Consider the following 57,671-nt stretch of genomic DNA (forward strand, 5'->3'; position numbering starts at 1 on the left):
TTTTAACTAAAAAATGCCACTTTCCAGAGTAGGGAAAGTGGCCATGTATATGTGGCTTAAATAACAATACTGTTTTACATAGCTAGCATATGCAATCAAGATAAACGGGGCAACTGTCGCTCAAAATGATAATTGGACAAAAGTGTGTTTTGGCTTAGGTCAAAACACACTTAATTATGTTAGTGAACCTAATGCATCTCATTACTCAATATTATTTTGACCATGAGCAACATACCCCACAGAGTAAACTTCACCGCTACTATCATCAATACCTTCTGAGCTACTCAACCACGTTAAACCGAGCGTTTCCCACGAGATATAATCTAAGCCGTGTACATCTGTATGTTGGTTGACTTTATTATGAATACACGCAAGAGAATGGTGCGAATCAGGAACGTTTGGCTCGTCGTCAACGAACCAAATATCAACCTTTGGGCGACCGAATTGTTCGCAAAGAGCTTTGAATCCATCACTTTGGAGAAATAAGACCATTGCGTGATGATCTCTCCAAACATAAAACGGGGCGTAGCTATTCATCTGATTTTCATAACTTTTCGCGTCTTTACGCGAATAAAGATAGGCTTTAAAAATTAACCCTGGGAACCCATCTAATAAGTGACCTTTTTCCTTGATACGAGCTTCTATTTTTTCCATAGGATAATCAGACGGGAGAACGATTTTATATTGCATTGCTATCATTGTATTATCTCCATTTCATCTTTCCATGACTGACCAGAGGAAAAAGACCAGTCTTCTGGGCCATTGAATTGAACAATGACCATGATATCTTCTTTACGAATGGGGGGTTGGGCCTGAAGTTGCTCACACAACGCTTTGTACAAGGCTCGCTTTTGTTCATGGTCACGTGATTTTCCAGCGAATATGTGAAACAAAATTCCAGATTCACTACGACTTTGAGCCAGATTTGGATAATTCGAATTAAAAACCTTTTGCTGTGGGGCATGAATGTCGAATATTTGAAAACAGTCTCCATTCGGTACTGCAAAATAAGCTTCTAAACATTGCTGGAGAATGTATGATATTTGATGCTTATATTTTTCAAATAACTCATTACCTATAGAAATTCGTGTCATTGGCATTTGTCATTCCTCTTGTGGTCCATCTCATCTAACCGCTCAAGTGCAGAAGCCGTTACAGGCCAACCTGCATAAAAAGCAAGATGAGTCATTGTTGCACTCAGTTCTTTTACTGTCAGCCCGTTGCTGAATGCCCGAGCTAAATGACCCGGTAGTTGTTCCACACGATTTAAGACCACTAACGCGGTGATGGTTATCAGACTTCTATCACGAGTGCTCAGACTCTCATCACGCCATATCTGTCCAAATAAGATATCTTCCGTAACTTTATGAAATTGTGGAGCAATTTCAGCAAACAGTTTCATTAAGTATTGTTCTTTTGTATCCATATATTTCCCCTGTTTTTTCGTCTACTGGAAAAGAATAAGTTGATTTTTTAATATAAAAAATCAAAACTATTTTGATATACAGTTTCGATTTTCAGGATAGTTGAACATGCGGAGTCTGGATTTAGATGCCTTACGATGTTTTGTCTTAGGAATTGAGTTAGGCAGCTTTGCAGCTGCAGCTGAACGACTTAATCGTTCACCCTCTGCGGCCAGTGCCCAGTTAAAAAAGCTCGAACAGCAGTGCCACACGTCATTAGTGACCAAAATCGGCCGCCATCTAGAGCCGACTGAAGCAGGTGAAATTATTCTGGCTTATGCCCGTCGCATGCTTCAGTTAAATGACGAAGCTTTAAACCAGTTAGTGGAAAATTCATTGACGGGGAAAGTGGTTTTTGGCTTACAAGAAGATTTTAGTGACGTACTATTGCCTCAGTTGCTAGGTGTATTCTCTCGCTCACATCCAAATTTACAATTGCAATCCATTGTTGGGCGCCATCAGGAGTTGATGGATGGCATTCAATCTGGTGAGTTAGACTTTTCATTGGGCTGGAGAGGTGAAAAATCGGCGCCATATAGTGAACTTCTGGCAGAATTACCACTGTACTGGTATGGGCCATCAAATAAATATCTTAAAGAATCCATTAATATTTCTAAACCTGTACCACTAGTCATGCTTGATGGTTCTTGCATTATCAGACAACAAGCCATAGCAGCATTAGATCGCGAGGGGATTCCATGGAAAATTACCTTTGTTGGCCGAAGTCTGAGTAACTTATGGAGCGCTGTTGATGCTGGCTTAGGAGTTACGGTTCGCTCTTCTTTCAGTCACCCGGATACTATTAGTAAGTTGGATGGTTTGCCGGTCCTTGGAAAACTTAGGTTGTGCCTCGATCGTAATCAATATAAGTTAGAAAAAGTACAGGAACAATTGTATGACGAATTAAAACAACAGCTTACACTCTATATCAAAAAGTAAAGTGATTGAATTGCTGACAGAATTGGGGACATAAAAGTCCACACTATGAGCAAGCCTGAGTCAGATCTAATGATTAGGTAAACTAATCTAAAATCACATTAATTCGATGTGAATGAGTATTTGCTCTAACAAGCTTTGGGGCAATTATGAGTTAACGATTTTACTAATTTACTAGATTGTGGATTGGCTGATGTAACGTTAAGCAGTAAACGACGCCACCACTCAACTTATTTAGAATTGAACTGTAAGCACTAAATTCAACTTGAACTGAGAATGCCAATCGTTGCAAATCTGTCTTATCGATTTACTAGGTTACTTTGTATTGCGTACCCATTTTTTACCATCTTCTAGTGAACGCTTAATCTTTTGGGATTTAGAAAGCTCACTAACTGCTTTTGTGAAATCTAACTCCGACAAACCAAGCTTGTTTTGAAGTTCGGCATCTAAATAAGTAGGAACCTTTAGGGCTGCATATATTTTGGCTTCAGGTGAGCCAGTCATTGATTTTGTGATTACAGTTTGTGGTTTTGTGACTACAGTTTTCTTACGTTCCCATGAAGCTCTTGCATGTTTACCTTCACCTTTCGGTAGATCTTTTCGGGCGATTAGCTGCCCTTCAAACGTAAAGTCGGAGGATATTTTTACAATTAGAAGCTTATTAAAGTTTCCAGCGCGTTTCACTTTCACTTCTTCTTTATTCTTTTCAGGAGAAATCGTTTTTATTTCGATGAAGTCATTTCCTAGCTTTCCGTCTGACCCTTTAGTATGTGGTTTATGCCGCTTAATCCCATAGTTAATTTCGGCATATAACTCTCCTAACTCCCCCCAAATCTGCAAATAACGATTTGTAAGATCGTAGAAAGCTTCGGCATTATCCACCAACTTCTCAAAGATCACTTCTAACTTGGGGTTAACTTTGGATAACTCTGAATTAAAATTACTATCAGTCGCCTCCCATTCTTTAGGAGATAACCCTAAAGCATGTAGATCTAGGTTAATATCATATGGGTTATACCCGCAACCTGCTGCGTCAGTTATCTGATCAGCGCTATAACCTTCATTATGCATGTCATATAAATAGTCCCAGTCACCCATTTGACCTCCTCATAGCTAAAACTGTATGTAAATGCCTCGCGCTTTACAGACGTAACTCTTCCGTATCTACGTTTTTATTATATTGCTGTCGTCTATTATGAGGCTCAATAAGTATAATGCTATTGTGTGAATCGAAAGCGATATTCGTAAGAAGCCTACCAAAAATATCCGTATAAACACCGTACATATGGATTGGTTTAATTTGTTCTATTCTAGAACGTTCGAAGGGCTCCGTTCGGCGGAGCTAAGAAGAGTGGGACAGAAGTGTTTTAGCTTACCTGCACCATGGTCCGCGTTAATATCAATACGAATCATCACGGACGCACCACCTTGATGCTTGTCTTGAAATTAACGATACAAAGACTTGGTCGACTCTCTGACGATTAAGTCAATCGGTGGTAAACGAGCTTCATGTCGCTCGCCAGATAACAAGTTCAAGATCGACTGAGCACACACCTCTCCAATCTCTTCAATCGGCTGTCTCAGCGTCGTCAGGGCTGGCGTGAAATACTTAGACGTCGGCAAGTCATCAAATCCAATCACCGACACGTCTTCTGGAACTTTATAACCGTGATCGTGTAGCGCCTTAATCGCCCCGTAAGCGGTTTGGTCATTGGCTGCGAACAGAGCCGAAAAATGAACCTTTGACTCTATTAATTCAACGGTTTTCTCATAACCAGATTCACTACTGAAGTCACCCTGTTTGACGAGTTTTGGCATCACTTTTATACCCGCCTCTTGCAGCGCTTTCTTGTAGCCTTCAAAGCGGTTCCCCGCATCAGGTTGACTTGAAAGCCCTTTAATATGAGCGATATTCACATGCCCTTGTTGCAGTAAGTGCAGGGTCGCCATGTAGCCGCCCAGCACATTATCAATGTTGAGCGTGCGGATGTTGTCATCAATAATGTCGTACCCCACCGCCACGACCGGGATGTCTTGTGCATATTTGGCGATATCTTCTTTACTCACGCTTCCGGTCACAATGATCATGCCATCAACATTACTTTTCGCCAGATACTCCAGTGCATGTAATTCCAGTTTTTTCTGCCAATGTCCTGTCGCAATCACCAAAGAGTAACCTTGAGCAATCAAAGTTTTCTCCATGTCGTTGAGAATACGACTGGTGTAAGGGCTGTCAGGGTGTTGCACCAATACACCGATTGTCAATGAACGGCGATTGATGTTCTCTTGCATTTGAAAATTGGGTTTGTAGCCCGTGTCTTTGATTGCTTGCTCGATGTTCTGGCTTTTATCATCCGACACATAAGTGGTTCGATTAAGAAAACGAGAAACCGTGCTTGGGGAAACACCAGCGAGTCTCGCTACATCGTATACGGTTGTTTTTTTAGTTTTAGTGCGCATCTCGATACCCTAATCCAGTGACATTTGGGGAGCCCGAAAGCTCCCCACCTATTTCAACCTGCATACCACAGCTTTCGTTGAAACTCGTATCATTAAGTTAATACATGTAGGCGAAGATCATCCCCGGTCTGAAATAACGACCTGCGGTGTATTTCAACCCGGTGCTCAGTAGCCATTTGTGAAGAATCATGGCTTGTTCCGCTGAAATTTCGCCTTGCAACATACTAACAAATTTATCACTGTCTTTAGTCAGGTCAGGACTAACTCGACCGTCAGACAGCACACACTTTTGCAATTTAAGTGCAGTAAGCCACTTTTTCGCATCATTTTGTGACAATTTAAAAGACTCTGAAAGATCTTTCTCATCAAATGAGACTGAGCAATTGAACCCTTCTGGCGCGGCAAATGGAATTTTTGAATAGTCATACAGCGCGGTATACACGGTGTCCATCAATGTTTCTGCTTGCTGCGATTTGCCCGCTAAACTCAACGCTGTTGCGACACTAAATTGCACACCAATCCACACATCTTGTGCCTGAAAAGCCTCATGTGGTGAACCATCTGCCAATGTCATATTCGCCACACCCAGCTTAGGGCTGTTGATCTCAAAGTTATGTTTATAAACATAGTCCAATGCGCGTTGAATACGCTCTTGCGGGAAAATGCCCTCCAAACCAATCAGCTTGAGATAGCTGTCTGCAAGCAGTGCATCACCAAAGCTGTTGTCTGAATCTGGTACTAGTTCTAGATATTCTTGAGTAAAGGCTTGAGGCGCGGTCTCACTCAGTAAGCGTTTCTTAGAGACTCTTTGAGATACCTTGCTGATGTTGATGGAGGTATCGGTCTCATTGAGATAGGCATTGAGCGTATTCTTGTCAGCAATCGTATCACCCGTCAAAGTCAGGCCTAAGGTTTCCAGGTTTTGGTAGCCTTCGCCCGTTAGATGCTTGGCTTGAACTGGCGTCACGAAGAAATGGTAGTAGCCTTCTTTCTCATCCCACAAGCTTTGCTCAACTGTTGCTAATGCCTTTTTCGAACGTGTTAGGTAATCCGAACCCAGATCGTTTTCGCCCATCAATTGTGCAAGTTCACTCGCAGCTTGAAGGCCAGCAACCCAAAGGCTCGCGCAGTAAATTGAAATACCATGAGAAGCCAGGTTATCAAAGGTATCGTCTGTGCCTCGGGTTAGCGGTAAATCATCGCCCTCAGCGACCAAGTTCGATAAGAAATCGATGCTCTCAGTCACAGCCTGCCAGCACTCTTTAACTACAGAAATATCTTGCGTGTTTTGATAGTGACGGTACACCATCAGAATGTATTTCGGTGCTAAGTCCTTCCACTCTTTCACGTTGTGCCAGCTGTACGCGTCAGGCTGGATGTCGAACGGGCTACCCAAGTCATGAATAACCGCACCTCGAATAGCACGCACGCCTTGGTACTTCTCATCGATCAATTCAGCATTCGGTGTTGCTTCATATTCCCAGTATCGGCGCTGAGTAAAGTCTTCGGCCAAAATGGCTTTCGAAAACTCTTTCATCACGCAGCCATCAAGCACCGGCAATAAATAAAGAAGCGAAAATGAGCCGTAGAAATACACATCCAGAGAGTTAAAGAACGGATAATCAACACACTCCTTCACCAGGAATTTGTCTTCTTTATCCCATACCGTTGATTCGGCTAGGAATGATAGTGAATTCATCGCCATCGTCGCATAACGCAGTGCCGATTCAGGCTGTGAAATTTTGCGTTGAGCTTGCTGTAGGAAGGCCGTTTGTTGTTCGACAATTCGTTGCTCAATCGCTTCTAGCTCTGGCAATACCTCTTCTAACATCGGCAGAGCAGGTTTCGCTTGCGGATAGAATTGCGTGTAGGCCTTCTCTGAACGCCAACCATTAAGCATGACTTTGCTGTGTGCCATCACCTGTGTAAAACGCAGATCAACAGACTCCCCCGGCTCCAACTCAACCTGAACCACAATCAATGCACTCAGAGCTTCACGCCCAGTGTAGATACCTGTTTGGAATTCAGCGTTTGTGCGGCCTGTTCTCAGTGCGAACTCTGTTTGCTCCGCTGCCTTAGAGGTATAAAGTGTTGGCTTCACAGACACCGATATCTTGCCAGATTCGGTCAGGTGGTTATTCGCTTGAACACCAAACACCACTTCACCTTCAATATCACTTTGATACGGGGACTGACTAGTGAGCTGGACACCCGTAAAACCGTGGTTTTCGCCGTTTACGCTAACCGCTTGATGCTGCTGGGCGATTGGATTTTGAGACAAGGTACACGCCGAATCTTGAATGCCATCGCGACCTTTGCGATAAGTTGAGCCAATCAAGTTTTGTAGCGGCTGAGCAAGCGTAACCACGCGTGTTTGCGCCGAATGATTGGTTAATTCGAAGTGATTCCAGTGCATCGGTAAAGAGCACAGGCGTTTGTCGTTTTTAACGATTGGAGAAACCACTTTACGTTTTATTTTAATGTCATCAAAACTGTTATATTTATATTCAGCTAATGGATACAAAGCTTGATATTCGATATCCTTACCGTTGACACTATCTATATCACTGCCATTGAGACTATCCATATCATTATTATCACCAGCAGTAAGTGATAATAACTTAACTGTATCATTTATTAATAAACCATTAAAGAAATCTAAGGCTACATATAATTGACAAATAATTGAAGATGAATCTGAGTCAATCAATAATAGAGTCTTATTTGAAAACTCAATGTTCCATTTTGTAAAGTTAGCTTTATTCTCTTGGTAGAAGCCACCATTTTTTAATGCCGAACGAATGTGGTTAATCGCATTCGACATGTCTGTATTATCAATCTTCTTACCATCGAACAAAGCAGGGTAAAAGTTCAGGTGAACGCCCAGATCTTGCTCATTAATGACTTGCAGCGTGTCGATGGTTGGCACATCCATCACTGAAGCATAAAAATCATTAAAATTAATAACTTGCTCTGAACAATCAACAAATATACCAGGGATAAAGCTAAAGTTTGGCGTGTTGCCATTTGGCGTCAGTGTAAATGTATTACCAATACCACCCACTGCCATGCCGGTATTTTCTGGTGTGGTAGAAATTGGCGTGTACCAAGGTTGAATAAATTCAACTGCATCACCTTTTTTGCAAAGGTGTTTTGAATTTCCTGAATAGCTTGTATATGGAATTTTATTATTCATTTTAAAACCGCCATTGAATATTTTTTTCTTCTTGTTAATATCTTTCAAAAATGGAGACATCAACATGTTTAAAATTATAAATGAAAAATTTGGAAGTATTGACTCTGTCACATTAATAAACCACCAACATGGTATAGAACTTCAAATAATCAATGAATTTGGTGCTATTATTAATAAATATATCGTAAATAACAGTCCGTTCTCTTTTATTTGTGGTTATCAGAATTATGATGAACTGATCAACCAACATCCGTTCTTTTCCCGCAGTGCTAAATTATTCCCTTTTCCAAACCGTTTAAACTTAGGTCGTTACAGTTTCGATAACCAAAACCATCAACTCCCGGCTAACTTTCCTTGGTCTGATCACGCCGTACATGGCCTGCTCTATAACCAACCTTTTTCAATCACAAACAGCGTAGCCAACGAAGAGTTAGCCAGTGTGACAATGCAGTATCAAACGTCTTCTTTGCACCCTGCTTTCCCATTTGCTTTTAACCTTGAAGTCACCTTCACTATCGACATAACAGGCAAGCTCTCTTGCTCAACAACCGCTTCTAATCTTGGTGATTCTGCCTTCCCATTCGGTGATGCTTGGCACCCTTACTTTTCACTGGGTACGGATCTGACAGAATGTGCGCTGTCCATGTCGCAGTGCTCCGAAGTCATACACGTGAACGACCTACCTAATGGTGAAAAACAGGTTTTTGACCGTTTGTCTTTGGGCGACTCCCTGACGAATCAAAGCCTAAATCACTGCTTTGAATTTGATTCGAAGACAACCAACCAACTGACTTTGACGCGCTCAGATTCATCAGCTGCGATTCACTATCAACAAGATGCAAGCTACCCATTCGTTCAGCTGTACACGCCGGCTAGCGAGCAAAGCATTGCAATAGAACCAATGACTTGCCCTGCAGATGCATTCAATAACCAAATTGGCTTACTGACGCTTAGCCCGAACCAGTCTCAAACCTTCAATTGGCAATGCCAGGCCAGCTATCAACCAAAATAAAACAACACTAAAGAGAAACCAAAAAGCAATAAAGGGCGCATAAAGCGCCCTTCTCTTTGTTAGCCTAATACCACTTCTACCATGTGCTCACCCGATGTAAATACCGGTGCTTTGTTGCCTGAAATCAGGTCACCATTGACCTTCATTTCAACCACACCTTTACACACATTGTTCGGGTTCGAGACATGGATGATATATGTTGCGCCACGGAACTGACGACGGACTTTGAATTCAGGCCACTCAGCCGGAATACAAGGGTCCACCAGCAAACCATCCACTTCAGGACGAACACCCAGAATCCACTGCGTACCTGCAACGTATGTCCAAGATGAAGTACCAGACAGCCATGCATTACGACCTAAGCCGAACTGTTTATGTTCGTCACCCAAGATGTTTTGTGGGTAGCAGTATGGCTCTGACTCGAAGGTATCAATATCGTCGTTCTTCGAAGCCGGATTAATTTGACGGTAGTACTCATAAGCACGCTCGCCGTTGCCCATTTTCGCTTCTGCGATCATCACCCATGGGTTTGAATGCAGGAAGATACCGCCGTTCTCTTTCGCACCCGGTGGGTATGTTGATACACCACCTAGCTGTGGATCAAAGCCGTTGTAACCCGGTGTTGAAAGTTTGATGCCATTGGTGGTGTTCAGTTTGTTGTAAACCGAATCTAGCGCTTGCGTTGCACGTTCTTGAGTCGCGAAACCAGAAATTACAGGCCAGCTTTGACCGTTAGTGTAGATCTGCCCTTGCTCATTTTTATGAGAACCGATTGGCAAACCTTGCTCATCAAAGTAACGAACGAACCACTCGCCATCCCAACCGTACTCATTCACCGTACTCTGCATCTGTTGGTACTGATCTTTAAACTTAGTCGTCAGTTGCGCTTCGCCACGTAGCTCACAAAGGTCCAGCATATCGAGCAGGGCTTTGCCGTACATGTTGGCTACCATCATCGACTCAGCACCCGTTGGCAGGTTCACCGTGTCGTTCCAGTCAGCAAAACCTAGCAGCGGTAGACCGTGCTCACCAGTATTGGTGTAGGTAAATTCAATCGCGCGGCACAGGTGGTTCCAAACAGTTCCCGTTTCGATTGGGTTGCCCGCTTTGTCTTTTTGATAGAACGGGATCTCTTTATTCAAGAAGTCTGCATTGCCCGTTTCTTTCACATATTGCGTCACCGCGTAGATGATCCACAGGTGATCATCACCGTAGTAATCCGGGCGATCTTCTTCTTCACGCGAATCACCTGCGTTTGCTTCCATGGTTGACGGGAAGAACTGGTGCATTGCCGAACCGTTGGTGTTTTGCACCGACAGCAGACGCTCAATAAACTCACGCGCTTCTTCTGGCATGTGAGTAATCACGCCTAATGTATCTTGAGAAGAGTCACGGAAACCGATGCCGCGAGCGCCATAGCCAAGTTGGTACAAAGACAGGTAACGAGACCAGTTTTTGGTTGTGTGGCATTGACGTGGATTATGTACGTTAAGCATCGAGTTCATTGCCGGGTCTGGCGTTTCAACCTGAACCGCTTGTAGGTAAGAGTCCCAGTGCTCAGCCAGTTCAGCGAATGCCGAATCCACCACTTGATGGTCACGATATTTAGCCAATAGAGGCAATGCAGCTTCTAGGCTCTCTTCTTGTGCGATCTGTACGACCGTACGTTCTGTCTGCTCTGGAGATAACCAACCCAGACGTAGGTTAAGTGCACCAATGTTATCGCCACGCAAACACTCAGTGTTGCCAAGCTCATCGTTTTCTAACGCTTGCGGTGCAGCCCAAGTTCCGTAGCCAAACTGACCTAGGAATGATTGGCGGTCACCATCAAATGATGTCACAGGACGATCAGCAGTCATCAAGTTCACCGCGTAGTCGCGCTTCATGAAGGCATACTGCTCAAGCACGGTATGACCCGATTCTTGCTGGTGTGCTTTCAGTGTCATGGTTTGTGGAACCCAATCCGCATTCAATAGCTGCTTAAGCGCATCGAAGTGCGTGAATTCATACACCGGTACCACATCAACGTGCAGCGCTTTGTCTGAAATGTTGGTGACTTTGATGTCTTGCAGCAATACTTGGTCTGCTTTTGGTACGAAGAACGTTGCTTCACAACGCACACCAAACGCTTCTGCAATGATGGTGGTGTAAGACAGGCCTGTATGGTTTTCAAACTTATCTAGCGGCTTCAGAGTCGGAGTGTAGAAGGGTGAGAACACCTCTACATTACCCGCTTCGTCACGCACCTTGAGGTACATGGTCGAACCTTTGAAATCTGAGTTTGGCAGTTGTGCAATGTACTTGGTGATACGGTTCAGTGCCGGGTCGCCCTTACACAACAGCACACCGCCATTGCTATCGACAATGCCACCAAAATCTAATGTGCCCACATAGTTACACCATTTAATCGGTGTGCATGGCGTGGTTGCTACGTATTCTTTGTTTTTATCGTCAAAATATCCGAATTTCATCATCACTATCCCTAGCCCCTCCCAAATCAGGAGGAGCCAAAACAATTTGTCGTAAGTTGGTTGGTATCAGCTCAATGGCTGATTTAAATTGACTAGCTCGCTAGCGAGTTCTCACTCAGTGCATCGAATAGGTGGAAAGCATCCAGATCCAAGTAAAGCGTCAGCTCTTTCACATCCACTTCAGCAGCTTGGGTCTCAACCATCAGCGGTTGACCGCCGATTTCTGTTTTCAGAAGAATGCTCGCGCCTAGCAGTTCCTTGTCTTTGATTTTCACAGGGAATGGCAGCACACGGTCGTGGTCAACTTGCTCAGCACGTAGATGGATGTCTGTTGGACGAACACCAAAATGAAGCGCTAGGTTTTTAGATGCTAGAGACTTAAAGCGCTCTGGCAGTGGGATATGAACATCGCCAAGTTCAACGAAGTACTCGCCTTCTTTTTCAATCAGCTTTGCTTCCAACATGTTCATTGACGGGTTACCAATGAATTGCGCGACAAACTTGTTTGCAGGACGTTGGAACACCTCGGTTGGCGTACCTACTTGAGCAACATAACCGTCTTTCAGGATCACGATGCGATCCGCCAAAGTCATCGCTTCGATTTGATCGTGAGTTACGTAGATCGTGGTAGTTTTAAGCTCGCGGTGTAGGTGTTTGATCTCTTCACGCATCACGCCACGAAGTTTTGCATCTAGGTTAGATAACGGCTCATCAAACAAGAAAACCTTAGGTGTACGAACCATTGCACGGCCCATTGCCACACGCTGACGTTGACCACCAGAAAGCTCTTTTGGCTTACGGTTCAGTAGCGGGTCAAGCTCTAGCATTTTCGCCGCTTTTAGTACTTCTACGTCGATTTCTGCTTTCGGCATGCCTTTCAGTTTTAACGCAAAGGCGATGTTCTCGTACACCGTCATGTGTGGGTACAGAGCGTAGCTTTGGAATACCATCGCCAAATCACGGTCTTTCGCGTCGACTTTATTCATCAACTTACCGCCAACCACAATGTCGCCAGAGCTGATGCTTTCAAGACCCGCAAGCATACGTAGCGTTGTCGATTTACCACATCCAGATGGGCCAAGGAAAACCACGAACTCACCGTCTTCAACTGTAAAATCAAATTCTTTGACAACTTCAACATCACCGAATGATTTTTTGATGTTTTTAAATTCTACTTTAGCCATTATCTGTTCTCCTCAGCGCGCTCTAGAAGCATATTTCGGTACGCAATTGCGCTCTGTTTCAATGTTCTTTCTTGGGTGGTGTAATCAACGTGGACGATGCCAAAACGCTGGCAGTAACCGAATGCCCACTCAAAGTTATCCATCAGACTCCAAGCGAAGTAACCATCCACTTTCACACCGGCTTCAACTGCGTTGTGAACCGCTTCGATATGACCTTGGAAGTAGCGAACACGTTGATCATCCATCACTTGTCCATTAACGCGCTCGTCGTTACCTGCAGCACCGTTCTCCGTAATGTAGATAGGCGGCATATTTTCGTAGCGAGCATCCAGTCTTACCAATAAATCAGTTAGGCCTTGTGGGTTGATCTCCCAACCGATGTAAGTGTGTTCAGCATCGGTTTGCTTGACTGATTCAATGTCACCATTCTCGTTAAAGCGAGCGACATTGCGTGTGTAGTAGTTGATACCAATGTAGTCGACTGGTGCGCTGATGATGTCTAAATCACCTTCAAGGATCATTGGCATGTTCATCGCTTGACGCTCAACCACTAACTGCGGATATTCACCCTTCAATACTGGGTCGATAAACCAGTGGTAGTTCTCCGCTTCGCAGTAATCTGCTGCGCCTTGATCTTGTGGTGTTAATGGGTAAGCCGGAGTCGCGTTAAATACCACGCCATGCTTAGCATGAGGCGCATTCTTACGAAGAATCGGCATCGCCAAACCGTGTGCCAACATTAGGTGATGAGATGCTAAGTAGCCCTCTTTCTCACCCTTGATGCCTGGCGCGTGTTCGCCCCAACGGTAACCAAGGAATGCAGACACAAACGGTTCGTTCAATGTTGTGTAAACATCAATCTTGTCGCCAAAGTAGTTACTCACGACTTCTGCGTATTCCGCAAATTTGTAAGACGTTTCACGTTTTAGCCAACCGCCTTTGTCTTCAAGGTATTGTGGCAGATCCCAGTGATACAAAGTCACATACACCTTCATGCCACGAGCATGACACTCATCGATGATCTGCTCATAAAACTCTAGGCCTTGCTGATTCACCTCACCGTCTTGCGGCAGAATACGTGGCCATGCAATTGATAGGCGGTAAGCATCAACGCCTAAGCCTTGAATCATCTCGATGTCTTGCTTCCATAGGTGGTAGTGATCACATGCCACATCACCATTGTCGCCGTTATCTACCTTACCTGGCGTCTTACAAAACGTGTCCCAGATAGACGGTGTACGACCGCCCTCTTCAACGCCGCCTTCAATTTGGTATGAAGATGTCGCGACACCGAATACAAATTCCTTACTGCGTAACTTTGAATCACTTGGAAGTTGAAATTTATTCATTGTTATAACCCTTAAACCTAACCTTTAACTGCGCCGGACGTTAAACCACTGATCATCTGTTTCGATGCGAACAGGTATGTAATTACGAGTGGTAAAATTGAAATTGTGGTGCCTAGCATTACCGCACCCCATGGCGTATTCGGAATACCTTGAACGCTTCGTAGCGCCTGTGTAATCACATAATTGTCTGGGTTATTTAGCACCACAAGAGGTTGCATAAACATGTTCCAGAAGAAGACGAACTGCACGATAGCCAATGTTGCAAGTGCTGGCTTCATTAGTGGCAGTACCACGCTCCAGTACGTTCTGAACTCGCCTGCGCCATCTAGTTTCGCCGCTTCTAATAGCTCTTTAGGAATCGATGCAATCACGTGCTGACGCATCAAGAAGATACCAAATGGCGTGGTTGTGAACGGTAGCCATACAGCCATGTGGTTATCTAGCAAGCCTAAGAATTTCACGATCATGAAGTAAGGGATCAAGCTAAGCACAGGCGGAATCGCCATTGAGCCAACCAGCATACCGAACAACACGTTCTTACCGCGGAACTTAAACACAGCAAACGCGTAGCCACCCATGCTACAGAACAGCAGTGAGATGGTGGTGCCTAAGAAAGCCACGTAAATCGAGTTAAACATCGCTTTCCAAAACGGCATGATTTCCAGCAGTTTTGCGTAGTTCACCATTAGGCTATCGCCAATCGCAAAGCTGATGCCTGAACCGAAGATCTCCGAACGGTCACGTGTTGAAAGCAGTGCTGACCACACAAACGGGAACACCGTAATGATTGCGGAAACAATCAGTAATATGCCGAGCATAACCATCAAGATCTTAGTCATGATGTACATGGTGCGTTCACTTGGCATTAGGCCACTTAGTGGTGAGGTATTTGTCTTAATTGATGTCGACATCTTAATGTTCCCCTAAGCCTTTCTTACCGAAGAATAAAAATTGAACCAAGGTACACGTTGCGATGAGTGCAAACAGGAGCCATGAAATCGCTGACGCGGTGCCCATTTCTAACCATTCCCAACCCACTTTGTAGAGGTACATAGAGATAGTTAGACCTGATTGACCCGTACCACCTGTACCACGCGTTAGAACGAACGGTTCTTCAAACATTTGCAGGTTACCGATGATGGTCATCGTGATAGCAAAGAAGATAAATGGACGAATCATTGGTAGTGAAATATTCCAGAAGCGGCGGAAGGCGTTGGCACCATCCATACGAGCAGCTTCTAAAATATCTTTAGGAATCGTCATTAAACCTGTGGTGTAAAGGACGATGTTAAAACCGGTGTATTTCCAGAAAACCATGATCGCGATAGACGGCTTCACCATAGTGGCATCGTCTAACCAGCGGATTGGTTGGAAATCGTTAACCCAAGCAAATGCCCAACCAAACAGCGTGCTATCGGCCAGTGCCATTAGCGTTTGGTTAATGATTCCTGAGTTAGGAGAATACATGTTGAAGAAAATCAGTGACGCTGCGACCGTTGATGTGATGAACGGTAGAAAATACGCCGATGTTAACCAGTGACGCATACGGTCACCCATTGAAACCAACATGTAAGCCACTGGAATTGCGACTAAGTGCTGTGCCACACCCGAAGTGATTGCTAGCCACAATGTGTTCTTTAACGAACGCCATAGCCACGGGTCAGTCAATGCAATGTGATAGTTCTCAAAACCAACGAACTGCATTGCGTCCATGCCCTGTACTGGGTTCCATTCGTGGAACGACAGGTAAACAGAGAACAACAGCGGGAAGATCCCAAATACAGAAAAAATGATCAGAAACGGCAGAAGGAATCCATACGGTGTAAGCGCTTTCAAATTCAGACGAGAAAAAAGGCTTTTGTCCGCAGGTTCTATCGTTGTGCTCGCTGTATGATTCATAGTAACGACCTCTTAAAAAAGGAAGCGCGTTATCCACGCTTCCTCACTTACTCAAAATAAAAACAAATTAAAGATTACGCGTACGACGCTTGATTAGGCGCTCTGCCTCTTTCAATGCAGTCTCGATGTCCTTACCTTCATCAAGCACTTCCATCAATGCGTTCTCTAAAATTATAGAACGTGCTACGTGGTCGCCTTGAGCTGGAGATACTGGTTTGATGTTTTGTGCCACTTCAGCAAATAGAAGGCGCGCTTTCTGCCCACCTAGGAACTCCATCTCTTCTTGGAACAACTCATCGTCATACGTCGTTACGTTCGCAGGGAAAGCCGCAATCGTTTCGAAGTGCTTAAGTTGAACTTCACGGTCAGTCGTCATGTATTCAATAAGTGCCCAAGCTTCATCTGGGTTGTCTGACTGAGTTGGGATAGATAGGAATGAACCACCCCAGCTGCCGTAGATGCCATCAGGAAGGTTCTCTACTGCCCACTTACCTTTGGTTTCAGGTGCAATCCAGTTGTTTAGGTGACCAAGTAGCCAAGCGCCAGAAAGTTGAGTTGCAAATGTGCCGTTGCGGAAGCCTTCGTACCATTCGTTAGACCAAGCCAGAATGCGGCCATCTAAGCCTTTGTCGCGAATCTCTTTTGCCACTTCAAAAGCGTGAACAAAACGCTCAGATGTCACCACTGGGTTGCCATCTTTATCGAAGTAAAGACCTTCACCTTCAGGAACTGTTGTGAAGATGATCGCTTGTGCCACGTCGGCTGCTGAAGCGATAAGTTGTACGTTTTGCTCTTTCAGTTTTTCACCCGCAGCGATGTATGAATCCCAATCTTTGATTGCGTCTTCTACATTGATGCCTGCTTTTTCAAACACGTCGGTGCGGTAGTACATAACACCTGGACCAAGATCGACAGGGATGCCGTACATGTCGCCGTCAGCGCCTTTGCCTTGCGCCCATGCGTATGGAGCGAATCGTTCTTCGTATTTATCTGCACCATAGTTTTCAGACAGGTTAACTAGGCCGCCAGAACCAACGAATGGGCCGATTTTCTCTACGTCCACAACAATCACGTCACCCGCACCTGAGCCAGTTGCTAGGTTAGTGGTTAGTTTTGTGTGGTGGTCACCGTGGTTGTTCATAAGGTAATCAACTTTAATCCCTGTTTTCTTTTCGAAATCAGGCAGTAATACCTTCAGGCTGCTATCGAAATCAGGGAAGCCATCGAAACGAATCTCTTTGTCAGCCGCATTAACAGCCGTTGTACCTAATCCTAAAGCAACCGCGCATGAGAGCGCTAAGGTCTTAAATTTCATGTTCTATCCTTAATGTTTTTATAGGGTAACGAGTAAATCCGATACCGAGTTTCTAGTGACCAACGTCGGCAGCAATTTAAAGTTCACGTCATGTTTGATTTTTTTTAGCTTTTGCAGAGTGAGCTGCACTGCTTCAATGCTCATCTCTTCAATAGGGAAATTAATGGTGGTCAAACTAGGGGTCAGATAGCGCGCGAAGATAGTGTTATCGAAGCCAACAAGAGAAACATCTCTCGGAACAGACAATCCCTCTTGATGCAGAACTTCGAAGGCGCCAAAAGCCATGTGATCATTAGAAGCAAACACCGCCGTAAACTTACACTTACGGTTGATCAGCTTCTTCATAGCACTGATGCCAGTCTCTTCAGTAAAGCCCGCTTCCGAGACTAAAGCTTCATCGTAAGGCACACCCGCTTCTTCCAAGGCCTTTCGATACCCCTGCAAACGCCCCCTAGCGTCTGCTTTATCTAAAGGCCCGGTAATACACGCGATATCTGTATGTCCCTTTTGCAAAAGGTATTGAGTAGCGAGTAGCCCCCCGACTTCGTTATCAATATCAATGCAACTCATCGCCATTTCTGGGATGAAGCGGTTAATTAAAACCACAGGGGTCCCCTGTTCTTCCAATTCAATTAAATAGTCATCACTGAGCAGTTGAGTATGAAGAATCAAAGCATCAACACGACGCCCCAACAGAAACTCCACCGACTCGCGCTGCCCTTGTTCGGTGTTCGAGCCCGCCGCAACAACAGCGTGGTAACCAAAGCGGCGTAGGTTTTCTTCTATGCTATGCAAGATGCCTGAATAGAAAGAGCCACCAAGTTCTGGAACAACAACGCCAACACTACCGGTACGACTTGAAGCTAAGGCTTGAGCGATAGAATTCGGGCGATAACCCAACTCCTTGATCGCTTTTTCAACCTTTAATTTCTTGTCATGACTCACTCTACTGGTGCCGTTGATCACTCTAGACACTGTCGCTTGAGACACACCTGCATGTTCTGATACGTGTTTAATTGTCGCCACTCGAACCTCGATACTTCATTAGCTTGTAACCGCTTACAAAACGATTATTAAGGAATTAGGTCTCAGTAGGCGTGAGTAACATCACACTAAACTTGGAGGTAAAAAGGTCAGTTCTGGAAATCATGAAAGCGCTTACAGATTACCTTTACGCCATGAAACTGTTTCATGGGATTATTGTTAATACTATCAGGACGCCTATCGGTTACTTGTTCTTCAGATCAAACAAGCACGTCTAAACTCAGTTTTTCTATCAGCGCGATTGGGTGATGTTTTCGATTCGAGTCGTTATGTCTTTATTGCTACTGATGCTTAACCATGCATAATCACGATCAGTACAGAGAAACCTAAATAAACTCGAGACACGATGGAAGAAAGTCTCATGGTGAATCCTTGATTTAGTGGCGAAAAAAAGGGCACAAAGAATGTGCCCAAGAATGGAGTTATATAACATGCCCTAATCAATCTGCCTTTAGGGCTAAAATGGACAGTATTACTTGCTCGTTAAAAGCATAGGTATTTCAAAGTATGCCCTTAACAAGCATGGATATTCGAAAGTATCGCTCCTTGAAAATATGCCGAATTCAAAGAGCTGCGCTTTCTATATCGGTGATTACCACCAAGCTTCAAACATTGCGCCGAACGACAATGTATCAACATTCGTTGTCTTCACTGTGTTACCTTTCGTTTCTACATCACCCACCGTTGTGTAGAAGCGAAGCATTGGACGGCTCCAAGGTAAACCACCTAGAGAAACGTTTTGAGACAGCGTTACTTTCCACGCGTTCTCTTCACCATCGTCATCGTAATCCACCATGCCGTAGCCAGCTTCTAACCATGTAGAGTGAACATCATCCCATTGGTACTGTGGACGAACGATACCCGCGTATTCCGTGTTTTCGCGGTCTAGATCTGAGCCAGAATTGTCTTTGTACGACACTAAGTAATCAATGATGAAGTTGTCTGTCGCTGCGTAGCTACCTTCAACACTTGCGTACAAAGTTTGGTAATCACCTTTCAGTTCAAATACAGATGAGTCTGCACCGTCACCGTACTTAACAACCAATTTGTTAGACTCACCCAAGCCCAATGTTGCACCTACTAAGTATGCCGTTTCATCACTGACTTTTTGACCTGCAGTCACGACAGGCTGCATTGAATCTGTTACTGGATCGTATACATACTCAGTCGTCGTAGACGTATCCGCTTCGCTCGATGCAAAACCGTAGTTCGCGTAAAAATCCAGATTACCTATGCCAGCATCAATACTGTGTAGCTTCGCGGTCACTGCGTATCGACCATTGTCATTTACTAGGCCACCTTTCACTTGACCAACAAAGCCCATGTCTAGCTTGGCGCCACCGAAGTCTAAGTTGTTAAAACCAGCACCTTGACCATCATGTGTCATCCAGAAGTAATCGTTCAAACCTTGTTGCGGACGTTGATGGAAATCGCGACCAGCCCACATGTAAAGTTCTGGTTGGCTTTCAAATACATTAGTTACACCGGCATACATTTTCTTCATACTTAGACCGCCGTCATCAGCCCACGCGTCTGCTTCCCAGTGGTCAGCCATGAATACGACGTCCCAGATAGCGCCATTGTCAGCTTGGAAAAGTTTAGCTAACTGAACTTCACCACCATTGGCTTCATTACCTAAACGACCAACTGAGCGACCTGTTGTACCGATGTCTACATAACGCTCATCACCGCTTTTATAGTGAGCGCCGTAACGAGCATAACCAGAGAAGACGATACCGTCTGGTACATTCGTGTCTGAAGTTAGAACCGCTTGTTGTTGGTCATCAGTGTACTTGATATCTCCAACCTGAGACTCCAACTCTTGGATTCGTTGTTCCAAAGCAGCAAGATCCGTCTCTGCAGCGAAAGAAGAGAGTGAAGCAAGCGAAGCCGCCACTGCGACTGTTATTGGCAAAAGCTTAAATTTTTGCATTGTAATTCCCTATTATTTTTTTGAGTTTTCATCGAACAGGGAAATATTAAGCAATGAAAGCGTTGAAAAGTTAGTCGCTGTTCACACTGATAAATCAGCTTAAAACCCATGAAACTTTTAGAAAGTTCACAGCCAAAAGTATTAATTAAATATCAGTGAGTTAGATTGAATAATGCGTAAAACAGCAGCTTGAAATCGCTTTCATTTCATCAATAATGGCGGGGTCTATCACGGAAAACAGAGTGTAAAAGTGAGGGAAACATGATGCAGTTTTGATTGGTTTTCATATATATGAAAAACCTCAAAATCTAAGGCAGATTTTGAGGTTTTTTGGTCTTAGTCAAATACCCAGTTATCTAAAATCAAGTATTCGCTAAAGTGAATCTAGGGACTCTATTCCCATATTGAATAGAGTAAATGCATAGATATTAGCAGTGAGATCGACAGCTTTACTCTGCGGCATCCCCCGCAGTTATCATGATCCTTCTTTTATATGCTGTAACGCTATGACTCGACTCATCAAAACATGGCGAAAACTCATAACATTAAAAATAATGTGAAATCGTCAGGTAACGCGCTCTGATGTGTTCGATCAGTAGCTTAATTTTGTTTGGTGGCTGGCGAGTAAAAGGGTACACCGCATAAATGCCCAACTTTTTCCCGACCAAATCAGGGAAAATATCCACCAGCTGACCGTTGCGAATATCGTGATAAACCAGACAGCGCGGCACGTAAGCAACGCCATGTCCACCCAGCGCCGCTTTTCTTAATGCCGTCGCGTTGTCAGTCGAAAAAGAGCCTGAGACACGCACAATGTATTTATCGTTGTCGGTACAGCCATCTTTACTGTGCAGAAACTGCCACTCGCTAGCGCCTGTTGTTTGATAGGCGTATTGCAAGCAATTGTGCTTCACCAAGTCTTTAGGCAGCATTGGCTTACCATTCTTGGCGATATAAGAGGGCGAGGCACACACCACCCATTGCGAATCCAATATATGACGGGCAATAAGGCTTGAGTCTTCCAAGTAACCGGTACGAATTACCAAGTCCAAACCATCCTCAACCAGATCAACAAAACGATTGTTAAGCGACATATCGACCGTTAAACCTGGGTGCATATTACAAAACTCGGCAACGGCGTCTGCGAGAATCAAATCTCCAGAGATAGTAGGCACTGACATTTTGATATGACCACTGACATTCTCACCAAAGCCTGAAACTGCGTCCATAGCCTCTTGCGCCGCCTGCTTCACATTTTTGGCGCTATGTAACATTGCCTTACCGGCTTCGGTAAGCGTCAATTTACGCGTCGTTCGATACAATAATTGCACGCCAATCTCTTCTTCCAAACGCGCAATTCTTTTACTAACTACCGAATTTGTAAGGTTATTTTGCTCTGCCACTTTACTGAAACTGCCCAGTTCTACTACCTGTGAAAACAGGATCAAATCGTCTGCTCGCATTTGATTATGCCAATTTTGGAATTAATTATTTTCATTATTTCCCTATATCAATAAAAAATAAAGGGGTAAATTCACGCCAAATTAACAAAACAATTACAAAAACAGCTTTTGCAATCACATCGGTTACAAATAAAGCGACTCTAATTACAACAATTGAATCCTCGAGATTCAGATTACACCTACAAAACTAATGACGTGTTATTCACTTCAAACATGAACGTTTGAAAACAAGTACGAGGAAGTACCCATGAGTGAAACTCTACTAGCATTATTGGCCTTTTCGCCAATAGTTGTTGCAGCGATTCTGCTGGTTGGCCTTAACTGGCCTGCAAAAAAAGCGATGCCAGTGGCATTTGCATTAACCGTTGCTATCGCCCTATTCGCATGGGATATGTCTAGCACTCGCGTGCTGGCTTCAGTATTCCAAGGCTTCGGCATTACCGTATCAGTTCTCTGGATTGTGTTTGGCGCCATCTTCTTATTAAACACTTTGAAACACACCGGAGCTATCACCACCATCCGCAACGGCTTTACTGATATATCAGCAGACCGTCGTGTGCAAGCGATCATCATTGCTTGGTGTTTTGGTTCATTCATTGAGGGCGCATCTGGCTTCGGCACACCCGCTGCAATCGCCGCACCGCTACTCGTTGCAATCGGCTTCCCAGCATTAGCTGCGGTACTGATGGGCATGATGATTCAATCTACGCCGGTATCGTTCGGCGCGGTTGGCACTCCTATTATCGTTGGTGTGAACAAAGGTTTAGATACGCACAACATCGGTGAAAGCCTGATTGCCAATGGTTCAACATGGGATTCTTACCTACAACAGATCACATCAAGTGTTGCGATCATCCACGCCTGCGTTGGTGTGATGATTCCGGTATTGATGGCGATGATGCTGACTCGCTTCTTCGGTAAGAACAAAAGCTGGACTGAAGGTCTTGATATCCTCCCGTTCGCACTGTTCGCAGGTGCCGCTTTCACTATTCCCTACGCACTAACGGGTGTCTTCCTCGGTGCTGAATTCCCATCACTGATTGGTGGTTTGGTTGGCCTTGCGATTGTTGTAACAGCAGCAAAACGCGGCTTCCTAGTCCCTAAATCAAAATGGGATTTTGAAAGCGAAGATAAATGGCCAGCAGAATGGCTAGGTTCTCTGAAGATCGATCTAGACGACAATTCAAACGGTAACCAAAGCCACAAAAAAATGAGCATGGCGATGGCATGGGCACCTTACGTGCTGCTCGCTGTCACTCTAGTTGCTAGCCGCGTGAGCCCAGAGTTCAAAGGCCTATTGAAGAGCGTTAGCCTTTCATTCAGCAATATTCTTGGCGAGACAGGCGTAAGCACTGCGATTCAACCTCTGTATCTACCGGGCGGCATCTTGGTCTTCGTCGCGCTGGTTGCGGTTCTCATGCAATCTCGCAGCGCAACACCACTGGCTAAAGCTTTTGGTGAGTCGAGCAAGACTCTGATTGGTGCAGGCTTTGTGTTGGTGTTCACCATCCCAATGGTTCGTATCTTCATTAACTCTGGCGTGAACGGCGCTGATTTAGCAAGTATGCCAGTAACCACGGCCAACTTTGCAGCAGATCTAGTCGGCGGCGCATTCCCAGCGTTAAGTGCCACGGTGGGTGCGCTAGGTGCCTTCATTGCAGGTTCAAACACCGTTTCAAACATGATGTTTAGCCAGTTCCAATTCGAAGTAGCGCAAACTCTGTCTATCTCTAGTGCGGTGGTTGTTGCTCTACAAGCCGTTGGTGCAGCAGCAGGTAACATGATTGCGATTCACAACGTGGTAGCCGCATCGGCGACCGTAGGCTTGTTAGGACGTGAAGGCGCAACACTACGTAAGACTATCATCCCAACGTTCTACTACTTGGTGATGACAGGAATCATCGGCCTAGTGGTTATCTACGGCTTCAAAATGACAGACGCACTTATGTAAACCATAAGTCGTTACAAAAGCACTTGGCGTTAATACTCATTTCCCCGACTGCAACACCGTCTAACAAGACAGTTGATGAGTTTCGGAATGGATACTAAAACACATCAACACCCTCGGGTATTAACGCCATTTTATTAAGAATAACAAGCAGCCCAAACCAAGCTCTCATAGAAGGGCAACATCCCAAGAATTTAGGACTGAAATTATGATCATATCCGCATCGACTGATTACCGCGCCGCAGCAAAAGCGAAATTACCACCGTTTCTTTTCCACTACATTGACGGCGGTTCTTACGGAGAACATACCCTACGCCGCAACACGGCCGATCTTGCAGAGATCGCGCTCAAGCAGCGTGTCCTCAATGACATGTCAGATCTGAATTTGGAAACTGAGCTGTTTGGCGAAAAGCTAGCGATGCCGATTGCCTTAGCACCCGTTGGTCTAACAGGCATGTACGCACGACGTGGCGAAGTACAAGCTGCTAAAGCCGCAGACAATAAAGGCATCCCTTTTACCATGTCGACCGTATCGGTATGCCCGATTGAAGAAGTCGCACCTAAAATTGAACGCCCAATGTGGTTCCAACTTTACGTGCTAAAAGATCGCGGCTTCATGAAGAACGTTCTTGAACGTGCAAAAGCAGCGGGCGTGACCACCTTAGTCTTCACGGTTGATATGCCGGTACCCGGCGCGCGCTACCGTGACATGCATTCCGGAATGAGTGGTCCAAACGCCGCTGTTCGTCGTGTATTCCAATCTATGCGTCATCCTAGTTGGGCGGTGGATGTTGGTTTGCTGGGTAAACCACACGACTTAGGAAACATCTCAACTTATCGTGGTTCTCCTACCAAACTGGAAGACTACATCGGTTGGTTAGGTGATAACTTCGACCCATCAATTTCTTGGAAAGACCTAGAGTGGATCCGTGATTTCTGGGACGGCCCGATGGTCATCAAAGGCATTCTTGATGAAGAAGATGCGAAAGACGCCGTGAGATTTGGCGCAGACGGCATTGTGGTTTCAAACCACGGCGGCCGCCAGCTTGATGGTGTGTTATCAAGTGCTAAAGCACTGCCTGCTATTGCAGACGCGGTAAAAGGCGACACTAAGATTCTGGTCGACTCTGGCATTCGTACTGGCTTAGATGTAGTTCGCATGATGGCGATGGGCGCAGACTGCACCTTGCTTGGTCGCTCTTTCGTCTACGCGTTAGCTGCGCAAGGACAAGCAGGTGTTGAAAACCTACTCGACCTGTACGACAAAGAGATGCGTGTTGCGATGACATTAACAGGCGCAAAGACAATCAAAGACTTAACTCGTGAATCTTTGGTGGGGTTAGATTAACCCGCCACGACTCGGATTCAGATTCAGATTCAGATTCGGACTAATGCTTTGGTCTACTTAGACTGAAGTTCAATCGGTGTCACAGCAATTCCACTGCCGTTGTGACACCGTTTAAGCACTGGAAAATAAAATAAAAAGCTAGGGCGTGTTGATCTTTCGAGTTGATTTTTGCAGCGAGTTGCTGGGTATTTATACAAGGCAGAGGCGTCGATGTGTAGCTAGCCTACATGAGAAGCCGATAACGTAGTAGAAATGGCCAGCAAACGCTGCTCGAAGGGTTCAGCTAAAAGCGTTTTACTCGAACAAAATTTAACCACGAAAGGTCAACACGCCCTGAACAGTGCCAAATAAGAAGCACAAGGAAGCAAAGATGGAGACAAACACATCCCATGAGCGAGTAATAGACGCACAAGCTTATCTGCAGCTTGAAGCGATACTGGCTCAAAAAATAGAAACAGAACGCATTGTCACTCAAGATGCAAAGCGCTTGGCTTACGGCACCGATGCGAGTTTTTATCGCTTGGTGCCGAAAATGGTTCTAAGGCTCAAAAACTTAGACGAAGTCATATTCACCATTCAAAGCTGTCGCGAACTGGGGATTCATTTTACCTTTCGCGCCGCGGGCACCAGCCTTTCAGGGCAAGCGGTTTCAGACTCGGTGCTCATCACATTGACTGATGACTGGCGTGGCCACGAAATCGTCGATAACGGCAATCAGATCATTCTTCAACCTGGTGTAATTGGTGCTGATGCCAACAAATATCTTGCCCCTTTCCAACGTAAAATCGGCCCCGATCCAGCCTCTATCAATACCTGTAAAATCGGTGGTATCGCAGCCAATAACGCCAGTGGCATGTGTTGCGGTACTGCGCAAAACTCTTATCGCACCGTTGAGAGCATGAAAGTCGTACTGAGTGATGGCACCCTGCTTGATACTGCTGATAACGCCAGTGTTGAGGCGTTCAAGCAATCACACAAAGCGCTGTTTGAAGGCATTGTCGAATTACATCAACAGACAGCGTCAAACCAAGAACTGGCCGACAGAATCCGCCACAAGTACCGCCTAAAAAACACCACCGGCTACGCGCTCAATGCTTTGGTCGATTACCACGACCCAATTGAGATCATCAAACACCTGATGATTGGCTCAGAAGGCACGCTCGGCTTCATCGCTGAGATTACCTACAACACGGTGATCGAACATCCGAACAAAGCTTCGGCGCTGCTAGTGTTTGCCGATATCGAGCAAGCAAGTAAAGCCGTGACGACACTATCCAAAACACCAGTTGCTGCGGTGGAATTGATGGATGGCAGAGCACTGTGTTCAGTCGCGGATAAACCGGGTATGCCTGCGTTTATGCCGAGCTTAGATTTAGAAGCAGCGGCGATTTTAGTTGAGTCACACGCCAGCTCCCAGCAGGACTTAGATTTACAATGTAAATCAATTTTGGATGCGTTATCGGAATATACGATTGTTGAATCAGTGCCTTTCACTTCCGATCCAAAGACAGTCGCGACTCTGTGGGGCATTCGCAAAGGTATGTTCCCAGCGGTTGGCGCGGTTCGTGAAGTTGGTACTACCGTTATCATTGAAGACGTGGCTTTCCCCGTTGAAAACCTCGCTAACGGCATTCGAGAACTGCAAGAGCTGTTCGATAAATACGACTACAGCGAAGCGATCATTTTTGGTCACGCCCTCGAAGGCAACCTGCACTTTGTGTTTACTCAAGGCTTCGACAGCCAAGAAGAGATCGATCGCTACGGCGGTTTCATGGATGACGTTGCCGAACTGGTCGCGGTGAAATACCAAGGTTCATTGAAAGCAGAACACGGCACGGGTCGTAACATGGCACCTTACGTCGAGTTGGAATGGGGTAAAGATGGTTATGCTTTGATGCAACAAATCAAGGCGTTGTTCGATCCAGAAAGACTGCTCAACCCCGGCGTTATTATCAACGACAATCCAAATTCACACATCACCAATTTGAAGCCAATGCCTGCTGCCGATGACCTTATCGACCGCTGTATTGAATGTGGCTTCTGTGAGCCTGTCTGCCCATCTCGTACGCTCACTCTATCGCCACGCCAACGTATTGTGTTGTATCGAGAGCTACAACGCCGCCGAGCAGTAGGTGAAGAAATAGAAGCTAGCGAACTAGAGAAGACCTTTGAATACCAAGGCATTGATACCTGCGCTGCGACAGGCCTGTGTGCCGAGCGTTGTCCAGTGGGAATCAACACTGGCGACTTGATTAAGAAGCTTCGTATCGCCAAGTATGAGAAATTTACGCCAATCGCTAAGTGGACCGCAGATCATTTCTCGACCACCACTAAGTTGACCAAGGTTGGCCTCAAAACCAACCAAGTGGCGAGCAAAATATTAGGCGAAAATACAGTCGGCAAGCTAACCAACGGCTTGCGTTCGATGACCAAAGGCGCAACACCAATTTGGATGCCTGAGATGCCGCAATCCAATAGTCACTCGCTAGTCTCATCACCAGTGACGGCAGAATCCTCAAGCAATCATAAGAAGGTGGTTTACCTGCCTTCGTGTGCGAGTCGCACCATGGGACAACAGAGTGATGCGGGCGACCAACGTCCCCTAACTGAAGTGACCATGTCTTTGCTTAACAAAGCAGGATTTGAGGTTATTCTTCCGAAGAAGCTAGATGACCAATGTTGTGGCATGCCTTACGACAGCAAAGGAATGACCGATTTAGCCCAATCTAAAGCGCAACAGCTCGAAGAAGTGTTGTGGCAAGCGAGTCGTCAGGGTGAATACCCAGTATTAATGGATACCAGCCCGTGTGCTAAACGCAGTATTGAACAGTTCACCAAGCCCCTAGAAGTGCTAGAGCCGACAGGGTTTGTGAACCAGTACCTGCTGGAGCACCTGACACTTGAGCCGCTGCAAGAGACCGTGATGCTGCATGTGACGTGTAGTTCTCGTCGAATGGGTTTGGAAGGCGCGATGTTGAACCTTGCTAAAGCCTGTACCGAAGAGGTCATCGTTCCTGAGCACATTCAATGCTGTGGTTGGGCGGGTGATAAAGGTTTTACCACTCCAGAGCTGAATGAAGCGGCGGTACACCCACTTAAGGAACAAGTGCCGAGCAACTGTACTCGTGGATTCAGTAACAGCCGAACCTGTGAGATCGGTTTATCACACCACAGCGGCATTCCTTACCAGTCGATCTTGTACTTGGTTGATGAAGTGGCGCAATAGCTAGATATTAAAAGCTAGACACACTCTAAATAAAAAGGTTGCCTCGTTGGCAACCTTTTTGTGGCTCTGATTAAAGCTCCCTCATGATTATTTGACAATATATGTCGTTTTCTGGGCAAAAACTTAACGAATTGTTCATCTCGTTATTGAGTTCTTGAGCGTGACTGGTAGAGACCGTAATCAATTGTACCAGTGCGACTAAGATGATTATTTTCTTCATTACTATTTTTCCTAAATATACAGTTAACAATGAGCCTTCAAGTTTAAGCATATTAAAAGCTGGCTCACCCCGAAAAACCATACTATTCAGAACTTTAAATAAGAATGCCCTTTTCTTAAAAAAGACGATGGAAGACTCAAAGCCGCATGTACTTTCTCTGAATAATGACTACCAGTCCGAATCAAGCTGAGTTTAGTGATAAGCAATATTACTGATTTTCAATATGTTACAATGCACTTTGTTTAAACGAGACCATACTCATCGCAATGGTTACGCACCAATGAATGTCGCTAACTCTTGCGCAGAATAGTGCTCAGCCTCTTGACCTCTGCAGATCAAGTCAATCACTTGAAACTCGCTCATATCACCAAATTCCTTGATCAAGTAATCACGAAACGCTTTTTCGTTCGGCCATTTTCCTCGCACAATATAACCCTCTTCTTTGTCGAAATCTTCCGTCTCAAAGAAAGAAAAATCAGTCATACCAATGTTGTGGCAATACAAAACGAGATACATGTTTACTCCTCAAAATGGGTGGATTAATAAAAACTTACCGGAAGATAAAAATCAAGCTCAAACACTTCATCACTATTGAGAAAATGGTTCCTATGATAATGCACATACGCAGGAGTGGAACGCTGCTTGAAGCCAGACGTAGGTAGCCACTTTTCTAATACCATACTGATCTGTGGTAGCAGCTCACCATAGCGGCCATTCAGTCGAAATACCGCATGTAAACCACCCGGAATCACCATCTGGTTCACGACACTGCGATACTTAATCGGCTCATCAATCGCGATACACGCCACATAGCGACACTGATCCATTTCAACCCAAGCAGGGTTTGAGTGATGCAAACCAAATTGGCTCGAAAAGTCGCGCTGTTCTGAGTTCGCCCACGCTTTCAATATCAGCCACGCGTTGCGAATGGAACGGTTATAGCCCGTGTGTCGAACATAAGCCGCCATGCGCTCCGGTGTTTCAACGATCTTCGGTTCAGGTAACACTCGCTGCGCCACGTTCAAATAACCCGCCGCTACTTCGGGATCTTTCAAATAGGGTTTTTCTGCTATCTGTAAGTCGTGTTTACGCCATTCTCCTGGTGACATGTTAAAGGTCGCTTTGAATGCTCGGCCAAATGAAGACACCGAACTAAAGCCACATTTACTGGCAATCTCTACCACTGACGACGTGGTATCGAACATCAATTGATTGGCTGCATACTCCATTCGAGTGCGTCGAATGTACTGATGTAGCGACTCCCCAACCACGCTTTTAAAGGTGCGGTGGAAGTGTTGTTCTGAATAAGCCGCAATCTCGGAGAGCGCTTTTGCCGACAAAGGCTGGCTGATGTCTTGATGAATATGGAACAGAACATCATTGATTCGGGATATGTGTTGTCGTGACATTTTTCAAATAGCATAAATGGACATGTTTATGAGCATAAACGGACACGCCAATTTTTACAATTGCCGTGTAATATCAAGCGATAGAATAAAAACGATAAACGACGAGACACAACACATGGAAATCGCACAGTCATTACAACAGATTCAATCTTCATACATTCGAGAGATCCTCGCAGCCGCAAGCGATCCAAATGTTATTTCGTTGGCCGGTGGTTTACCCGATGCGAAAACATTCCCTATCGATTTAATGAAGCCTACGCTAGAAAACCTAGCGAACATGCCTGAAGTTTTCCAATACGGTTCGACTGCGGGTTATGGCCCGTTACTTGACCACCTTACGCAAAGCTATCAATTACCAGAAACTCACACAGCAATGATCTGTACCGGTTCTCAGCAAGGTCTGGATTTGATTGCTCGTGCGTATGTTGATCCGAATGATGTGGTTGTAATGGAAGCGCCGAGCTACTTGGGTGCGATGCAGGTGTTTGGTTTGGTTCAGGCGAATATAGTGACTGTGTCTCAAACTGAATTTGGTCCGAACTTAGACGAACTAGAAACGTGCTTTGCACAGCAATCTCCGAAGATGTTCTATGCGGTGCCAGATTTCCATAACCCGACTGGCGTTTGTTGGACAACAGAAACTCGTCAAAAAGTAGCTGAGCTTTGTATCAAATACAACGTGGCATTTATTGAAGATGCGCCTTACCGTGAGCTACGTTTCACAGGTACGGAACTGCCGTTGGTCTCTTCATTCTGCCCTGATAACTCTATCGTTCTTCGTTCATTCTCTAAGATTGCATCGCCTGGCTTACGTATTGGTGCGGTGACAGGTAAACGCAGCTACCTTGAGCCACTGATTAAAGTGAAGCAAGGCGCGGATTTGCACTCAAGCGTTCCTATGCAAGCATTGCTTGTTGGTCTTCTAAAACATGAAGATTTCAACCTGCACATGGAAAACATTCGTACTTTGTACAAGTCTCGTTATGAGGTGCTGTTCTCAGAACTAGAGAAACAGCTGCCTGCTGACTGTGTATTGAAAGCCGTTGATGGCGGGATGTTCATTTGGGTTGAGATCCCTGAGTGCGACACCTTCGAATTGGCTAAAACTCTACTATCGAATGGTGTGGCGGTTGTACCAAGCCCAGTATTTTATCCAAAGGCCGATGAAGCGAAAGCCGCACTGCGCCTAAACTTCACTAACGCCAACCCAGAAGAGTTGACTGAAGCGGTGAAACGCTTAGCTGAAGTACTTAACCAAGCGTAATCACCGATTAAGTAAAACGGACTAGATACCAAGGCCCTGCTGTATTGTTACAGCAGGGCCTTTTTGGTTTGGGAATACGTGTTGTAATTCGAAGCAGATAAAACGGTTTCATTGCATTTTCTAGCCCATAAACCACACAAATAGAAATGATAAATAGCCCTACTTTTGGTTGGTTTTTGTCCATCCTTGGCTTGGTTATACTGCGGCGGATTTTAATAAGCCAATATGAGCAAACCTGAGTGAATTAAACTCAGTCTGCATCATAAAAGGCAACCGCTCTGGATTTACGTTCCAGCTCGCAGAAAGGAAAAACCATGTCTCAATATGTTGTATGTGCTCTGTATAAATTCGTAGCACTTGATGATTACCAAGAAATTCGCCAACCACTCACTGGCGTGTTAGAAGCTAACCAAATCCGCGGTACTTTGCTACTTGCAAGCGAAGGTATCAACGGTACTGTTGCAGGTAAGCGCGAATCTATCGACGCTCTTCTTCAATGGTTCAAACAAGATTCTCGTTTGGCTGATGTTGTTTACAAAGAGTCGTTCAACGAAGAACAACCATTCAACCGCACCAAGGTTAAGCTTAAGAAAGAGATCGTAACCATGGGCGTTGAAGGCATCGACCCTCGCCACGTCGTCGGCACTTACGTGAAGCCGAACGAATGGAACGACCTTATCTCTGATCCAGATGTGATCTTGGTTGATACTCGTAACGATTACGAAGTCGATATCGGCACATTCAAAAATGCCGTAAACCCAAACACGGAAACCTTCCGTGAATTCCCTCAGTACGTTGAAGAAAATCTTGATCCTAAGAAGCACAAGAAAGTCGCGATGTTCTGTACTGGCGGTATTCGTTGCGAAAAATCAACAGCCTACATGAAAGAGCAAGGCTTTGATGAGGTTTATCACCTTGAAGGCGGCATTCTTAAGTACCTAGAAGAAGTACCAGAAGAAGAGAGCATGTGGGAAGGCGACTGCTACGTATTTGATGGTCGTGTTGCAGTTAACCACCAGCTAGAGAAGAGCGGTTACGACGTGTGTAACGCTTGTCGCCTGCCAATCACAGACGAAGACAAAGCGTCTGAGCACTTTGAGAAAGGCGTAAGCTGCCCTAAGTGTATTGATAAACACAGCGACGAGCAGAAAGCGCGTTTCCGCGAACGTGAAAAGCAAGTTCAGCTATCGAATGCTCGTGGCGAAACCCACGTAGGCGGCGATGCTGCTCACCTTATCGAGCAACGTAAAAAAGAGAAGCTTGCGCACAAAGAGCAACAACGTTCTGGTAAGAAAGCAAAGTAGGCTTTCTGATTTAGGCCTATAACTGTATAGCTCTAAACGTATAGCTTTGAATATATAGCTATGAACATTAAAAAGGGCGCAAGTTCGAGGATGATCCCTCGAGTTTGTGCCCTTTTTTGATCGCTTTACGGCTTTGTGTTTTGAACCACATTTATCTTCAAAAATAGGCTCTATACTGAAGTTAATTAGACAAGTGAGGAAGTGCCAATGCTCAATGAAAACCATGCCTTTATCTTAGATTTCCCAGATCTTAAATTAGACATTGTTCAGCTCAACCACGACGACGAAAAATTCAAAGCAGACATGCAGAAGTACCACCAACTCGACTACGACATCCGTCAGCTAGAAATCTCTGGCAGCCCTATCGATGACGACAGCATGCACAACCTCAAAGTAGAACGCATGGAGCTCAAAGACTCGCTACACAAACAGCTCACGCGCCATCACGCGCTTAAGATCGTATAACAACTCATATGCTAGTGTGGCTAACTTAGCCACACTACTCTCCTTCTCAATGGGTTCATTTTTTGTAATCGAAACTACCTGCTACCCACCTGATTATTCACAGAGAAATCTAAGTAAGTACTGAATTGAAGCCCATCATCTTGAGTTTCAAAACTCCAACCCATTCGCTCACAAATTCGTTGCACAATCACTAGGCCACAACCATAGCCAGCATTGTAAGTCTCATTGCCATCATGACGGTTAGTGATCACTAATTGAGAACCTGTCACCACAATTCCAACATCGCCAACACTGTAGCTAAACGCATTTTTAATTAAGTTATTCAATACAATAGTAATAAAGCTCTCTGGCGCATACACAGTGACAGTCCCTTTTACGTCTAGGTTATAACTCGCATCCTGCTTGGCAAACAAAGGCGCCATTTCAAGCAGCTGATTCTGAACTTCGACTTCCAGGTCATAGTGACCGAAATGGTGCTCATCGATACTCTCTTTACCAAGCAGCAAAAACATTTCAGTCAGCACTCGCATCTGTTCACTCGCTTCTTGCAAGCGATTAATCGCTTTTAACGCAACAGGAGGTTGATTGGGTACTTTAGTTAGCAGATCAGCCGACCCTTTAATCACCATAATCGGGGTTCTAAGTTCATGAGAGGCAAATCGATTGAACTCCTCTTCCCGCTGAAAAAATCCTGAAATGTGATTCTTTGAATCTAAAAGTGTTTGCTCAATATGTCGTGTTTCAGCGTAAGACGTCTCGACTTCAAAACTTGGCTGCTCAGGGTGCATTTGCCCTATTTTCTTTTCTATCTGATTGAGTGGCCTCGACAGCGAGCGTACAACATAGATTCCATACAAAACCATAAAAATGGACGTTAAACCACCAAGCATGAGGGTGTAGTTGTGGAGGCTCCATTCATACTCGTCGAGGTAGTCGTCAGCGTCATCTTGAAACAAGATATACATCAACCCTTCGCCTGATGGGTGCTCGAATACGTAAAAGTGTTTATCTTCCGTACCCAACAGATGTTCATAGAAGCCGGGCTGTTTGTATCGAGCTAACCAATTAGGCAGTTCCGCTTCACTCCAGTAACTCGAAAACTCGTTTTGATTCGGCAACAACGCATCTTCGCCAAGTAACTGATATTCAGACGTATAACGGTTAGCTTCAGTGTCTAGCCAGTGATGGAGGCTGATCACTTCCATCTGGTTTTCAGCGATATAAATCACTGTCCAAAAAAGCCCGAACATGACCAAGGTCATCAAGCCAAAACTGCGGCGGATTTTTCGGTAGATGCTCGGGTAATCGCCGTGGCTTGAGCCGTTATGCTTTGAGTCGGTAACCTTGTCCATGAATAGTCTCTAATCGTGAATGTTCAAACCCTTTATCGAGCGCGTTACGCAGGCCATAAATATGACTTCGCAGTGCATCACTGCTTGGCGATTCATCACCCCAAATAGAATCAATCACTTCAGTTCTTGAAACAATCGCTGGTGCATGACGCATAAGGACTTTTAGTATCTTGAGCTGAATACGACTCAACTTAATAAGCCTACCTTCTCGGTATACCTCGTCGGTCTGCGAGTTGAGAGAGATATCGGCAAAACTCTGCTTTCCAATATCTTGGCGTGGTCCGCGGCTTGCCAATGCGTTGAGCCTTAAACTGAGCTCTTGCATGGCGAAAGGCTTAACCAAGTAATCATCTCCGCCCGCTTGAAAGGCCGCAATCTTGTCGTCCAACCTATCTTTAGCGGTTAAAAAAAGAATTGGCGTAGGGCATTGCACTTCTTCTCGTAACTTTTTGACAGCAGAAATACCGTCCAATTTAGGCATCATGATGTCCATGATAATCACGTCATAATGATTCTCAGACGCTAACTTCAATGCCGCTTCACCATGATAAGCACAATCGATCACCATCCCTTCCAGCTCTAGGTAATCGGCAATGGTTTCTGCCACATTGTGGCTGTCATCAACGATCAAAACTTTCATCGATTTATTTCACCTTTCTTCACGAGTGCTTCACGCTTGAGTTTATAAGATACACCCTCAATAAACTAAATAAAGAGTATATAGATGAAAAAGTTAGCGCTGATTTCGGTTGTCGGTTTAATTCTAACTGGCTGTGGCGGTAGTGACAGCAATAGCAATGGAAGCAACGATAACAACACGCAAGCTCCATCAGCAGTTCAAGGTACCATTGACTCTGTTTCTGGCAACACCATTGTTGTGAATGGCTATAGCTATCAAGTAGACAGTGCGAACTATGCAGGCGAAGACGTGGCAATTGCAGACCTAGAAAAAAACATGATGGTCTCTATTTCATCTATTGCTCGTAGCACGAATGAAGGCACACAATTAACGCTAGAGCCGACTATCGTAGGTCGGATTACAAATCCCGACCACGTAAATGGCACATTTGAAATAAACAGCATTCCACTAATCTTTTCAGCTCTATCATCTGAAATTAAAGATCGCGATTGGGTAATGGTCTCTTCTTTACCAACAGCGAATGCAGGTTACAAAGTGTTGTCTGTTGTTAAATTTGAACCGTCAGACAAATATGAAACGGTTGAGGTTGAAGGGTTGGTTACTAACCTGAACCTAAACACACTAACATTCAATTTAGGTGGGGCTCTCAATGTCGAGTATACAGTCGATAGTATTGGCAATGACTCTAATGGATCAGAGTTAGCTGATGGGCTTTGGGTTGAAGTGACAGGCTCAATGGTAGGCTCTGTATTGAAAGCAGATGAAGTGGAGGTCGAAGATTTTGACGAAATCGATAATGACACTGAAATCGAAGGCATTATTACTTGGGTAGCTAACGACAAATCAACATTTGATTTAAGCTACAAAGGTCGCTTTGTTGTCAATGACAATACTCGTTACGAAGACGGCAACAAGTCAAATTTAACTGTAGGTACAGAAGTCGAAGTAACAACGAAACAAGCTAACGGCGAAAATGTTGCTACCGAAGTCGAATTTGAACACGACGATGATTCACAAGATTGGAATGATAATGACGTTGATTTTGAAGGCACAGTGCAAGATATCAACCTAGAAGACAACAACTTTGAAATGACATCACTACATGGTAATAAGATTATTCATGTAAACAAAAACACTCAATTTGAAGATGGCCTAACTTTTGAGAATCTTACTATTGGAGACCTTATTGAGGTTGAAGCCTACAAGGTCAACAGTCAGTACATTGCAATCGAGATCGAAGCTGAAGACAATGACTAACGCATAGAATATTCTTGATATTAAGTATAGAAGCCACGCACTACGCGTGGCTTTTTTGCATCAAAACAACCCACACCTAAAGTGCAGCCTACCTTTTCAATTATGTTACTGTTTGCTTATTCAAAAGGCGTTTAAAAAGGAAGTAAAGTGGCAAGAAAAGAAGAGAATATACAACTCCAACTCGTTTCCAGTTCTGAATTCGAGGAACTGTTTGCGTGTGTGAAACAAGGCATATTCATACACGTAGATGACGTTTTCGGCTGGGATGACGACTTCCAACGCCAACGACTTTTAAACGATTACCGTCCCTCTTGGTTTCATTGGGTATACCTAGGAAAACAAAGGGTTGGACTTGTGTGTTTTAAGCCTTATGACAACGCATACCATGTTCATTTGCTGATCATTTTCCCTCAATACCAAGATCAGTCTCTTGGTAAAAAAGTCATGTCACGCATCCACGAAAAAGCCCATCAAGAACAACGAAACCAAGTCACTCTGTCGAGTTTTAGAAGTAACACTCGCGCCATTAGTTTTTATCAGTCACTTGGCTACCGAGTTGTTGATGACAACGATGATGATTTTGTGGGATTGGCTCTCACCCTAGCTAACTCTCAGCCTCGCTAACCATAGAGAAAATACAGATAGCGAGTAGGTAGAGAGCGCTTACTTTAGCGCGCGCTTGAAATATCTAGTTTCTCAATCAACGACGGAAAACCCCAACCGTTCTCGCCTTCGACCACAGGTTCTCCGGTCAAATACTCAAACAGCGTTGGCGCTAAAGATCCATTAGCTTCGATTTTCAATTGCTGAGAGTTATCGCCAATTGGCGCTCCCCAGAATCCGATGAAGGCATCTTTCTCTAAGTAATCCTCACCAGCATGACGCCCCGGTACCTTGGTGTTGTAGCCAATTCCCGCTTTAGGGAACAAGTTAACCGTGCCAGCCCTATCTTCAAGGTAGATATTAGCCAGTTGATTTACTGAATCTGGTCGAGGTGTTGGTTGCGTCAATGAAGTCCACTCAGCACTGCTACACCACGTTGTCACATCCTCCTTAACCGCTCGGTTAATACATTTTTCAACCAATCGAGAATACTGTGCAAAATCAGCTTCGCTTGGTGATGCTAGGTATGGATTTAACCTTTGCGTATCGAGCAAAATCGGCGCTCGGTTGTCTTCCAATGACTCATAAAAAAGCTTGTCACCTTCACGTGTGATCAATTCATCGACCCGCTTTAAATCACGGTTGCCAATCACACGAACAGCGCAACGTTGTTGATCACATATGCTTTCTCTGACGACCATATAATCAAGACTCTCAGGCAAGCGTTGCGCTATCTGATTGATGATGTCGATATTCTGACTAGTTGGCGCCGCAATCGGAGACCAATGCGTGAGTTCTTGGTAAACCGGCTGAACCTGCCACCCGTGAGCCGAATTAAAGAAGTCCATCATGAAGTTACCACCAGCAGTAGAAGCAACCACAACATCCAACGCCTTCGAACTTGGGTAGCTTAGGGTATTGGTGATTTTAGGCCCTTCCCCCTCGTCTGAAGATATCTTCTTAACCACAATTGGATACGCTAGCTCTGCTTGTAAGCCTTCAAATACCTGCTTTTCGGGGTTGAGCGCGTAGAACACCGGCGTTAAACCATGATCCCCTGCCATGCCCCATAGCGTTTTATCGTAAACGCCGGCACTGCGGTAGGTCGCTTCAATCTGGCGAATCCAATAGTCCAGTCGGTTGAGCTCTCCCGTCGGCATCAGAATTTCGTCACTAAAAGGACCCGTGAAGTGTGCGAAGTGATCCGGCCATGGGTTATACACCAAGGTGTAGTCTGGCATTCCTTTTCCATCTAACTCGGCAAACTGAGTGATCGACTGTTTAACCTGAGCTCTCTTTGAAAACTTAGTAAAAAAATCAAAGCCAGATATAGACTGATACGCTTCAATATCTTCAATCAAAGCTTGACGCTTTTCTTGCAAAACCACTTCGACTTCTGAACGTTCTTGAAGCTCTTTAACGCAGCGTTTCTCACCATAATCACGCAGTGACTCACCCAAACCTAGGTTTACTAGCCCGTCGTAAGTGGTGTGAGCATTCCAATCATATTGAGCGTTGCAGTTCAGCGTTTTAAGGTAATCAAGGCGATCAAACATGGTCTGCACCTTGTTGTTTTCCATCAACACATCCAACTGCAGGGCATCATTACCAAAGAAGTAATACGCTCGGTCGATCTCTCGGTCGACAAAGTGGAAATTAGGGATGCCAGTGCCACCTTGCCCCGATACTTTCGCGCCCGTTTTAATGATAGGTAGATTGCGTACGCTGATTGTTGGAGTTGAAGAGATACCAACTCGGCTAATATTGTCTCGATGCTCTTGATAGAGATTTTTGAAGAACGGAAGATAATTCGGATCATGGTAGGTTTGTTCAGACAGAACTTCCATGAACCTCACCTGCTGTTGATGTTCAGGTTCAATCACTTCTTCTAGCTGAGGTTTATATTGCGCTCGGTTTTTATGATTCTGATAAGCAACCGAAATGAAAGGTGAATCTTCATCAACCAACCCCTCAATCAATCCTTGCTGTAAACCATCGACGGTCACTTGAACCGCAAAACGTTTGTGCTGTTGGGATTCTAAGAATTGAATGAGCGCATCAGGCTGGTCACTGAACGCTTGCTGCATCCAATCATCAAGCGCTTCTGCACGTTCTTCTTTAAACACAAACTGTCGGTAGGCTTTCAGCAAGTTTAAGCGCACAAAATCAATAAGCGTGATGGTAAGAGCTTGTGCTTTGTTATTCGGCTTATCAGCGTTTTCTGGTTTACCATCTTCTGCAATCGCCAACATTGCAGACTTCATGTCACCTTCATCCATTCCCAATGCCGCTTTACCGATCAAATCAACGATGATCGGTTGAATCGGAGCGATGATCGCTAGATCTTCAGGGCTATTGGTTAAGTATGTGTAATTCGCAGGGAGCGTGTCCATATCCTGCCAAACACCAATTTCGAATAACGCATCGTAGACAACCACCATGTTGGCAATGAACTGTTCATCGATACGAATACCTTCATGATGTCCCGTTGCTTCAGTCGAGGTATCTGGCTCGTGATGCTCTGAGGTTGACTTATCTCCAACATGATAGAGGCTATGTTCAAAGCCCTTTAGCGCCTGCTTATCATAAACCGTCGACAAGTAAGATTTGAACACATCTTCACTGCCCAAGCCTGAGTAGCGGTCGTAATAGCTATAGAGAAAATAACCCAAAGGAATTGAGTACGTCGGGTTTGATAACTGAGCAACGACTCTGGCTTTGGTTTTGACATCTAAAGGGAGAGCGAGAATATACGCATCTAATGTAACGCCACCAATGGTGAAAAGAGCCGCATCACGAGTGAGTTTGGCAGAATAACTCAGGCTTGAAAGCACCTGATTTTTCAATACTTCACTGGAGCTAAACACGCCACCAATGACGGGCGTTGTTGATATATCAGCGACACTCGGAGCTGACGCAACCGCCAACGATAAGGCACTGAACAAACTGGCGTAACTGCGAACGTGAGAATAAGAGCTCATCAAATTTCCTTTAGATCAACACACTTCTATAAATACGACTTATTGTTTCAGTTTAAACTGATTAGTCAACTTATGGTCACCTCTGGGTTTTATACAGACAATCAGCACCTATAAATCATACATGAATCTATAAATAACAACCACTTACCCAAAAGATCAATTGACAATAACATCAATTACAAATACCAAACATTCACCATAGATATCACTCGCATATATAGCTCAGCCAATTAGATATGTCTCTCGAATAAGTTTTCCTGCTATTTCCACTACACGCCGTTTTGATACATTCCTCATCAATGGCACTCAATTTATAAATAGTCATATTTATCAATGACATTCTCCCAATTGATTCCAGAGTAATAATTTTTTATCAATAACGTAATAGGAGAACTAACATGAATGGTCAACGTTCACTGTTAGCAGTGGCAATAGCCCTAGGGATAGCAGGTTGTGGTAGCGATAGTTCAGATAGCTCCACAACTGATACGGGTGGTTCAACGGCAACAACAGCATCTCTTACCGCCAAAGCCGCAGATGGCTATCTGGTAGGTGCTAATGCATGCTTGGATCTAAACAGCAATAAGGTGTGTGATAAGGATGAGCCAAATGCAGTAACCGGCGACAATGGTGAATTTACCATTGAGAACTTAACTCCAGAGCAACTAGAACAGAGCACTCTGTTGATTGAAGTTGTAGCCGGACAAACAATCGATACCGATAACCCAGGTGTCGTTCTAAGCAAGAGCTATCGCTTAACTGCGCCACCAAAATCCGCATTTATTAGTCCATTGACGACTCTGATTCAAAATGAAATCGAGAGTGGTTCTTCGTTAGAAGAAGCTAAAACGGCTATTCAAGAAAAGTTGGGGACAACACTCGATTTAACGCAAGATTATATCGAAGCCAAAAACAATAATGACTTAGCCGATTCACAAAAAGCGGCTTTTGAAAACCTACACCGCGTTGCTCAAGTTACCGCTTCAGTCATGGCAGAGAATACTGATGCACTATCAGAAACCGCAGCGGGAGCTGGTATCTCTGTAGAAGCGCTCACGGCCTTGATTAATGAAGAAGTTACTCGAGTCTTAGACGAAGTCGTAAAAAATATTGAAGCAGCCGGAGAAAACTTCAATCCAAGCGACATTGCTGGCAGCATTAATCGTGATCACATCGCTATTGATGACTCTAACCTTGAAGATAAAATTAAAGAAAACGAGGCAAATAAAGGCTCTAAGCAGGCCGATCTTGCGAAACTAATTAGAACAGATGGCATCAATTGGTTTGGCGGCGCGAATGAAACAGGTACAGACTTAGTGGTTGCTTATGGAACACTAAAGGCTGCTTCCGATAACTCAATCACTGAGACTGGTTACATTTATGACTACTTTGCTGAGCAATTTGTTGAATTTGAAAATACTCCTGACGCAAATAGCATGGTTTTAGGAAAAGACGGTTGGGAAGCGAGCGATGATACCTTAACCAGCATTAAGCCGAACGAAGACGGCAGCTTAACTCTAGAGTCTAGAAGCTCGATTTTTAGTGAAGTTGCTAGCGCCAAGCAATTAGATATCAGTGGGCTCAATGTTCGTTCCATCATGGATCAAACGGATGATGAGAACGTTTGGTCTAACATTATGCCAGTAGGTTTAAAATTCCCTGACAACACAACCGCATATAAATTGTCTGTAGAAGACATCAGCGACAACATTTATACCTTTTACAAAGGTGATTGGTGTGCCGAGCACGCTCCGGATCGCTATGAAGCGCTCAATAACATGTGTAACGGCATTAGCGCCTTTAAGAATGGCAGCGATACATGGCTTGCCACTTTGGCATCGACCATTGCTGAAGATGAATCAGACCGTCATGACACAGCGTCTAACAATCATGCAGATTTAATTCCAATGGCAGGCATGGAAAGTGCTGAAATATTTGCACAGCTGCTCTCTAACGGCACCGTAGTTTATTATACAAGAGCATGGAATTTTGATTCTACATTCTCCAAATTGTCAGAACTCGGTTCGTGGAAAGATGAATCCGTAAATGGCGAGGTATTACGTCAAGTTACGATCCCTGAATCTATCCACTCGCAAGCTACATGGTCTAACTACCAAAAAGAAGATAACTCCGCTTACTTGTCTGTAGTCGAAGGCTTTGTACGTATTACCTACAAGGAAGTTGAAGATGCAGGCAGTGAGGCTTATGTTTTTGATGAAGCGACTAAACAGTTCATTTTGGATAACGCATTAACACCACAACCTTTACACCCTCTCAACCTACAGGCTTGTCTTGACTCGCTGCCGGATGCTGAGTTCATTGCTACAGCTAATGACGTCACGGTTTACGATGTACAACGCACACCTATGTGGGAGGAAGATCCTGTTACCGAGAGCCTAACTTATGAATTTACCTATCTGGGTGATACTTTCTCTTGGCTGAATGACGTTACGTTAGTCACCGGGCTCCCAAGTTGGATTTCTGACTTAGCGGGTAGCCTAGAAAAAACGCGTATCGATATCAAAGATTCGGAAGGTGCTTTAATGGGGTATGAGTATTCATATAGCTCTGAAGATCACTATCTAGGTCAAGAAGGCTTTAACTCTGATGACTCATTGGGATGGGGGGCGGCTAAGGTCGTATTACCATCGGTAATAGCTGACAACCAAAAAATCATCAATCAAATGGTAGATTTCGGAACCTCAACCAATGCACCGCTAACATCACAATACGACTCTTGGTATGACGAGATCAGCGGTGAATTCGGTGAAACAGAGTACCCTGGATTAAGAACCGTTTCTGTAGAGACCTCACTAAGCGACATTATCGATGCGCAAACTTACTTTCTATCCACCTTCAACTACCAAGAAACTTACCTAGGTAAAGAGGAAATCACTGTACCTGCAGGTACTTTTGCAGCATGTAAGGTAACAAGTAAAACACAGTTCGAAGACTATGGTCCCCTTGACACTCAAACTACTTGGCTTACAAACCGAGGATCAATTAAGTCCATTCGAGAGGAACAATCTTGGAGCATGTCGATTAATATGGAAGCAGCTAGCTTACCTTCTATTCAATAATCGATAGATACTAAGAACAAGCCAATATGAATTTGGCTTGTTCTTTTTCGTATTAGCTCTTTAAGCCAACACCTCCATTCACAAAACTTGATAGCATTTCCAGCTGACCACTCCCTTAATTAAACGCTCTTGCCACTCGTCCTTTGCTGCTTAATTCGTAATGACCAATATAAGCAGGAACAAACACCGATTGCCCTTTCGTAAGGGTTAAGTGCTCACCTCTTTGGCTCACTAGCGTTAATTCATCATCGATTGCCATTAAAATTTCAGCGCCGCTTGTGATGACTTCTTCTTGCTTGGGGCTATGAAAGATATTGAAATTAAAGTCACTGACCGGGATATCATAGCTATCACATTGACCCAGCTTGGAGGGCGCCAATAACAAGTGTTCAAACGGAATTGGCGTAAACTCTGTGCAGGCGACCAATTCAGGGACATCAATGTGTTTTGGCGTTAAACCGGCTCTTAGCACGTTGTCTGAATTTGCCATGATCTCGAGCCCGGTTCCCTTAATGTAAGCATGCGGAGTGTTTGCATTCAAATACATCGCTTCACCCGGCTTCAATGTAATCAAGTTCAGCAACAGAACACAAAACAGACCGATGTCGTTCGGGTACTGATGGCTAAGCTCAGTAACCAAAGTAAACTCAGATTGATCTTGGTGAGCGACTGCATAAGTCAGAAGTTGCTCTAATGCTCGGTGTTTATGTTGGTCATCTAGAGTTAAAAGGTCACGGAAAAACGTTTCTAAACCTAGAGAATCAAGATTGTTACCAAACTCATCGACCAAACCAGCCAGCTCGCTCGAATCTAACTTTTTGAACAAACCTAATATTTCATCGAACTCTCGAAAGCCATTCATCGCTTGATATTCAGTGATCGCGTAAACCAATTCAGGCTTATGGTTCGAATCCTTATAATTACGGTTCCCTGCGTTTAGGGGGATTCTTGCTTGCTCTTCTCTCGCAAAGCCAACCTCAGCTTGGTGCTTGTTTGGATGGACCTGAACCGATAGTGCCTTTTCTGCCGCTAAGATCTTAAACAAGAACGGCAGTTCACCAAACTCCTGCGCAATATCGTTTGATAAATAGGCCGGTTTATTCTTGTTAATCAGCTCAGAGAGAGGCACCAAATGTTGGTCCAGCTTGACCATTGAGCAACCTTTCGGATGCGCTCCCATCCAAACTTCCGCTTGTGGCTCTTGTGACTCATTCTTAAAACCAAACAGTTCACGTATCGAAGAGATGCTCCCCCATGCATAATTCTGGATGGTGTTTTCCATTGGGAAAAATGAGTGTTCTGAGAAGTGGCTGAGTGACATGGCGTTTTCCGTAGTGAGCCCTTTGAACACAATTCAGAGAGCTGATTTCTAATAACGTAAATAATTAGAAAGACTACAGAGAGCAGCTAGAACCCACATGAGATGAGGTCTTAGACGCAATAGGAAAATTTCTTAGAAACAGGTGAGAACGATGAAAAGCGTGAAAAGAGTCACATTTGAATATCACGCATAGAAAGCGCCGAAAATAAGATAGCGGCTTGTATCACACTGGTTACAGCAGTGATACAAGCTTCTACAATGCAAACAATGGTGACTATCTTGTTATCGAGAAGGGTCCTTAAAAGCCAGAGCGAGCCTCAGCACTTTTCTGAGGTGATTGAGCTTGTAGAAAAGGCAGTAACAGTAACCCGATGACCGCCGCACAAGTAGAGATGGTAATGAAGAATCCACTCCAGCCATAAGTTTCTAGAACGAGCGCTAATGGGTAACCAGAGAGAGCTGCACCCATGTAAGCAAACAAGCCAACGAAGCCTGTCGCCGCACCGGCAGAGTCTTTATGTGAGCATTCGGCCGCCGCCATACCAATAAGCATTTGAGGTCCAAAAACAAAAAAGCCTACACAAAACAACCCAGCAGCTTGAAACACAAAGTTGGTCAAAGGCATCAACCACAATGCAGAGACTGAAAGAAATATGCCAATCGCAAACAAAATATTCATCGGGCCACGGTTGCCACCAAACAACCTGTCAGATCCCCACCCAGCAACAAGTGAACCAACGAAACCGCCAATCTCGAACAGAGATAAGGCAGCGTTGGCATTGATCAAACTGTAATGGTGTTCTTCGGTTAGGTATAAGTTACCCCAATCATTAACCGCGGTTCTTACGATGTAAACCAGCACATAGCTAAAAGCGAGCAACCAAATGTACTTGTTGCTGAATACGTAAGTTTTCAGGATTTCTCGATAGCTTAACCCTTGTCCATGGCTCTCTTGCGCCAACTCTAAATGGTCATGACGCCACTTCCCTACAGTCGGAAGTCCCATGGTGGTGGGCTTGTCACGTAAGCGCCAGCAAACGATAAGACCGATAAAAACACCAATCACACCCGGCCAGATAAACCCTGCTCGCCAGCTGAATTGCAGCGTCAGATAACCAACAAGAATAGGAATTAGCGCCCCACCAACGTTGTGTGCTGTATTCCAGATTGCCCAACGAAAACCTCTTTCGGAGCGAGAATACCAAGTCGTCAATAACTTAGAACACGATGGCCAGCCCCAACCTTGGAACCATGCATTAAGCACCCACAGCGAGATGAAAGCCGCTAACGAACTCGAAAAGCCAAACGCGATGTTTATCAGACCAGTCGCGATTAAGCCAAGTCCCATAAAGTAACGTGGGTTTGAACGATCCGATATCGTGCCTGATATAAATTTCGATAAGCCATAAGAAAGATAAAAGAGCGTGCCAATTAAGCCAATATCGCCTTTGTCCAAGCCAAGGTCAGTAATCATCGCTGGCGCGGCATAATTAAAGGTTTTACGGGTGAAGTAAAAACCTGCATAGCCGACATACATTCCTATCATAATGTGAAGGCGCCAGTAGCGATAACTCTGATTGACTTCATCATCAGTTAGAGCATGAGTATTTGACGTTGTTGAGCGCAGAAATCCAAACATATTCGTTCTCACACTTTAGGTAATGTAACGCTGATATTGGTACCCGAAGATGAGCCATTCGCGTTAATTGTCATCTTGCCGCCGAGCGCCTGAACACGCTCTTGCATACCACGAACACCCATTCCTTTGAGAAGATCTTGCGCTGTAAAACCAACGCCATTATCTGATATCTGAAGATAAGCCTGATCATCTAAAATCAGTTCAATTTTAATCTCGCTCGCACTCGCGTATTTATGGGCATTGTTTAAGGATTCTTGGCACAGCCTGAAGATAGTGACCTTGAGCGTGTCACTCAAACACGAGTAATCACCTTGCCAATCTAACTGGATATCAACGCCGTGATCCGAAAACTCCATCTCTCGAATTAGCTGTTCAACAGAATCTTTTAGATCGAGGTCGTCCAACATCTTAGGTCTTAGTTTTGTAAGTAGACGTTTGGTGGTGTCATAAACATTCAAAGACAATGACTCAATCGTCCCCGCACAGCGAACGCTCATCTCAGCGGCATCGACGCGTTTAATAATGCTTGCCTGAGTACGAATTGCCGTGATGTTTTGGCCGATTTCATCATGCAGCTCACGCGCAATATCACGACGAACCGATTCTTCAGCTGTCACTAACTGGCGTGAAAGGTTTTGATTTCTGGAGAGCTCACTTCGTAGTTTCGCATTGAGATCTTTTTGTTTTTGAACCGCAAGTCCAAGCAAAATACCGGTGATGGTTTGAGCAGACAGAGACAAGAGTAAATCGGTAATTTCGAGTTTAGATGTTCCACTGTGAGCAGCAATCAACGCGACACTATTTAACAGGGTCGCCAGTAAAGCACCTTGCCACCCGTAACGAACCGCGAGCAAGATGATAGGGATCGCCATACAGAATGGGGCGAAGCGTCTTAGTTCATCAGGCAAACTGGTTTGTATCAAAATACTGGTGACCAACAAGACGCTGTACAAAGCGATGTGGCGGATTTTGAACTCAACGACATTGTTGATTAAGTAAGAGCTCAGTGGCGCCCACTTGTTTTGGAATAGGTAGTTCCAGACCAGATAACACATCGGCACCAACATCAATCCGCCAGTGATACTCACCAACCACACCATGTAAACAGCCGGAACATGAGAACCCACCACTGCAACATTAATGAATGCTGTAACCATGATTAAGCTCGCCATCACTAACAAGTGACGATTCTGGTCACCATAATAATAACGCTTGGCAATTAGAGTGGCAGGAATACTCAATCCACTGGCGATGAGTATCGTCAGCCATTGAGGCTCATCAAGCAGTAAAGCTAAAGCGATAGCAAGCCCCCACTCTGCAATATAGATAGCAGGCCAATAATGAGTGCGAGTGTGCAGCGTCATTCCCAGTCGAAGTGAAAATGGGAAAAGCAGAATGGCTAACTCAGGGTCATTAATGAAATAGAAGGCAATAACCCACAAACAGAACCATGCACAACCAGCCATAAAAACCCCACATAGGGAGGTGGCTAGATAGGAACGCATTAGTACTGGTCTTGTGTGAACAATTTAGCTAACTCAACGTTGTTCTTAACATTGAGTTTGTCCATCGCATTGGCACGGTGTACATGCACCGTTTTATGGCTAACCCCTAGCTCAACGGCGATAGATTTTACATCGAGCCCTGTTGCCAATAACTGACACACTTCACTCTCTCTGCGGGTAAGTTGATTTAAAGAGGCTTTATTCTTCATGGGTGTCGCAAGCTTTATAGCGATATCGGGTGTGAGATAACAGCCACCATTTGCGCTCGTGTGTACGGCTTGGATTAGCTCATCGGGGCTGCAGCGCTTGCTGAGATAACCTTTGGCTCCTAACTCTAATGACTTCTCAACCATCGCCGGAGAATCGTGAACGCTCAACATGATGCTGGCAATGCCTGATGGAATCTCTTCCAATAAGCTCAAACCACTTTCGTCCTGCATTGAGATATCTAAGATCACGACATCAGGGTGACAACTTGGCAGTCCGAGGCGCGCTTCTGCCGCAGAGTTGAATTCACCCACGACCGTAATATCAGCTTCAAGACTGAGTAATTGAGCAAAGCCAGATCGAACAATGACGTGGTCATCAACAAGCGCAACATTAATCATGATATTAACCAAAATTAAGAGTAAGAAAGAAAAATAGCCCCAACAGGAGCTATATAAAATTAAGTTTATTGATAGAGATGATACTGAATCGAACTAACGATTGGTATGATCTCACGTGCTTTAAAGCAATAAAGCAATAAAGCACGTGAGACTATCTACCCGAAACTGTGCTTGCGAAAACAAGTCCGCGAGACAAGCTAGGCGTTTTGAGCCGCTAAGTGCATTTTCTTAGCGTGGCGAATCTTCTTCTCTTCTGCAACGGCAACGAACAAGAGCAATACGATACAAATAGCCGCTGAGGTATCTAGTGCAGCGAACGTTCCTTTCCAACCTGTTAAGCCGAAAATAGGTGTTCCGTCCGCAATCATACCTAAGCCAAGTTTTGCAAAGCTGTCACCAATCAAGTAAGCAAATGTGCCTTTCACACCATCCGCAACACTGATTGCTTTCTTAGGCACGAAACCTACCGCAGCAACACCAATCAGCAACTGAGGGCCAAACACTAGGAAGCCAAGCACAAACAGGGATGCTAGGTACATGAACTCACTTGTTGCATGCTGGTAGAACTCTAGAGAAACGATAATCAACCCAAGCGATACACAAGCAACTAGAGCACGGCGTCCATTCGCAAGATCAGATAAATAACCCCACATTAGCGTGCCGACTAGTGCCCCAACTTCAAACAGCGTGAAACCTGAAATCGCGGTTTCTTTTGATAGACCTAGCTCTTGATACGCATAAACGGTAGACCATTGATCGATACCGATACGAACAATGTATAAGAAGATATTCGCGAAACAGAGCAACCAAATCACTTTGTTTTTAAGGATGTATTCAACAAAGATCTCTTTCTTAGTCATTTGATTTTCTTCAGCAGCGGTATCTTCTTCGCTGACTTCTTCATCAAACAACTCTTCAACCGTACCTAAGCCGTATGCTTCTGGAGAGTCATTACCAAAGCGCATACCAATAAAACCAACCACAATCGCAATGATCGATGGGAACACGAACATACCAATCACGTTGCCATCAAATAGGTAGTTTGCACCAAACAGAGCAACACCAGCAGCACCTGCACCACCCACGTTATGTGACATGTTCCAAAGGCCTAAATAAGAACCACGCTTGTTACGAGGCGTCCATTTAGTGATGGTTGAGTAACTTGAAGGTCCACCTGTACTTTGGAAGAAGCCACTCAATGCATAGAAGGCAACCATCATGAATAAGCTAGCACTGCCGCCACCCATACTGAAGCTGAAGCCCAACATGGCAATACCAGAAAGGACAAGCATAAATGGCAGGAACTGCTTAGTGTTTTTACCATCGGCGTAGTAGGAAACGACGGTTTTACCGATACCGTAAGTGATAGAGAAACCCAGACCGATAAGACCTAGATCCGTCATCGATAACCCATAAGTAGAAATCATGTCGTTTTGTGCGACATTGAAGTTCTTACGGATCAAATACATGGTTAGATAACCAATGAACACCACTAGGTAAGATTGCAGGAATGGTTTAAACCACATTTTTCTTCTGGTTTCGACCGGAAGATCCAGTGTCGGTTTTCGAACCTGATCTAGGAACTTTAACATTGTGAACTCTCTTATTTTTTGTGAGGTCTGCACGGCATAATTGCGGCCATGCAATCTTTGTTAGTTGACCGTGAAATAATAAGGAGTCTAAAAATCGACCGCATGAGAGAGGGTCTTAGAATAACTAGGAAAAATTCTTAGTTCAGAATTGGGAGTCAAGAAAGCGTGAACAGCATCACTTTGTTTACGATCTGTTATGGATTGATATTACGATAACAAAAGTAACTCATCTCAAGGCTGATTAACCTTTTAAACAAACAGAAGCAAGCCAAACACTGCGCAACAAACAAAGCGCCAGTATCGATTCATCACCATCAACCCCCAAGGTGTGACCGATACTGACTCAACATTCATGCCTATTAAAATAGAGCCAATAGGCTTTTTACGAATCGTACTACAGTCGTTTACCGCTGCCGTCTTCCCACATCACTTCGCACTCATCTTTGATGGCTGATTTTAATAGTTCCACCAGTGGGAATGCTCGGCTACCGAGATTAACAGGCGCTTCAACAACCTCTTCTTCATTGTCGTCATCAGTATTTTCTTGCTCTACCTGCTTGCTCTGCTCAGAGGCGATCGAAGCACGTAAATTATCCAGAGCTTGAGAAACTTCTGAAGCATCAATGGCACCTGGGACGGTACCGCTATGCCCAAGCATCTTGATGAACTGAAGACCGACTTCCCCAAACATCGTGACGCTAGCATGGGCCTTGCAACTAAAGGTAATTAACATTATGAGCCTCTCTAAGTTTTGTTTACCAACAAACTATGTTGAGTAACTCTCTGGAAAGCAAGTAGATAATCGCCAAGCCGCTTCTTATAACTCGAACCTTGATAGTCTCATTTTCGAATGGGTCTGCACCGTCAGTGATACACATCACGATTAATTACCGGTCGATTATTTTTAATATGAAACCTTGAGTACAATCACACTAAATAGCTATCTAAACCTCCGCATAGCTCATTATTTAATCTACTATTAACACCATTATCAAAATCTTTGGCACAAATCACATGAAAAGGCTGGTCGGCAGACACCTAGAAGAAATGGCGGACATACGATCCACCCGTAAACAAAAAATTGTCCACTCCTTTTCACTGACTGCCGCTGCGTTGTTCATTTTCTATACTTGGGCTTACTTCCAAGGCCAACACTATACCCTTTCAATTTTCGAGCTGTGCTTCGCGATTATTGCCATCTCCAATGCATTCTATGTGAGAAAAGTAGCCAACTCTGATTATTCCGAATTGATACTGAGTAGTGTTCTTCTTGTACAGGGCGTCATCCTATTCTTGTACAGTCACGCCATCCCCGACCGAATACTTTGGCTCTACCCAATTCTAGCAGCGGTCATTTTCATTAATGATTTCAGAATTGGTATTATCTTCAGCACCTCATTTTGCTTGTTTATCAGCACCTTGATTACCGCCATGCCAAACAACTTTTCTTTACCCTTTAACAGTACCCATCGATTTATTCTTAGTTTATTTACCATGAGCTTGGTGTGCCACACATCCGCCTATTACTACACCAAAGCCGTCAGTTATATCCAACGTCTGTATAAAGAAGGCATCGAAGATCTGGCCTACAGAGACCAACTTACCGGCTTAGCTAACCGTTGGAGCTTTGAACGCTGGGCGACAGAAAAATTAATTACGGTGGATAGTGAGCGATCACTTACCGCACTGGTCTTTTTGGATATTGATGACTTTAAAGGCATTAACGACAGCTACGGGCACGACGTTGGGGACAGTGTGTTGCAGCATTTTGCCAATCGCTTGAGCAACAATATTCGAACCCGAGACAGAAAAAGCCATGAATACGATTATTCGATTGCGCGTTTTGCTGGAGACGAGTTTGTTTTGATGCTCTACGATGTACCCTCTCGTAAAGATCTAGACGGTATTTTAGATAGGATTTGCGGGCTGTTCGAAAGTGGTTGCCAGACAAACGAGAGAATCAAGGAATTGACGCTAAGTGTTGGGGTTGCTTTATACCCACAAGACGCCCAAGAATTACATGAGCTGACGAGATGTGCTGATAAAGCGATGTATGTCGCCAAGCATTCAGGAAAAAACCGATACGCTTATTATCACGACAACCCAGTATCAACCTTGATAGAAGAACTACCGACGAATCTAACCTGCTCAGGGTCAGATTCTTCTGAACTTGAAGATTGTCTTGAAGCAAAGGTCGAAGGGAACAATGTTACGCTATTAAAAACCCGTCAACACTAGCCAGCCCTATAACTTAGCGGCGCTGCTAACCTGCAAGGTACATAAGCCAAAGGCTCACTAACCCGATCATAATAATCCATATGACTTGCCGTGTTCGGTTTGGGTTATTACCTTTAGGTCGCCTCACCACTGTTTTAAAAGCAGCTTGCTTAGCCGACTGAATAAACGGTGCTTCAATCTCACGTTTTTTGACGCGGCGTTTAACCGCGCTGTTTGCAACTTCTGTAAAACGCTGACTTTGCTCCGTTGTAAAGTCGTTATCAAAACCCATCCGACCATGCCTTTCGCCATGTTTTTGCTGAACTGCCATAGCGGCCTCCTTGGCGGTCTACTCTCTATTCAAGTATAGACATAATTTCATATTGTTACCTGTTCAAGATTTTCGAATAAGTCACTCAACGCTGTGCCATCTTCTTTTTCAATCAAATTACATAAACTACAGCTATTCAAGTATATGAGGGTTTCAAAATGACGAATGTAAGAGCAGTAGATCATGTGATTGCAGCCCATGCCACCTCAGACGGTGATGGTGTCAAAATCCAACGACTCACGGGTTTTAATAACACGCGCTTCTCTCCATTTTTGATGATTGATGAACTTAAATCGGATGAAAGCAAAGACTATGTTGGCGGCTTTCCTCCACACCCTCACCGTGGGATAGAAACGCTCACTTACATGCTCCAAGGTCACTTCCAACACAAAGACCATATGGGGAATGTTGGAGAGCTACGCAGCGGTGGCGCACAGTGGATGGCCGCAGGCCGTGGTGTTATTCACAGCGAAATGCCAATGATGGAAGAAGGCGCGCTGCATGGTTTTCAGATTTGGATAAACCAACCTGCGACACACAAAATGCAGCCAGCGCAATATCACGACTTCCAAAATGAAAGCATCGCGGAACATCAAAATGAACAAAGTGGTTTGTTGAGAGTGATTGCCGGAGGGTTTGAACTGCACAACCAAACAGACGATGGTTCAGAGGCTTTACGATCGCAGGGGCCATTACAGAAAACAGGTGTGCCGTTAAGCGTTGCGGATTGGCGCTCTCATTCTGGGCAAAAAGTTACGTTAGGGACTAATGTTAATCATAATGCCATGACTTACGTGTACCGAGGCAGTATTAAGATCGGCGACAAAGTGATCAACCAAGGTCAACTTGCCCTGCTTACCAAAGCTGACTTGCTGTCTTTGGGTAGCTTGGAAGATTCAGGGGTACTGATTTTTTCCGGTGAACCGATTAATGAACCTGTTGTTCACTATGGTCCGTTTGTCATGAACTCGATGGAAGAGATTGAACAGACAATTCAAGACTACAACAACGGTGTGTTTGAGACTTACTGATGTCTTGGCTATGAGCTTTGAGCTTTGAGCTTTGAAGATTGAAGAGATTTTGCAACGAACAACGATTTGGTCATCCATTTGATGACTACAAAAACAAGTGACACTATCCACTGCCGGTTACTATCACTTATTTAACCACGCTCCTAGAGCGTGGTTTTCTCTATTCAAGCAGAGACAAACGATGCCCTGATTGAACAAATTTAGACCTGATTACAAGTACTCACACAGGTAAGCCGTCGCTTCTTTTATCTGTAGGTCGAATGAAGAGTCACCCGCAACGTCAAAAGACTCACCAGATTGGTATGTCGTCCAATCATCATCGCCAACACGCTTTACAATCAAAGCACCTTTAACAACGGTCATCTTTTCTGGAGCTGCAGTACCAAACGTGTACTCACCAGCCGCCATTACACCAACACTCACATCAGCACCAGACTGGTTAAACGCTAACGACTTAACGCCACCTTCAAAGTATGTATTTTCTTTAATCATTGTACTTCCTTGTTATCTTCAAATTGCACTTATTGAGCTCACCGAGTAAGCCTATGCGTAAATTTAGGTGATAATTGTTTTAACCAATTCGAGACTTTCCTACAAGAAATAAATACGCATAGCTTAAGCATTTCTGGAATTCGCTTTCATTGATAACGTAAATACTGAGGAGCAAGGCTAAAAAACCACTAACGCAATCAAATCTATTAGAACATTCGATCCTGCTTCTAACTCTTATAACAATTTTTGCAAACTAAGATTTTAGTTAATAGAATCTAAGACAATATCAGTCGAAAAATGAAGAAATAATGGCAAAAAATCCGACTAAAAGCAGAGACCTATTTGCCAACTCGTTACTCTACGGCTTCCTATTAGCTGGCTTTATGGTTGCCTTCACCGCCGGCTACTTTGCTTACCAAGCCCACCAGCAATCTGTCAGTCCAAGTAATGTCTATGGCACATGGATAGAGATTGCGGCTCCACCTTACAACACCGATATCCTGACATTTTCAGACAAAGGTGTGATGATGAATCATCGTCTTATCACTACCTCATTCGATTTTGACGGTAAGATTGTCACGATCAACACAGGATCTGGAACCACCGTTTACACCATCAGCGGCACCTATGATTCACCTCGCTTGAAGCGACTAGAGCCAAGCGTACCGTCTCAGCAATTTGTTAAAGAAGGCTACGAAAATACTGCAATTGGTGATACCCATAGTGTCATGCAACAACGACGTGCTTCCCTAGCTGAGCAATTCAAAAGATAAACCTCCTCTTCTCCTTGCTTCCAGAAGCATTAGCCTACTCGTCGATTGGCCTCGCTCGCTCAACACACTTCACTTTGTGATTCTGCTTCAATTCACAGTATTTTCTTATAGTTTGTCGCACCTTTTCATAACTTCATGTCGTGAATTTTCACTTGTGAGATTTTCCTACTGAAGGATGTTTTATTTTATAAAACATGGACTCAGCATCTCACTCATTAAGCAACAGAATTGTAACAAGATACAATTTTTTAGCTGTCCATCGAAAACGGATTTATTTTCAGTTATAAAATTAAAACTCTCTCGAATACTGACTGGGAAGCTCCTTCAAAACTGACTGGAGCCGTTTTATGGGGCCATTTGGTTCTCGTAACCTTCAAGGAATGAGAGAAAAAGTATGATTCGTATAAATACCTGTGCTGCGAGCATTGCTCTAGCGCTATCTGGTACAGCATTAGCTGCTCCAACAGCACCTAGCATCGACATGTACGGTTCCAACAACCTGCAATTTTCCAAAATTGAACTCGCGATGGAAACCACCTCTGGCTACAACCAGATGGTGAAATATCACGATAAAGCAAAGGTCGACGTCAAGTTCAACCAATGGAGCGGAACGTCAGGAAACACGTACAACATCTACTTTGATGGCGTTAAAGTAGCCACCGGCCCAATCACTGGCAGCCAAACCACGGCTTCATTCGAATACGGCCAAGGCGGCTTATTCGATATAGAAATTGAAGCGTGTGACGAAACTGGTTGTAGCAAGAGCGCACCCGCTAAAATTACCATCGCTGATACCGATGGCTCCCACTTAGCGCCACTTGCGATGAATGTGGATCCAAACAACAAGTCATACAACACAGATCCAAACACGGTAGTAGGTACTTACTTTGTTGAATGGGGTATTTATGGTCGTGACTACACGGTAGATAACCTACCCGCTGACAACTTGACCCATATCCTTTATGGCTTCATCCCAATTTGTGGTCCGAACGAATCAGTGAAATCAGTAGGCGGTAACAGCTACAACGCACTCATGACAGCTTGTCAGGGTGTTAACGATTACGAAGTGGTGATTCATGACCCATGGGCCGCTTTCCAGAAGAGCTTCCCTCAAGCGGGCCACGAATACAGCTCACCTATCAAGGGTAACTACGCAATGATGATGGCGCTCAAACAGCGTAATCCTGATTTGAAGATCATCCCATCGATTGGTGGCTGGACGCTATCTGACCCGTTCTTTGATTTCACAACCAAAGCCAACCGAGACACCTTCGTCGCGTCTGTTAAGAAATTCCTCAACACATGGAAATTCTACGACGGTGTCGATATCGATTGGGAATTCCCTGGTGGCGGCGGTGCTGCACCTGATCTTGGTGATCCTGTAAACGATGGCCCTGCTTACATAGCACTGATGGCAGAACTACGTGCGATGCTCGATGAGCTAGAAGCTGAAAATGGTCGCACTTACGAACTCACATCAGCCATCGGTGTTGGCCACGATAAAATTGAAGACGTGAACTATGGAGATGCTATCCAATACATGGATTACATCTTTGCGATGACTTATGACTTCTACGGCGGTTGGAATAACGTATTGGGTCACCAGACAGCATTGAACTGCGGTAACTTCATGCGCCCTGGTCAGTGTGATGGCTCAGGCATTGATGAAAATGGTGAACCGTACACTGGCCCTGCTTACACCACAGACAACGGCATCCAACTGCTTCTTGAGCAAGGTGTTCCAGCCAACAAGCTTGTTGTTGGTACAGCGATGTACGGTCGTGGTTGGGAAGGCGTATTGCCATCATCACTTTCAGATCCTAGTGACCCTATGACAGGTGTTGGTAACGGCAAACTGAAAGGCAGCTCTGCACAAGGTGTCTGGGAAGATGGCGTTATCGACTACAAAGGCATTAAGGCGAACATGCTTGGTGCGAACAACCAAGGGATCAATGGCTTCGAATACGGCTACGACGAAATGGCAGAAGCGCCTTACGTTTGGAATCGCACCTCAGGTCAGCTAATCACATTTGATGATGACCGCTCGGTAAAAGCAAAAGGCGCGTACGTTCGTAGTCTTGGTCTTGCAGGTCTATTCTCTTGGGAAATTGATGCAGATAACGGCGATATCCTGAATGCAATGCATGAAGGTCTTGCTGGCGGTACAACAGATCCTGTCAACCGCAAACCTACGGCAGCTGCAGGTGCCGACCAATCCGTTGAAGGCCCAGCTTCTGTTTCTCTAGACGGCAGCGCTTCAAAAGACAGCGACGGTACAATTGCGAGCTACGCTTGGTCACAAGTAAGCGGAACTGCCGTAACACTGGCTAATGCCAATGCAGCTGTTGCAAGCTTCGATGTTGTTGAAATCGCACAACAAGAAGCTCTAACATTCAGCCTAACCGTAACAGACAACGAAGGCGCAACGTCAACAGACACAGTTGTTGTAACGGTAACCCCTAAAGACACAGGCCCAGTAAACACAGCGCCAGTTGCAGTGGTTACGGCTCCGGCTGAAGTCAATGCGGGTGACGTTGTTGTGGTTGATGCGTCAGCGTCTAGCGATGCGGATCAAGACACATTAACCTTCACGTGGGATGTACCAGCAGGTATCAACGCAACAGTACAAGGCGCTTCGGTAAGCTTTGTCGCGGCTGAATACACGCAAGATACGGTACTGAACTTCTCAGTGACAGTGAGTGATGGTACCGATACATCAGTTGCGGCTGCATCAGTGAAAGTCCTCAAGAAAACCACAGGCGGTGGCACGTGTACTAACGCTTGGGATTCAAGTGCGGTCTACACTGGTGGCGACCAAGTGACTCAAGGCGGTAAGGTTTGGGAAGCGAAATGGTGGACAACAGGTGAAGATCCAACAACGACAGGCCAATGGGGTGTGTGGAAAGAGATCGGCCCAGCAAGCTGTGCTAACTAAGGACAAGATTAGTTAAAGCTAACTAAGCAACTAAAAGCAAAGGCCAACCAGAGAATATCTGGTTGGCCTTTTTAATGTTTGTTTTCTTAGCTTTGAGCTTACGATCTCTTTACTGGCGTCCTACTGACTTGCGCTCGTTGTGCTTAGCCAATTAAGTTATCAAAGCTCTCGAACACTTGTGGGCACTTCATTACTCGCCCGTGGCCCTGTCCTTGAGTCGAAATCAAGGTAACGCGACCCATTTCATTAGCCGCACGCTGAGACACATCAAACTTAGTAAACTTGTCTTGCTCATCATGAACGATGATCGTTTGAGACTCACGAAGCGCTAGCTTTCCATAGGGATCAACAGACTGAATTGGGTAGTTAAACTGCTCTTCGACTTCTCCAACTACAGCCTCGAAC

At 44.7% G+C, this 57,671-nt stretch carries 44 protein-coding genes (1 of these 44 running past the window's edge); 15 read left to right on the top strand and 29 right to left on the bottom strand.

The window, feature by feature from the left end; genetic code table 11:
- Positions 1 to 201: 201 nt before the first annotated feature.
- From BCV39_RS16565 to BCV39_RS16575, 3 genes are read right to left on the bottom strand one after another with little or no spacing between them, the layout of a single operon-like run.
- Positions 202 to 699 carry a DUF4865 family protein gene (locus BCV39_RS16565; protein WP_102431750.1) on the bottom strand — a complete coding sequence of 166 codons (498 nt, stop codon included), beginning with the start codon at positions 697 to 699 and terminating at the stop codon, positions 202 to 204.
- The gene (locus tag BCV39_RS16570; protein ID WP_102431749.1) at positions 696 to 1,100 is read right to left on the bottom strand and encodes a tautomerase family protein; all 405 of its coding nucleotides are present in this window, start codon (positions 1,098 to 1,100) and stop codon (positions 696 to 698) included. Before BCV39_RS16570 ends, BCV39_RS16565 begins: the two co-directional genes overlap by 4 nt.
- Positions 1,091 to 1,426, bottom strand: a complete 336-nt coding sequence (locus tag BCV39_RS16575) for a carboxymuconolactone decarboxylase family protein (protein WP_102431748.1) — start codon at positions 1,424 to 1,426, stop codon at positions 1,091 to 1,093. The genes BCV39_RS16570 and BCV39_RS16575 overlap by 10 nt, the downstream gene beginning before the upstream one ends.
- Before the next feature lie 106 nt (positions 1,427 to 1,532).
- On the opposite strand from BCV39_RS16575, the gene BCV39_RS16580 reads away from it, so the two are divergent.
- A complete protein-coding gene (locus BCV39_RS16580; protein WP_058118981.1) occupies positions 1,533 to 2,402 on the top strand; it encodes a LysR substrate-binding domain-containing protein in 870 nt (289 codons plus the stop codon).
- Positions 2,403 to 2,714: 312 nt separating this feature from the next.
- On the opposite strand, the gene BCV39_RS16585 is transcribed toward BCV39_RS16580, so the two are convergent.
- The 3 genes from BCV39_RS16585 to BCV39_RS16595 all read right to left on the bottom strand — a co-directional run bounded on the left by BCV39_RS16585 (position 2,715) and on the right by BCV39_RS16595 (position 8,055).
- Complete coding sequence (locus tag BCV39_RS16585) at positions 2,715 to 3,497, bottom strand: hypothetical protein (RefSeq protein WP_102431267.1); 783 nt, start codon at positions 3,495 to 3,497, stop codon at positions 2,715 to 2,717.
- 348 nt (positions 3,498 to 3,845) lie between these two features.
- Positions 3,846 to 4,859 carry a substrate-binding domain-containing protein gene (locus tag BCV39_RS16590; RefSeq protein WP_048660661.1) on the bottom strand — a complete coding sequence of 338 codons (1,014 nt, stop codon included), beginning with the start codon at positions 4,857 to 4,859 and terminating at the stop codon, positions 3,846 to 3,848.
- Positions 4,860 to 4,956: 97 nt separating this feature from the next.
- On the bottom strand, positions 4,957 to 8,055 hold the full coding sequence (locus tag BCV39_RS16595; protein ID WP_102431268.1) for a GH116 family glycosyl hydrolase: 3,099 nt from the start codon (positions 8,053 to 8,055) through the stop codon (positions 4,957 to 4,959).
- A gap of 64 nt (positions 8,056 to 8,119) precedes the next feature.
- Between BCV39_RS16595 and BCV39_RS16600 the strand changes: the two genes are divergently transcribed.
- A complete protein-coding gene (locus tag BCV39_RS16600; RefSeq protein ID WP_102460939.1) occupies positions 8,120 to 9,067 on the top strand; it encodes an aldose 1-epimerase in 948 nt (315 codons plus the stop codon).
- 59 nt (positions 9,068 to 9,126) lie between these two features.
- Here the strand turns inward: BCV39_RS16600 and BCV39_RS16605 are convergent, their stop codons facing one another.
- The 9 genes from BCV39_RS16605 to BCV39_RS16650 all read right to left on the bottom strand — a co-directional run bounded on the left by BCV39_RS16605 (position 9,127) and on the right by BCV39_RS16650 (position 21,725).
- Complete coding sequence (locus BCV39_RS16605) at positions 9,127 to 11,541, bottom strand: glycosyl transferase (protein WP_102432083.1); 2,415 nt, start codon at positions 11,539 to 11,541, stop codon at positions 9,127 to 9,129.
- An 89-nt stretch (positions 11,542 to 11,630) separates the two neighbouring features.
- Complete coding sequence (gene ugpC / locus BCV39_RS16610; RefSeq protein WP_019826228.1) at positions 11,631 to 12,722, bottom strand: sn-glycerol-3-phosphate ABC transporter ATP-binding protein UgpC; 1,092 nt, start codon at positions 12,720 to 12,722, stop codon at positions 11,631 to 11,633.
- Complete coding sequence (locus tag BCV39_RS16615) at positions 12,722 to 14,071, bottom strand: GH1 family beta-glucosidase (RefSeq protein WP_102432084.1); 1,350 nt, start codon at positions 14,069 to 14,071, stop codon at positions 12,722 to 12,724. The genes ugpC and BCV39_RS16615 overlap by 1 nt, the downstream gene beginning before the upstream one ends.
- A gap of 17 nt (positions 14,072 to 14,088) precedes the next feature.
- Entirely contained in the window at positions 14,089 to 14,937 is an 849-nt protein-coding gene (locus BCV39_RS16620) for a carbohydrate ABC transporter permease (RefSeq protein WP_017061568.1), read from the bottom strand.
- A gap of 46 nt (positions 14,938 to 14,983) precedes the next feature.
- Complete coding sequence (locus tag BCV39_RS16625; RefSeq protein ID WP_017068577.1) at positions 14,984 to 15,970, bottom strand: sugar ABC transporter permease; 987 nt, start codon at positions 15,968 to 15,970, stop codon at positions 14,984 to 14,986.
- 67 nt (positions 15,971 to 16,037) lie between these two features.
- Complete coding sequence (locus BCV39_RS16630; protein ID WP_102432085.1) at positions 16,038 to 17,285, bottom strand: extracellular solute-binding protein; 1,248 nt, start codon at positions 17,283 to 17,285, stop codon at positions 16,038 to 16,040.
- An 18-nt stretch (positions 17,286 to 17,303) separates the two neighbouring features.
- On the bottom strand, positions 17,304 to 18,311 hold the full coding sequence (locus BCV39_RS16635) for a LacI family DNA-binding transcriptional regulator (RefSeq protein ID WP_102432086.1): 1,008 nt from the start codon (positions 18,309 to 18,311) through the stop codon (positions 17,304 to 17,306).
- Between the two features lie 610 nt (positions 18,312 to 18,921).
- Positions 18,922 to 20,262, bottom strand: coding sequence for a carbohydrate porin (locus BCV39_RS16640; RefSeq protein ID WP_102432087.1), 1,341 nt, complete (start codon positions 20,260 to 20,262; stop codon positions 18,922 to 18,924).
- Between the two features lie 545 nt (positions 20,263 to 20,807).
- Entirely contained in the window at positions 20,808 to 21,725 is a 918-nt protein-coding gene (locus BCV39_RS16650) for a LysR family transcriptional regulator (protein ID WP_102432088.1), read from the bottom strand.
- A 247-nt stretch (positions 21,726 to 21,972) separates the two neighbouring features.
- On the opposite strand from BCV39_RS16650, the gene BCV39_RS16655 reads away from it, so the two are divergent.
- From BCV39_RS16655 to BCV39_RS16670, 3 genes are all read left to right on the top strand, one after another.
- The gene (locus BCV39_RS16655; protein WP_102432089.1) at positions 21,973 to 23,676 is read left to right on the top strand and encodes an L-lactate permease; all 1,704 of its coding nucleotides are present in this window, start codon (positions 21,973 to 21,975) and stop codon (positions 23,674 to 23,676) included.
- Between the two features lie 205 nt (positions 23,677 to 23,881).
- Positions 23,882 to 25,021 (top strand): FMN-dependent L-lactate dehydrogenase LldD, encoded by a 1,140-nt coding sequence (gene lldD, locus BCV39_RS16660; protein WP_048663885.1) that lies wholly within the window; start codon positions 23,882 to 23,884, stop codon positions 25,019 to 25,021.
- 370 nt (positions 25,022 to 25,391) lie between these two features.
- A complete protein-coding gene (locus BCV39_RS16670; protein WP_102432090.1) occupies positions 25,392 to 28,247 on the top strand; it encodes an FAD-binding and (Fe-S)-binding domain-containing protein in 2,856 nt (951 codons plus the stop codon).
- Positions 28,248 to 28,737: 490 nt separating this feature from the next.
- Here the strand turns inward: BCV39_RS16670 and BCV39_RS16680 are convergent, their stop codons facing one another.
- The gene (locus tag BCV39_RS16680; RefSeq protein ID WP_017107691.1) at positions 28,738 to 28,983 is read right to left on the bottom strand and encodes a hypothetical protein; all 246 of its coding nucleotides are present in this window, start codon (positions 28,981 to 28,983) and stop codon (positions 28,738 to 28,740) included.
- Positions 28,984 to 29,006: 23 nt separating this feature from the next.
- The gene (locus BCV39_RS16685) at positions 29,007 to 29,876 is read right to left on the bottom strand and encodes a GyrI-like domain-containing protein (RefSeq protein WP_102432091.1); all 870 of its coding nucleotides are present in this window, start codon (positions 29,874 to 29,876) and stop codon (positions 29,007 to 29,009) included.
- Between the two features lie 115 nt (positions 29,877 to 29,991).
- Between BCV39_RS16685 and BCV39_RS16690 the strand changes: the two genes are divergently transcribed.
- The 3 genes from BCV39_RS16690 to BCV39_RS16700 all read left to right on the top strand — a co-directional run bounded on the left by BCV39_RS16690 (position 29,992) and on the right by BCV39_RS16700 (position 32,909).
- Entirely contained in the window at positions 29,992 to 31,140 is a 1,149-nt protein-coding gene (locus tag BCV39_RS16690) for a PLP-dependent aminotransferase family protein (RefSeq protein ID WP_048660642.1), read from the top strand.
- A gap of 314 nt (positions 31,141 to 31,454) precedes the next feature.
- Complete coding sequence (locus BCV39_RS16695) at positions 31,455 to 32,444, top strand: rhodanese-related sulfurtransferase (protein ID WP_102432092.1); 990 nt, start codon at positions 31,455 to 31,457, stop codon at positions 32,442 to 32,444.
- 207 nt (positions 32,445 to 32,651) lie between these two features.
- On the top strand, positions 32,652 to 32,909 hold the full coding sequence (locus tag BCV39_RS16700) for a YdcH family protein (protein ID WP_009846137.1): 258 nt from the start codon (positions 32,652 to 32,654) through the stop codon (positions 32,907 to 32,909).
- A 74-nt stretch (positions 32,910 to 32,983) separates the two neighbouring features.
- Here the strand turns inward: BCV39_RS16700 and BCV39_RS16705 are convergent, their stop codons facing one another.
- Positions 32,984 to 34,261, bottom strand: a complete 1,278-nt coding sequence (locus tag BCV39_RS16705; RefSeq protein WP_102432093.1) for a HAMP domain-containing sensor histidine kinase — start codon at positions 34,259 to 34,261, stop codon at positions 32,984 to 32,986.
- On the bottom strand, positions 34,233 to 34,901 hold the full coding sequence (locus BCV39_RS16710) for a response regulator transcription factor (RefSeq protein WP_102432094.1): 669 nt from the start codon (positions 34,899 to 34,901) through the stop codon (positions 34,233 to 34,235). Before BCV39_RS16710 ends, BCV39_RS16705 begins: the two co-directional genes overlap by 29 nt.
- An 84-nt stretch (positions 34,902 to 34,985) precedes the next feature.
- Between BCV39_RS16710 and BCV39_RS16715 the strand changes: the two genes are divergently transcribed.
- On the top strand, positions 34,986 to 36,158 hold the full coding sequence (locus tag BCV39_RS16715; protein ID WP_102432095.1) for a DUF5666 domain-containing protein: 1,173 nt from the start codon (positions 34,986 to 34,988) through the stop codon (positions 36,156 to 36,158).
- Between the two features lie 168 nt (positions 36,159 to 36,326).
- Positions 36,327 to 36,782, top strand: coding sequence for a GNAT family N-acetyltransferase (locus BCV39_RS16720; protein WP_102432146.1), 456 nt, complete (start codon positions 36,327 to 36,329; stop codon positions 36,780 to 36,782).
- Positions 36,783 to 36,826: 44 nt separating this feature from the next.
- On the opposite strand, the gene BCV39_RS16725 is transcribed toward BCV39_RS16720, so the two are convergent.
- Entirely contained in the window at positions 36,827 to 39,742 is a 2,916-nt protein-coding gene (locus BCV39_RS16725) for an alkaline phosphatase family protein (RefSeq protein WP_102432096.1), read from the bottom strand.
- Positions 39,743 to 40,140: 398 nt separating this feature from the next.
- Here BCV39_RS16725 and BCV39_RS16730 point away from each other — a divergent pair, with 398 nt between their 5' ends.
- Positions 40,141 to 42,822: a hypothetical protein gene (locus BCV39_RS16730; protein ID WP_102432097.1), complete on the top strand. Its 2,682-nt coding sequence runs from the start codon at positions 40,141 to 40,143 to the stop codon at positions 42,820 to 42,822.
- 115 nt (positions 42,823 to 42,937) lie between these two features.
- On the opposite strand, the gene manA is transcribed toward BCV39_RS16730, so the two are convergent.
- The 6 genes from manA to BCV39_RS16760 form a co-directional block, all read right to left on the bottom strand.
- Positions 42,938 to 44,143: a mannose-6-phosphate isomerase, class I gene (gene manA, locus BCV39_RS16735; protein WP_102432098.1), complete on the bottom strand. Its 1,206-nt coding sequence runs from the start codon at positions 44,141 to 44,143 to the stop codon at positions 42,938 to 42,940.
- 298 nt (positions 44,144 to 44,441) lie between these two features.
- Positions 44,442 to 45,782, bottom strand: a complete 1,341-nt coding sequence (locus BCV39_RS16740; protein WP_102432099.1) for an MFS transporter — start codon at positions 45,780 to 45,782, stop codon at positions 44,442 to 44,444.
- An 8-nt stretch (positions 45,783 to 45,790) separates the two neighbouring features.
- The gene (gene uhpB / locus BCV39_RS16745) at positions 45,791 to 47,287 is read right to left on the bottom strand and encodes a signal transduction histidine-protein kinase/phosphatase UhpB (protein WP_048663903.1); all 1,497 of its coding nucleotides are present in this window, start codon (positions 47,285 to 47,287) and stop codon (positions 45,791 to 45,793) included.
- Positions 47,287 to 47,895 (bottom strand): transcriptional regulator UhpA, encoded by a 609-nt coding sequence (gene uhpA / locus BCV39_RS16750; protein WP_017061545.1) that lies wholly within the window; start codon positions 47,893 to 47,895, stop codon positions 47,287 to 47,289. The genes uhpB and uhpA overlap by 1 nt, the downstream gene beginning before the upstream one ends.
- A 197-nt stretch (positions 47,896 to 48,092) precedes the next feature.
- Positions 48,093 to 49,487 carry a hexose-6-phosphate:phosphate antiporter gene (uhpT, locus tag BCV39_RS16755; RefSeq protein ID WP_048660632.1) on the bottom strand — a complete coding sequence of 465 codons (1,395 nt, stop codon included), beginning with the start codon at positions 49,485 to 49,487 and terminating at the stop codon, positions 48,093 to 48,095.
- 394 nt (positions 49,488 to 49,881) lie between these two features.
- Positions 49,882 to 50,220 carry a DUF1840 domain-containing protein gene (locus BCV39_RS16760; RefSeq protein WP_102432100.1) on the bottom strand — a complete coding sequence of 113 codons (339 nt, stop codon included), beginning with the start codon at positions 50,218 to 50,220 and terminating at the stop codon, positions 49,882 to 49,884.
- A gap of 314 nt (positions 50,221 to 50,534) precedes the next feature.
- On the opposite strand from BCV39_RS16760, the gene BCV39_RS16765 reads away from it, so the two are divergent.
- A complete protein-coding gene (locus tag BCV39_RS16765) occupies positions 50,535 to 51,725 on the top strand; it encodes a diguanylate cyclase (protein ID WP_102432147.1) in 1,191 nt (396 codons plus the stop codon).
- A gap of 25 nt (positions 51,726 to 51,750) precedes the next feature.
- Here BCV39_RS16765 and BCV39_RS16770 read toward each other — a convergent pair whose 3' ends face one another.
- Entirely contained in the window at positions 51,751 to 52,035 is a 285-nt protein-coding gene (locus BCV39_RS16770; RefSeq protein ID WP_048614058.1) for a hypothetical protein, read from the bottom strand.
- 158 nt (positions 52,036 to 52,193) lie between these two features.
- Between BCV39_RS16770 and BCV39_RS16775 the strand changes: the two genes are divergently transcribed.
- The gene (locus BCV39_RS16775) at positions 52,194 to 53,066 is read left to right on the top strand and encodes a pirin family protein (protein ID WP_102432101.1); all 873 of its coding nucleotides are present in this window, start codon (positions 52,194 to 52,196) and stop codon (positions 53,064 to 53,066) included.
- A 210-nt stretch (positions 53,067 to 53,276) separates the two neighbouring features.
- On the opposite strand, the gene BCV39_RS16780 is transcribed toward BCV39_RS16775, so the two are convergent.
- Complete coding sequence (locus BCV39_RS16780) at positions 53,277 to 53,558, bottom strand: pyrimidine/purine nucleoside phosphorylase (protein WP_102432102.1); 282 nt, start codon at positions 53,556 to 53,558, stop codon at positions 53,277 to 53,279.
- Between the two features lie 308 nt (positions 53,559 to 53,866).
- Between BCV39_RS16780 and BCV39_RS16785 the strand changes: the two genes are divergently transcribed.
- A complete protein-coding gene (locus tag BCV39_RS16785; protein WP_102432103.1) occupies positions 53,867 to 54,331 on the top strand; it encodes a DUF2850 domain-containing protein in 465 nt (154 codons plus the stop codon).
- Between the two features lie 394 nt (positions 54,332 to 54,725).
- Positions 54,726 to 57,266: a glycosyl hydrolase family 18 protein gene (locus BCV39_RS16790; RefSeq protein WP_102432104.1), complete on the top strand. Its 2,541-nt coding sequence runs from the start codon at positions 54,726 to 54,728 to the stop codon at positions 57,264 to 57,266.
- Between the two features lie 143 nt (positions 57,267 to 57,409).
- Here BCV39_RS16790 and BCV39_RS16795 read toward each other — a convergent pair whose 3' ends face one another.
- A protein-coding gene (locus BCV39_RS16795) for an alpha/beta hydrolase (RefSeq protein ID WP_102432105.1) crosses the window boundary here: on the bottom strand, positions 57,410 to 57,671 show its final stretch. Its footprint extends 587 nt past the window's final position; only the last 262 of its 849 coding nucleotides appear in the window; its start codon lies off the right edge, out of view — the gene reads right to left on this strand; it ends in the stop codon at positions 57,410 to 57,412.

Source organism: Vibrio sp. 10N.286.55.E10 (assembly GCF_002872555.1).
GTDB classification, from domain to species: domain Bacteria; phylum Pseudomonadota; class Gammaproteobacteria; order Enterobacterales; family Vibrionaceae; genus Vibrio; species Vibrio crassostreae.

Coding starts and splice junctions, on each gene's coding strand:
- BCV39_RS16565 (WP_102431750.1), bottom strand. CDS start 699: ATGATAGCAATGCAATATAAAATCGTTCTCCCGTCTGATTATCCTATG.
- BCV39_RS16570 (WP_102431749.1), bottom strand. CDS start 1,100: ATGCCAATGACACGAATTTCTATAGGTAATGAGTTATTTGAAAAATAT.
- BCV39_RS16575 (WP_102431748.1), bottom strand. CDS start 1,426: ATGGATACAAAAGAACAATACTTAATGAAACTGTTTGCTGAAATTGCT.
- BCV39_RS16580 (WP_058118981.1), top strand. CDS start 1,533: ATGCGGAGTCTGGATTTAGATGCCTTACGATGTTTTGTCTTAGGAATT.
- BCV39_RS16585 (WP_102431267.1), bottom strand. CDS start 3,497: ATGGGTGACTGGGACTATTTATATGACATGCATAATGAAGGTTATAGC.
- BCV39_RS16590 (WP_048660661.1), bottom strand. CDS start 4,859: ATGCGCACTAAAACTAAAAAAACAACCGTATACGATGTAGCGAGACTC.
- BCV39_RS16595 (WP_102431268.1), bottom strand. CDS start 8,055: ATGAATAATAAAATTCCATATACAAGCTATTCAGGAAATTCAAAACAC.
- BCV39_RS16600 (WP_102460939.1), top strand. CDS start 8,120: ATGTTTAAAATTATAAATGAAAAATTTGGAAGTATTGACTCTGTCACA.
- BCV39_RS16605 (WP_102432083.1), bottom strand. CDS start 11,541: ATGATGAAATTCGGATATTTTGACGATAAAAACAAAGAATACGTAGCA.
- ugpC (WP_019826228.1), bottom strand. CDS start 12,722: ATGGCTAAAGTAGAATTTAAAAACATCAAAAAATCATTCGGTGATGTT.
- BCV39_RS16615 (WP_102432084.1), bottom strand. CDS start 14,071: ATGAATAAATTTCAACTTCCAAGTGATTCAAAGTTACGCAGTAAGGAA.
- BCV39_RS16620 (WP_017061568.1), bottom strand. CDS start 14,937: ATGCCAAGTGAACGCACCATGTACATCATGACTAAGATCTTGATGGTT.
- BCV39_RS16625 (WP_017068577.1), bottom strand. CDS start 15,970: ATGAATCATACAGCGAGCACAACGATAGAACCTGCGGACAAAAGCCTT.
- BCV39_RS16630 (WP_102432085.1), bottom strand. CDS start 17,285: ATGAAATTTAAGACCTTAGCGCTCTCATGCGCGGTTGCTTTAGGATTA.
- BCV39_RS16640 (WP_102432087.1), bottom strand. CDS start 20,262: ATGCAAAAATTTAAGCTTTTGCCAATAACAGTCGCAGTGGCGGCTTCG.
- BCV39_RS16650 (WP_102432088.1), bottom strand. CDS start 21,725: ATGCGAGCAGACGATTTGATCCTGTTTTCACAGGTAGTAGAACTGGGC.
- BCV39_RS16655 (WP_102432089.1), top strand. CDS start 21,973: ATGAGTGAAACTCTACTAGCATTATTGGCCTTTTCGCCAATAGTTGTT.
- lldD (WP_048663885.1), top strand. CDS start 23,882: ATGATCATATCCGCATCGACTGATTACCGCGCCGCAGCAAAAGCGAAA.
- BCV39_RS16670 (WP_102432090.1), top strand. CDS start 25,392: ATGGAGACAAACACATCCCATGAGCGAGTAATAGACGCACAAGCTTAT.
- BCV39_RS16680 (WP_017107691.1), bottom strand. CDS start 28,983: ATGTATCTCGTTTTGTATTGCCACAACATTGGTATGACTGATTTTTCT.
- BCV39_RS16685 (WP_102432091.1), bottom strand. CDS start 29,876: ATGTCACGACAACACATATCCCGAATCAATGATGTTCTGTTCCATATT.
- BCV39_RS16690 (WP_048660642.1), top strand. CDS start 29,992: ATGGAAATCGCACAGTCATTACAACAGATTCAATCTTCATACATTCGA.
- BCV39_RS16695 (WP_102432092.1), top strand. CDS start 31,455: ATGTCTCAATATGTTGTATGTGCTCTGTATAAATTCGTAGCACTTGAT.
- BCV39_RS16700 (WP_009846137.1), top strand. CDS start 32,652: ATGCTCAATGAAAACCATGCCTTTATCTTAGATTTCCCAGATCTTAAA.
- BCV39_RS16705 (WP_102432093.1), bottom strand. CDS start 34,261: ATGGACAAGGTTACCGACTCAAAGCATAACGGCTCAAGCCACGGCGAT.
- BCV39_RS16710 (WP_102432094.1), bottom strand. CDS start 34,901: ATGAAAGTTTTGATCGTTGATGACAGCCACAATGTGGCAGAAACCATT.
- BCV39_RS16715 (WP_102432095.1), top strand. CDS start 34,986: ATGAAAAAGTTAGCGCTGATTTCGGTTGTCGGTTTAATTCTAACTGGC.
- BCV39_RS16725 (WP_102432096.1), bottom strand. CDS start 39,742: ATGAGCTCTTATTCTCACGTTCGCAGTTACGCCAGTTTGTTCAGTGCC.
- BCV39_RS16730 (WP_102432097.1), top strand. CDS start 40,141: ATGAATGGTCAACGTTCACTGTTAGCAGTGGCAATAGCCCTAGGGATA.
- manA (WP_102432098.1), bottom strand. CDS start 44,143: ATGTCACTCAGCCACTTCTCAGAACACTCATTTTTCCCAATGGAAAAC.
- BCV39_RS16740 (WP_102432099.1), bottom strand. CDS start 45,782: ATGTTTGGATTTCTGCGCTCAACAACGTCAAATACTCATGCTCTAACT.
- uhpB (WP_048663903.1), bottom strand. CDS start 47,287: ATGCGTTCCTATCTAGCCACCTCCCTATGTGGGGTTTTTATGGCTGGT.
- uhpA (WP_017061545.1), bottom strand. CDS start 47,895: ATGATTAATGTTGCGCTTGTTGATGACCACGTCATTGTTCGATCTGGC.
- uhpT (WP_048660632.1), bottom strand. CDS start 49,487: ATGTTAAAGTTCCTAGATCAGGTTCGAAAACCGACACTGGATCTTCCG.
- BCV39_RS16760 (WP_102432100.1), bottom strand. CDS start 50,220: ATGTTAATTACCTTTAGTTGCAAGGCCCATGCTAGCGTCACGATGTTT.
- BCV39_RS16765 (WP_102432147.1), top strand. CDS start 50,535: ATGGCGGACATACGATCCACCCGTAAACAAAAAATTGTCCACTCCTTT.
- BCV39_RS16770 (WP_048614058.1), bottom strand. CDS start 52,035: ATGGCAGTTCAGCAAAAACATGGCGAAAGGCATGGTCGGATGGGTTTT.
- BCV39_RS16775 (WP_102432101.1), top strand. CDS start 52,194: ATGACGAATGTAAGAGCAGTAGATCATGTGATTGCAGCCCATGCCACC.
- BCV39_RS16780 (WP_102432102.1), bottom strand. CDS start 53,558: ATGATTAAAGAAAATACATACTTTGAAGGTGGCGTTAAGTCGTTAGCG.
- BCV39_RS16785 (WP_102432103.1), top strand. CDS start 53,867: ATGGCAAAAAATCCGACTAAAAGCAGAGACCTATTTGCCAACTCGTTA.
- BCV39_RS16790 (WP_102432104.1), top strand. CDS start 54,726: ATGATTCGTATAAATACCTGTGCTGCGAGCATTGCTCTAGCGCTATCT.